Origin of the sequence: Actinomadura miaoliensis, from assembly GCF_039536785.1 — a bacterium.
GTDB classification, from domain to species: domain Bacteria; phylum Actinomycetota; class Actinomycetes; order Streptosporangiales; family Streptosporangiaceae; genus Spirillospora; species Spirillospora miaoliensis.
In genome coordinates this window covers 1-56,914 of record NZ_BAAAZG010000020.1, presented here as the reverse complement: position 1 = coordinate 56,914, position 56,914 = coordinate 1, and the positions used below count along the sequence as shown (strand labels likewise).

Below are 56,914 nucleotides of genomic sequence, written 5' to 3'. Positions count from 1 at the left end.
TTCAGCCCCGACCGCTTCCCGTATCCGACGGCGGCCACCGAGGCGCTGTACCACTTCCCCGCCGACCCGCAGGTCTTCCCGGGGGGCAAGAGCTGGGGCGGCGGCGACTCGGCCCTGCTGGACGCCATGACCTACGGGCGGACGTCGACGCCCAGCCGGGTCGTCCAGCCGCACGCCGGCAAGATGATCGACTACCAGCGGGACCGGTACCTGCCCGGACCGGTGCTGGGCGTGATCTTCGCGGTCGGCGCGGCCGGGACGCTCCTGGCGCCCCGGCTGCGCCGCACCGTGCTCCTGGCCTGGGCCACGGCGGTGACGCTGCTGGTGTTCCCGATCGCCTCGGCGGACTTCGACTACCGCTACGTGCTGCCCGCCACGCCGTTCGCCTGCCTGGCCGCCGGCCTGTTCCTGGCGGCGCTCGGCGGGGCGGTCAGCCGTTGGTGGGGAAGCCGAGGTGCACGCCGCCGTGACTCGGATCCAGCCACCGCGCCGTGACGGCCTTGGTGCGCGTGTAGAAGTGGACGCCCTCCATGCCGTGGGCGTGGCTGTCGCCGAACAGCGAGTCCTTCCACCCGCCGAACGAGTAGTAGGCCATCGGCACCGGGATCGGCACGTTGATGCCGACCATGCCGACCTCCACCTCGTTCTGGAAGCGCCGCGCGGCCCCGCCGTCGTTGGTGAAGATCGCGGTGCCGTTGCCGTACGGGTTGGCCGCCAGCAGTTCCATGGCGGCCTCGTACGATCCGGCGCGCACGACCGACAGCACCGGGCCGAAGATCTCGTCCCGGTAGGCGTCCATCTCGGGCGTGACGTGGTCGAGGACGGTCGGGCCGAGCCAGAAGCCCTCGCCGCGTCCGCCCCGCACGGGCGTCTCGCGTCCGTCCACGACGAGGGTGGCGCCCTGCGCGACGCCGCTGTCGAGGTAGGAGGCGACGCGGTCGCGGTGCTCGCGGGTGACCAGCGGGCCCATGTCGGACGCGGGGTCGTCGCCGGGCCCGACCGTCAGCTTCGCCACCCGTTCGCGGATCTTGGCGACCAGCTCGTCGCCGACCGGGTCCACCGCGACCACCACCGAGATCGCCATGCAGCGCTCCCCCGCCGAGCCGAACCCGGCCGACACCGCCGCGTCGGCGGCCAGGTCGAGGTCGGCGTCCGGCAGCACGACCATGTGGTTCTTGGCGCCGCCGAGGGCCTGCACGCGCTTGCCGTTGCGGGCGGCGGTCTCGTACACGTACCGGGCGATCGGGGTGGAGCCCACGAAGCTGACGGCCCTGACGTCGGGGTGGTGGAGCAGCCCGTCCACCGCGACCCGGTCGCCGTGCAGCACGTTGAACACCCCGTCCGGCAGCCCCGCCTCGGCCCACAGCTCGGCCAGCCGCACCGACGCCGACGGGTCCTTCTCCGACGGCTTGAGCACGAACGTGTTGCCGCACGCGATGGCGACGGGGAACATCCACATCGGCACCATCGCCGGGAAGTTGAACGGCGTGACGCCCGCGACGACGCCGAGCGGCTGCAGGATCGAGTAGGCGTCCACCCGCGTCGACACGTTCTCCGAGAACCCGCCCTTGAGCAGGTGCGGGATGCCGCAGGCGAACTCCACCACCTCCAGGCCCCGCGCCACCTCCCCGGCCGCGTCCGACACCACCTTGCCGTGTTCGGACGAGATCAGCCGGGCCAGCTCGTCGCGGTGGGCGTCGACCAGCTCGCGGAAACGGAACAGCACCCTGGTGCGCGCGGCCAGCGACGCGTCCCGCCAGGCGGGGAAGGCCGCCCTGGCGGCGGCGACGGCCGCGTCGACCTCCGCCGGGGAGGCGAAGTCGACGGTGCCGGACACGCGCCCGGTGGACGGCTCGTGGATGTCGCCGCGCCGTTCGGCCTCGCCGGCGAACGGCTTGCCGCCGATCCAGTGCGTGACGTGCTTGGAGGCGGTGTGCTCGGAAGCGGCGTGCTCGGGGGTCGGGGAAGTCTGCGTGCTCATGCGGTCGCGGCCTCGTTCACGGCTCGAAGGGAGTCGATCAGGATGCCGAGGCCCTCGTAGGCCTCGGCGTCGGTGAGGGTCAGCGGCGGCGCCATGCGGATGGCGTTGCCGTACAGGCCCCCCTTGCCCACCAGGAGACCACGCCGCCGGGTCTCCTCCATCACCGCGCCGGCCAGCGGCGGGCTGGGCTCGCCGGTGCCCGGGTCGGCCAGGTCGACGGCGAACATCAGGCCCTTGCCGCGCACGTCCCGCACCACCGGCAGGCCCGCGGCGGCCTCGCGCAGGCCACCGATGATCACCGCGCCCTGCCGGGCGGCGTTGGCCTGCAGGTCGTGGTCGAGGACGTAGTCGAGGGTGGCGTTGGCGGCGGCCATGGCGAGCGGGTTGCCGCCGAACGTGGAGATGCCGTTGGCGTTCAGGCCGTCCATCAGCTCGCGCCGCGCCACCACTCCGCCGACCGCGAAGCCGTTGGCCAGCCCCTTGGCGAACGTCATCATGTCCGGCGTCACGCCGTGGGCGGCGATGCCGAAGAAGCTCGCGCCCGTGCGGCCCCAGCCGGTCTGCACCTCGTCGGAGATGAAGTACGCCCCGTACTCGCTCAGCACCTCCTGGTAGGCGGCGAACAGCCCGTCCGGCGCCATGGTGAACCCGCCGACGCCCTGGATCGGCTCGGCGATCAGCGCGGCGACGTCGCCGCCGGTGGCCGTGGCCAGCACGTGCCGCAGGTCCTCGACGCACACCCTGATGTAGTCGGCGTCCGACAGCCCGGCGAACTGCGGCAGGTGCCGGTCGGCGCCGTGCAGGAAGTGCACGTTGAGCGGCGAGTACGGCAGGTTCTTCCAGGTGCGCAGGCCCGTCACGCCGACGGCGCCGAACGAGCGGCCGTGGTAGGACTGCCGCATCGCCAGCACCTGGTCGCTGCGCCGCGCGGCCGCCGCCAGCAGCAGGGCCGTCTCGTTGGCCTCGGTGCCGGAGTTGGTGAAGAACACCTTGGCGTCCGGGATGCCCGACAGCCGGGCGATCTTCTCCGCCAGCTCCACCTGGCCGCGCAGCAGGTACAGGGTGGAGGTGTGCACGACGCCCGTGGCCAGCTGCCGCTCCACCGCCTCCCGCACCTCGGGCACGTCGTACCCGATCATGTTGGTGAGGATGCCCGTGAAGAAGTCGAGGTAGCCGTTGCCCTCGGCGTCGGTCACGCGGTTGCCCTTGCCGCCGACGATCTCGATGGGACTCTCGTAGTAGAGCGCCAGCCAGTCCGGCATGACCGCCCGGTGACGGCGCAGCAGATTCGCGTGTTCCGACATGTCCTCAAGTCTCGTCCGCGGCCCCGCCCCGGGGCTACCCGCAGAGTGTCAGGACGGAATCCCCGGCCTTGACGGTCTGCCGGGACCCACGATCGCCCTAAATGCCTTTTACATCATGTAATGACCGGATGACAGTGTGCCGGGTATCATCGCGGCAAATGCTCCCGACAGTGGCGGATGTCCTCCAGCTCGACGCGGTCCGCCGCGGGCAGCCGCGGGTGGTCGCGGGCGCGGACCGGCTCGGCAACCCGGTCCGCTGGGTGCACGTGGCCGAGGTCACCGACATCGCCCACCTGCTGCACGGCGGCGAGCTGGTGCTCACCACCGGGATCGCGCTGCCCGACGAGCCCGCCAGCCTGCGCGCCTACATCGGGGAGCTGGCCGAGGTCGGCGTCAGCGGCCTGATGATCGAGCTGGGCCGCCGCTACGCCCGGTCGCTGCCGCCGGCGCTGCTGGCCGCCGCCGAGGAGCACGGCCTGCCGGTGGTGATGCTGGCGCACGAGCCCGCGTTCGTCGACATCACCGAGTCGGTGCACGCGCGCATCCTGCAGGACCAGATGGCCGAGCTGCGCGCCTCCGAGCAGCTGCACGAGATCTTCACCCAGCTGTCGGTGGAGGGCGCCTCCACCGACGAGGTCGTCCGGCAGGTCGCCGCGCTCGGCGGGCACCCGGTCGTCCTGGAGAACCTGTCGCACCAGGTGCTGGCCGCCGACGCGGGCCCGGGCGACCCCGCCGAGCTGCTGTCGGCCTGGGAGACGCGCTCGCGCGCGGTGCGGCCCGAGCGGCGCACCGGCTACGACGAGGCGTCCGGCTGGCTGGTCACCATGGTCGGCGCCCGCGGCGAGGACTGGGGCCGCCTGATCCTCACCTGCGGGCGGCCGCCCACGCCCCGCGAGACCGTCCTGATCGAACGCGCCGCCACCACCCTGGCGCTCGGCCGCCTGCTGGACCGGCACGCCGAGAGCATCGAGCGGCAGGCGCACGGCACGATCATCGCGCGGATCCTCGCCCACTCCTACGCCGACCCGCAGGAGGCCGCCGCCCGCGCCCGCGCGCTCGGCGTGCCGCTGTCGGGCCGCCGCCTGCTGGGCGTGGTGCTGCGCCCGCGCACCGGCCCGGCCTCCGGCGCCCTGTCCGGGCTGGCCGAGACGGCGTCGGCGGCCTGCAAGGACGCCCGCCTGGCCGCCCTGGTCGGCGTGCTGGACGAGGACGGCCCGCACGCCCGCGTCGGCGTCCTGGCCTCCCTGCCCGCCCGCGCCGACGTCGAGACGGTGCTGACCGAGGTCGCCACCCGCGTCCGCAAGCAGTCCGACGGCGAGGTGGTCATGGCCGCGGGCTCGGTGGTCGAGTCGGTCCGCGACGTGCGCCGCTCCTTCCTGGAGGCCGAGCAGGTCGCCGACGTGGCCGCCCGCGGCTCCGGCACCCGCCTGGTCTACCGCCTGCCCGACCTGCGCCTGCGCGGCCTGCTGCACCTGCTGCGCGACGACGCCCGCGTCCAGACCTTCGTCGAACGCGAACTGGGCCCGCTGCTGGAGTACGACGCCCAGCGCGGCAGCGACCTCACCCGCGTCCTGGAGCTCTACCTCGACTCGGGCCGCAACAAGGCCGTCGCCGCCCAGCGCGCCCACCTGTCCCGCCCCGCCTTCTACGAACGCCTGCGCCGCATCGAACGCGTCCTCGACGCCGATCTCGACGACGTGGAGTCCTGCGTCTCCCTCCACGTCGCCCTGCTGGCCCTCGCCTCCCTCCGCTGGGAACGTTCCTGAGCGGCGCGAGCCCCCGCCCTCGGCCGCGCACGACCGTCTACCGTGGTGCGCGGACGGCTTTGACGGGGGCCGCCGGATACGTTGGGTGACGGCCGGGAACGCCGGGTGTTGAAGGCAGCCTCAGGTCGTGGAGAAAGGCAGAACGCCATGGACGCTGTGCGGTTCGCCGCCGCGCCGCCGTCGGGACGGCGGCGATGAGTCTGCATGTGCACCGGTACGGGGAGGGGCGGCCGGTGCTGGCTCTGCACGGGATCAAGGGGCATGGCGCGCGGTGGCGGTGCCTGGCCGAGGAGCACCTCGCGGGATGGCGGGTGGTCGCGCCGGATCTGCGGGGGCACGGGCGCTCCACCTATGACGCGCCGTGGCATGTGGAACGGCACGTGGCCGACCTGCTGGCCCTGCTGGACGCCGAGGGCGTCGACCGGGCCGACGTCGTCGGGCACTCCTACGGCGGGATGATCGCCGTGCACCTGGCGCGGGTGGCGCCCACCCGGGTGGGACGGCTCGTGCTGCTCGATCCGGCGATCGGGCTCGACCCCGCCCGGATGCGGGAGCGGGCCCACGAGTCGCTGGCGACGGCCTCGTACGCCGACCCGGGCGAGGCGCTGGCGGCGCGGGCGGTCGGCTGGCCGGACGCGCCCGCGCAGGCGGTGGACGACGAGGTCGCCGAGCACCTGGAGCGGGGTCCGGACGGACGGTGGCGCTGGCGTTTCGAGCCGGCGGCCGTCGTGACGGCGTTCTCGGAGATGGCCCGTCCGGCCGTGGCGCCGCCGCCGGGCGTCCCGACCCATCTGGTGATCGCCGTGCGGGCCGGGCTGGTGCGGCCCGAGTTCGTCGCGGCCTGCCGCGAGGCGCTGGACGGGGCGTTCACCGTGACGGAGATCGACGCGGGGCACATGCTGTTCATCGACCGTCCCGCGCAGGTCGGCCCGCTCGTCCGCGACCTGCTGTCCCGCTGACCGATGGGCGTGGACTGGGTGCCCGCCGCCGTCCGCGACGGGGCCGACCCGCGGGAACTGGCGTCGCTGGCCGCCGAGCACGCGCGGCTGGTGCGCCTGCTCGGCCTGACGTCGCGTCCGCGTCCCGCCGGGACGGACGAGGACGCGGCGGCGCGGCGGTTCCGGGACGTCGACCGGCGGCTGCGCGAGCTGCTGCTCGTCGACGGGCGGCCCTTCCGGGTCATGGTGGTCGGCCGCAACCCGCGGTTCCCGCCCGAGTGGCGCGACGCCGCGTGGACCACGCTGCCGCCGCGCGAGGCCGGGGAGGCGTACGGGCGCTGGAGGGGGTGGTACGAGGACGTGCGAGCCGGGCGCGTCCGGCACTACCTGCGGCGGCTGCGGGCCTGGGACATGGCGCGGGACCTGGCCGAGGCCCAGCGGGAACTGGCCGACGCGGCGCACGCCACCGAGGGGCGGGCCAACGCGTGGGCCCGCAAGCCGCGCTTCCTGCGGGCACGCGAGGACGTCCTGGCCCTGCCGCCCGTGCCGAGCGTTCCGCCGCCGGGTCCCGCACCGGCTTCGGCGGAGGAGGACCGTCCACAGCCCGGCCAGGACGAGCGGTGGGAGGCGGTCGTCCACCACGCCGAACTGCTCGGCGCCGCCCAGAGGGCGTTCAACCGGAGCGTGCCCAGCGGTCTCAGGCGCGGCTGGCCGCCGTGGGACGGGGACACCGGCGCGGAGGATCCGTGGCTGGAGGATTTCTTCGACTGGATGGGGGCGGTCGTGCGGACCGGGCGCGGACTCTATCTGTGGGCGTGAGGGTCAGCGCAGGAGGTGGCGGCCGGTGAACAGGGGCAGCGTGAACGGGGTGTGCAGGCCCGGCGGGGCCTCGGCGACCGCCGGGATCGCGTTGACCAGGCGCAGCGCGGTGGCCAGGGTGCCGGGGACGGTCGGGTCGGCGGCGCCGGGGTTGGCGACGTCCATCCGCCACGGCGGCTCGCCGTCGATCTCGACGCGGTAGCCGCCCGCCTGCCCGAACGGCGGCGCGGGCCAGTGCGGCGCCAGGTCCTCGCGCAGCCGGGTGACGTGCTCGACCACGATCGCGGGGCGTCCCCGGACGACGCCCGTCACGCGGAACCGCAGGCCCGCCGTCGTGCCCTTGGCGATCTCCCCGGCGGGGACGCGGAACGTCTCGGGCGCCGGGCACGGCTCGTACCACTCGGTCACCTCGTCCAGCGGCGCGTCCAGGCGTTCGGCGATCAGGTGGACGACCGGGCCCCACATCAGGGTCAGCACGCCCGGGAGCAGGATCGGCGGCCGGTGGTCCAGCGGCCGGCCGAAGCCGAACTTGCCGACGATGGCCTCGGGCTTGTCCCACAGGCCGTAGCACATGATCTCGCTGACCCGGATCGCGTCGATCCGCAGGCACACCCCCGACAGCACCAGCGGCAGCACGTCGTTCATCAGGCCCGGGTCGAGACCGGTGGTCAGGCAGGACGACTCGCCCAGCGCGCACGCGGCGCGCAGCCGCCGCACCGCGGCCGGGTCGGCGGACGGCGGGTGCACCAGCGGGATCAGCGCCGAGGACACCACGTTGACGCCCGCCTCCAGGACGCGGCACAGGTCGTCGAGGGCGTCGCCGGGACGGCTGCCGGTGGCGACCTCGCGCCGTCCGGAGGTGCCGACGGCCGTGTAGCTGATCACGTCGGGGCGGGCGGCGATCAGCTCGGCCGGGTCGGCGGTGGCGCGCACGCCGGTGCGGCGTCCGGTTCCGGCCAGTTCACCGGCGTCGCGTCCCACCTTCAGCGGGTCGCTGACCACCACGCCCACCAGGTCCAGGTCGGGGTGCTCGATGATGGCGCGCAGCGCCTGCCTGCCGACGTTTCCCGTGGCCCACTGTCCGACGCGGTACGTCACCCGGCACTCCTCTGGTCGAGCCCGCGCATTGTAGGCACAGCTCACTCGGGGAAACGAGACCGGCGGCGGTGACGACTCCCCGTCCCGGCCGTGTATCGACCGTCCCCCGGGCAGAACCACAGCGTGGACCAACGCAACACGGCGCAGACCCGGACCATCGGTGTGGAAGAGGAGCTGCTGCTGGTCGATCCGGACGACGGAGCACCGCAGGCCGTGTCGGTCGACGTGATCCGCTACGCGTACGAGCACGGCGAGGTGCCGCGCGGCCACCACGACCGGCAGGCCGAGTCGTCGGGCGGCGAGAGCCTGGAGACCGAGTTCCAGCGCGAGCAGCTGGAGGTGTGCACGCGGCCGTGCGCCTCGCTCGACGAGCTGGCGGCCCAGATCCGGTGGGCCCGGCGCGCCGCGTCGCAGGCCGCGCGCGGCGTCGGCGTCGCGGTGGCGGCGCTGGCGACCTCGCCGGTGGCGGTGCAGCCGTCGCTCACCCCCTCCCGGCGGTACCGGCGGATGGCCGACGCCTACGCGCTGACCGCCGAGGAGCAACTGACGTGCGGCTGCCACGTGCACGTGAACGTGGCCTCGCCGGAGGAGGGCGCCGCGGTGCTCGACCGGATCCGGCCGTGGCTGCCGCCCCTGCTGGCGCTGAGCGCCAACTCCCCGTTCTGGCAGGGACGCGACACCGGCTACGAGAGCTGGCGGCACCAGGTGTGGGGGCGCTGGCCGTCCAGCGGGCCGACCGAGCTGTTCGAGTCGCTCAAGGAGTACCAGGCGACCGTCGAGGCGATGCTCGGCACGGGCGTGGTGTTCGACCAGGGCATGATCTACTTCGACGCCCGGATCTCCCGGCGCTATCCCACCGTGGAGATCCGCGTCGCGGACGTCTGCCTGCACGCCGACGACACCGTCCTGCTCGCCGCGCTGGTCCGCGCGCTGGTCGAGACGGCGGCGCGGGCGTGGCGGGCGGGCGAGCCCCCGGACCCGGTGCGCGCCCACCTGCTGCGGCTGGCGATGTGGCGGGCCAGCCGTTCCGGGCTGCGGGACGAACTGGTGCACCCGGTCACCCATCGCGCCGCCCCCGCGCACACGGTGGTGGCCGCGCTGCTGGACCACGTCACCCCCGCCCTGGACCGCAGCGGCGACCTGGAGACCGTGCGGGGGCTGCTGCGGCGCCTGCTCGACCGCGGCAACGGCGCCAGGGCGCAGCACACCGCCTACACCCGCACCCGCGACGTCGCCGCGGTCGTCTCCGACGCCGTGGAGCGGACCGTGGCGTCCTGACCCGCGGCGTCGGGACGGAGGACCGTGAGGCGGCCCGCGCAGGGGCTTACGCGGGCCCGCCTCACGGGGTCAGGGGTCAGGCGGCGGCGCGGCCCTGGAAGGGCAGGTAGCGCTCGGCGCGGTGGGGCCGGGCGGGCATGCCGGTGGACTCGACGGCGAGGATCCGGTCGAAGCGGAAGGCGCGGACGCCGCGCCGCATCCGGCACCAGCCGACCAGGTACCAGTGGTCGCGGTGGACCAGGCAGGTGACGGGCTCGACCTCGCGGATGGTGACGTTGGCGCGGGCGTCGCCGTAGACGAGCCGGACGACGCGGTGCTCGGTGATCGCGGCCGCGATCACGCGGGCGCGGTCGGCGGTGGCGGGGCTGAGCGGCGTGGTGAGGGTCTGCAGGGTGGCGGTGATGACCTCGTTGTCGGTGACGTCGTCGTCGAACAGGGTGCGCAGGGCCCGGCGGGCGGTGGCCGCCTGCGGCCCGGCGCCGAGGTGCGCCAGCGAGAGCGCCAGCGCGGCGATCTCCGCGGCGGTGAGGGCGGTGCGGTGCGTCGCTACGTTCGCCATGATTCGATAATACGTTCGAACACCGACAGTTTGGAGGCCCTTGAGCGGTGCCGTCCGCATGGTGAACACTGATCACCCAAAAGCGCGATACCGGGGGCGAACATGGGTGAGATGGGGCCGCGGTGAGCGGTGCCGCACGCCCGCCGCTGACCCGCGACGAGGTGGACGGCGCGCTGCGGCGGCTGCGGGACGACAAGGAGCGCATCGGCGCCGCGCTGGCCGAACTGGAGGCGCACCCCGGCCACGCGCTGCTCGACGGGGCGGGGCTGACCGGCGAGACCGCCCGCCGCCAAGGCGAGCTGCGGTCGCGGACGGCCGCGCTGTGGTCGCTGTTCGACCTGTACGGACGGGTGCTCGGGGACGCCGAGCGGCTGCGCGCCCGGCATCCGCGTCCCAGCCAGGCCCAGCTGGCGGAGCTGACCCGGCTGCTGACCGGTCCGTCGGTGGAGCTGCCGGCGCCGGAGGTGCCGCTGGAGCGGCGCACGCTGCTGTCGGCGCCCGCCGGTGAGCGGCTGACGCTGGACGGCGCGGTCGCGCGCATGAACCCGCTGTTCGAGGAGGCCGCCCGGATCGTCGCGGGGGTCGACGCGGTGTGGTCGGCGCTGCTGGCCAGGTTCGACGAGGTCGACCGGGCGCACGCGGCGGTGCGCGAGCTGGCGGGGCGGGCGGGCGGCGCGGGCGACCTCGACCGCGTCGAACGGGAACTGGCGGCGGTGCGTGAGACGATGCGCACCGACCCGCTGGCGCTGGTCCGCGCCGACGGCACCGCCGGCAGCTCGCGCCTGGACGCCCTCGACGCCGAGCTGCGGGACCTGCGCGGACGGCTGGAGGAGGCGGCCAGGCTGCGCGCCGGGCACGCCGAACGCGTCGCGCGGGTGCGGGACGCGGTGGGGCGCGTCCGCAGGATCGAGGAGCAGGCCCGGCGCGCCCGCGCGGACGTCCTCGCCAAGATCAGCTTCCCGGTGGTCCCGGCGGCGCCCGACGCCGCGCCCGCGCTGGCCGACCGGCTGGCGGCGCTGGACGGCCTGCGCGACGACGGCCGCTGGGAGGAGCTGGCGGCGCGGCTGGCCGACCTGGACGGCGCCGCGGACACCGCGCTGACGCGGGCGCGCGAGGCCGTCGACATCTTCACCGGCCTGCTGGACCGGCGCGAGGAGCTGCGTGGACGGCTGGACGCCTACCGGGCCAAGGCCGCGCGCCTGGGCCATCTGGAGGACGACGAGCTGGCGGCGATGTACGAGCGCGCACGCGCGCTGCTGTGGACCTCCCCCTGCGACCTGCGCGGGGCCACGGTGGCGCTGTCGGCGTACCAGCAGGCCATCTCCGCACGGGCGAAGGGATCGCGCCGATGATTCAGTGCACCGCGCCGGGCTGCGGCGGAACGGTCGAGGACGGCTACTGCGTCGAGTGCGGCCTGCCCCCCGCCCCCGCACCGCAGGCGGCCCCGGCGGCTCCGGCAGGTGACGCGTGCACGCAGCCGGGGTGCACCGGCACGATCGAAGACGGCTACTGCGACACCTGCGGCTTGCCCCCCGCTCCCGCGTCGCCGGCGGCCCTGGGCACGCCGCCCAGTGACGCCTGCACGCGGCAGGGGTGCACGGGCACGATCCAGGACGGCTACTGCGACACCTGCGGCTTGCCCCCTGCGGCCCCGGCCGGCCCTACGGCGGCGTCCGGGCGGACGGCGGCGCCCAGCGCACCGACGCGCGGGAGTTCCAGCACGCGCACCGGCATGGGCACGAGCACGGGGCGCACTGGGTCGACGCGCGGATCGGGGCGGCGCGGGCAGCTCGGCGCGGGCCTGGTCGAGGTGCCGCGTGTGCCGTACCGGGACCCGGCCACCGCCGTCCTGCCGAACCCGGAGGTCGCCGAGCACAAGCGGTACTGCGGCAACTGCGGCGATCCGGTGGGGCGCAGCCGGGGCGACCGGCCGGGCCGTACGGAAGGGTTCTGCGCCAAGTGCGGGACGGGCTTCTCGTTCACCCCGAAGCTGCGCCCAGGGGACCTGGTGGGCGGCCAGTACGAGGTGCTGGGCTGCCTGGCGCACGGCGGTCTCGGCTGGATCTACCTGGCCAAGGACCGCAACGTCAGCGACCGCTGGGTGGTGCTGAAGGGCCTGCTGGACACCGGTGACGCCGACGCGCTGGCCGCCGCGGCGGCCGAGCGGGCGTTCCTCGCCGAGGTCGAGCACCCCAACATCGTCAAGATCTACAACTTCGTCCAGCATCCGGACCCGGCCACCGGCGCCCCCACCGGCTACATCGTCATGGAGTACGTCGGGGGCCGCTCGCTCAAGGACATCCTGCTGGAGCGGCGGCGGCTGGGCGAGGACGCGCTGCCGCTCGGCCAGGCCATCGCCTACGCGCTGGAGGCGCTGCAGGCGTTCGGCTACCTGCACACACAGCGGCTGCTGTACTGCGACTTCAAGCCGGACAACGTCATCCAGTCCGAGGAGCAGCTGCGGCTGATCGACCTGGGCGCGGTGCGGCGGCTGGACGACCAGGACGGCGCCATCTACGGCACGGTCGGCTACCAGGCCCCCGAGATCGCCGACGACGGCCCCTCCATCAGCTCCGACCTGTACACCGTCGGCCGGGCGCTGGCGGTGCTGAGCTTCCCCTTCGCCGAGTTCACCACCACCTACGCGACCAGCCTGCCGCCGCGCGAGCAGGTGCCGGTGCTGGCGCGACACGAGTCGTTCGACCGGTTCCTGCGCCGCGCCACGCACCGCGACCCCGCGCTGCGCTTCCAGGACGCGGCCGAGATGGCCGAGCAGCTCACCGGGGTGCTGCGGGAGGTGCTGGCCGCCGAGGACGGCCGGCCGCGTCCCGCCCCGTCGGCGCTGTTCGGCCCGGAACGCTTCGCCGCGGGAGTCCAGCCGGGGGTGTCCGGCGACGGGGCCCCGCTGCCGACGCCGACGCCCCGGGACGTCGCGTCCGCGCTGCCGGTGCCGCTGGTGGACGGCGCCGACCCGGCCGCCGGGTTCCTGGCCGGGCTGACGGCGCTGGAACCGCGGCAGCTCATGGCGGCCCTCGGCGGCGCGCCCGAGCGCACGCCCGAGGTCGCGCTGACGGGCGTGCGGGTGCGCATCGAGCTGGGCCGCACCGACGACGCGCTGCGCCTGCTGGACGACCTGGCGGGCGAGCTGTCCGGCGACTGGCGGCTCGCCTGGTACCGCGCGGTCGCCACGCTGGCCCGGGAGCGCGTGGACGAGGCCGCGGCGATGTTCGACGACCTCTACGGCCTGCTGCCCGGCGAGGCCGCGCCCAAGCTGGCGTTGGCGTTCTGCCGGGAAGGCGCCGCCCCCGACGACGCGGCGCGCCTGTACGAGGCGGTGTGGCGCACCGACGACTCCTACATCAACGCGGCGTTCGGCCTGGCCCGGGTGCGTCTCGCCGGGGACGACCGGGCGGCGGCCGTCGCGGTCCTGGACTCGGTGCCGCAGACCTCGATCCGGCACGTGGCCGCGCAGCTGGCGGCGGTGACGACCATCGTGCGGGGCCGTCTTCCGTCCCAGCTCACCGCGGCCGAGCTCGTCGGGGCGGGTGACCGTCTGGCCGCGCTCGACGTCGAAGGCGAGCGACGGGAACGTCTGGAGGCGGAGGTTCTGGAGGCGGCCCTGTCCTGGGTCCGCCACGCGCCGAAGCACTCCCCGCAGGAAGGCAGTGTGTTGGGGGCGAAGCTGACGGAACCGCAATTGCGAAGCGCGCTGGAGCGGACGTACCGGTCGCTGGCGCGGCACAGCGCCGACAGGGAGGAACGGCGGCTGCTCATCGACCGCGCCAACATCGTCCGTCCCAGGACGCTGCTGTGACCGGGGACCAGGGGACGGCCAAGACGGTGGAACTGGGGTGCCCCGCCTGCCGGGAGGTGGTGTACCCGGGCGAGGAGTTCTGTGAGGCGTGCGGGCAGCGCCTCGACCCGCGGTCCGGCGCCGCGCCCATACGGCTGCGGCGCTGCACGGGCTGCGACGCGACCGCCATCGACGCCGACGGCTACTGCGAGCACTGCGGGCTGCGCCAGCCCGTCGACCGCGACCACGTCGAGATGGAACTGCCCGACGGCGCCGCCGCCGGGGTCAGCGACCGCGGACTGCGTTACAGCCGCAACGAGGACGCCCTGGCCATCGCACCGTGGCGTGGAGGCGTGGCGGTGGTGGTGTGCGACGGGGTCGGGTCGTCGCCCCGCCCTGAGGACGCCTCCAAGGCCGCGGCCGAAACCGCCGTCGCGTCACTCGTCGCCGCACTGGACGACGGGACGGACGCCGAGACCGCCATGCGCACGGCCATCGCCCGCGCGGGCGACGCCGTCGCGGCCCTGGCCGGTTCTCCGGACGAGGCCCCCTCCTGCACCTTGGTGGCGGCCGTCGTCGCCCCCAGCACGGTGACCGTCGGCTGGGTCGGCGACAGCCGCGCCTACTGGCTCGCCGCGTCCGCCGGCGGTTCGAGGCGACTGACGGAGGACGACTCCTGGGCCGCCGCCATGGTGGCCGAGGGCGCCCTCACCGAGGCCGAGGCGGAGGCCCACCCCAACGCGCACGTCATCACCGCGTGGCTGGGCGCGGACGCCGAGGACATCGCCCCGCACATCCGCACCCACCCCGTTCAGGGCCCCGGCGCGGTGGTCGTCTGCAGTGACGGCCTGTGGAACTACCTGCCTGCGCCCGAGCAGCTCACCGCCGTACTCACCGCGACGCCCGGCTCCCCGTTGGACGCCGTCCGCCCACTGGAGGCGGCCGGCGTCCTCGTGCGGCACGCCCTCGACGCCGGTGGCCGCGACAACGTCACCGTCGCCGTCGTCCCCGTCCCGCAGGTCTCCGCCTGGAAGGACGCGCCCCCCGCGAACTCATCTGTCCCGCCGAGCACGGAGCATCTCCGATGAGCGACCAGCCGCAGTTCACCGTCAAGGTCGACCAGAACAAGTACCTGCCCGCGGGCGGCCGCGAGGTCCACGCGATCGTGTCGGTCGAGTCGTCCGGCGGAGCCCTCACGGGCGGCGCGGCGACCGAGGCCGCCGAGGTCATCATCATCGACACCTCGGGTTCGATGTCCTATCCCGACAGCAAGCTGCGCGCCGCCATCGAGGCCGCCCAGGTCGCGGTCGACACGCTGCGCGACGGCGTCCACTTCGCCGTGATCGCCGGGTCCAACGACGCCACGCTGGTCTATCCGAGCGCGCCGCCGCTGGTGCGGGCCGACGCGGGCACCCGCAGGAAGGCCAGGGCGGCGCTGGCGAAGCTCAGGGCGGGCGGCGGCACCGCGATCGGCTCGTGGCTGCGGCTGGCCGACGAGCTGTTCGACGCCCACCAGGACGGCATCCGGCACGCCATCCTGCTCACCGACGGCAAGAACCAGCACGAGACGCCCGCCCAGCTCGACGCGGTGCTGGAGCGCTGCTCGGGACGGTTCGTGTGCGACTGCCGGGGCGTGGGCACCGACTGGGAGGTCGCCGAGCTGCGCAAGGTCGCCTCGGCGCTGCTCGGCGGCGTGGACATCGTCGCCGACCCCGCCGACCTGGTGGCCGACTTCCAGGCCATGACCGAGGCGGCGATGGGCAAGGCCGTCGCCGACGTGATGCTGCGCGTGTGGACGCCGAAGACCGCCGCGGTGAAGTTCGTCAAACAGGTCATGCCGTCGGTGGAGGACCTGACCGGGCGGCGCGCCGAGGCGGCGCCGCAGGCCGGGGACTACCCGATCGGCGCGTGGGGCGCCGAGAGCCGCGACTACCACGTGTGCGTGGAGGTGCCGCCCGCGGGCGTGGGCACCGAGCTGCGCGCCGCCTGGATCAAGCTGGTGCTGCCGGGCACGGCCGACCGTCCCGAGCAGGTGCTGGCGACCGGCAACGTGCTGGCCCAGTGGACCGACGACGAGACGCAGTCCACGAAGATCAACGCGCGGGTCGCGCACTACACCGGGCAGGCCGAGCTGGCCCAGGCGATCCAGGAGGGGCTTGCGGCGCGCGAGAGCGGCGACCTGGACACCGCCACCGCGCGGCTGGGCCGCGCCGTGCGGCTGGCCGACGAGGCGGGCAACGACGCGATCACCTCCATGCTGCGCAAGGTGGTGGACGTGGTGGACCCGGCCACCGGGACGGTCCGGCTGCGCAAGAACGTCGACAAGGCCGACGTGATGTCGCTGGACACCCGGTCGACCAAGACCGTCCGTACGCGCAGGGGCGAGGGCTGAGCATGGCGATCTGTCCGTCCGGGCACAGTTCCGGTACCGACGACTACTGCGACGTCTGCGGTCAGCGCATCGGCGGTGGCCCCTCCCCCGCGTCCGTGCCCGCGCCCTCCGGGGCCGCCCCATCGGCGGGGCAGGCCTCCGCCGGGGGTGGGGGCGGGGGCGTGCCCTGCCCGGACTGCGGTACGCCGTCCAGCGACCGCTTCTGCGAGGAGTGCGGCTACGACTTCGCGACGGGAGGCGGCAGGCCGACCCCGTCGGGGCCGCCGCAACCGCTGCCCCCGCCGCCGACACCGGCTTCGGCTCCGGCTTCGGCTCCGGCTTCGGCTCCGCCCCCGGCGCCCTCCCCGGCTCCGGCGCCGGTTGCGGCCCCGCCGGCCGAGCCCGCCCAGACCGCGGAGTGGGTGGCCATCGTGAACGCCGACCGCGACTACTACGACACCGTCATCTCCGAAGGCGGACCCGACAGCAAGGACATCCCGTTCCCGCCCTACTACCCCGAACGGCGGATCCCCCTGACCGGGCGGCAGGTCCGCATCGGCAGGCGCAGCGTGTCCCGTGGGACGACCCCCGAGATCGACCTGCAGGAGCCCCCGGCCGACCCCGGCGTCTCCCACGTGCACGCGGTGCTGCTGGCCAAGCCGGACGGCACCTGGACCCTGGTCGACCCCGGCTCCACCAACCGCACGTGCGTGAACGGCGCAACCGACCCGATCCCCCTGAACGTCGAGGTGCCCGTCGGCGACGGCGACCGCATCCACGTGGGCGCGTGGACGACCATCACGCTCAGCAAGGGCGGCGCGGCGTGACGGCCGTGGCGCGACCCCCCGGCGGGGCGCCGGCCCCGGGCGGGTCGCAGCCCCCAAGCGCGCGCGTGCCCGCCCCACCGGGACGGCACGCGCCGCCTCCCCCGTCGCTGCCGCTGCTGCCCCGCACGGTCGCGGGCCGGGTACGGACGCTGACGGCTCTGATCATCCTGGCGCTCGTCGCGTTGCTGGCGTCCACGTGGGCGGCCGTGGGGGCGGCCCGCGACGGCGTCCGGGTCATCGGCCACGACGCGGGACCGCAGGTCGTCGCCACCGGCGACCTGTACTTCCACCTCACCGACATGGACGCCCACCTGGCCAACGCGCTGCTCATCGGCAACTCGCGCGACCTGGGCGTGCGCCGCGACCAGCTCCTCGCCAGGTACGAGCAGAGCCGCGCCAGGGCGGGCACCGCGCTGCTGCAGGCGTCCCGGCTGGCCGACGACCCCACCGAGGAGGAGACGGCCCGCGACCTGCTCGACGCCCTCGGCCGCTACGAACGCTACGCCAGCCAGGCGCTGCTGCTGGACGAGCAGGCCGACCACGCCGCCGGGCCTCCGCCGCAGCGCGTCCTGGACGTCTACCGGCAGGCCACCGACCTGATGAAGCTGGACCTGCTGCCGAAGGCGTACAACCTGACCCTCGACAACGGCACCCTGGTCCGGCACACGTACGAGTCCGAGCGGTCGGCGGTGCTGACCGGCCGCACGCTGGTGGTCGTCACCGGCCTGCTGCTCCTGGCGCTGCTGCTCGTCCTGAAGTACTACCTGTACGTGCGGTTCCGGCGCGTCCTCAACCCGGGCGTCGCGCTGGCGACCCTGGCGGCGCTCGTGCTCGTCGCGTGGAGCACGTCCATGCTGTCGTCCCAGGCCGGGCACCTGCGCGACGCCAAACGCGACGGGTTCGATCCCATACTCGCCCTGTCCCGCACCCGCGCCATCAGCAACAGCGCCAACGCCGACCAGACCCGCTTCCTCCTCGACCCCGACCGCGCCGACACCTACGAGCAGACCTACCTCAGCAAGTCGCAGTCGATCCTGTACCTGCAGGCCGACAGCCTCCCCGAGTACACCGAGGCCGTGGAGGCCCAGGGTCCCTCCTGGCAGAGGGCGCAGTTCCTGGGCTTCCTCGGGGACGAGGCCGAACGCGACCTGACCGGCGGGCAGGCGAAGGCGTTCGAGAAGGTGCTGAACGACTTCCGCACCTTCCAGCTCGCCGACCGCCGCATCCGTGACCTGGCCACGGACGGCGACACCAACGCGGCGGTCCGCGCGCGCCTGGGCACCGGCCCGGACACGGGCATCCGCCTGTTCGCCCAGTACGACGCGTCCCTCAACGCGCTCGTCAACCTGCACCGCCGCGACTTCGATGCCGCGGTGAGAGCGGGCGACGACGGCACGAACGGCTGGGACGTGGTGCTCCCCGTGTCAGGGCTGGTCATCCTCGTCCTGGTGACGGCCGGTGTGCGCCCCCGCCTGGCGGAGTACCGGTGAAGGACGGGGTACCGGTGAAGGAACGCAGCATGCGAGTACGCCCCAACGCCGCCCACCGCACCGCCGTCCGCCGCCATGCCGTCCGCAGCCGTGCCCGCCGCGCCGCCGCGGTTCTCGTCTCGGCGGCGCTCGCGGCCGCGGCGGCGGCCTGCGGCACCGCCGACGCCGGCACCCCGTCCGTCGTCGGCAGGGACAGGCTGGTCATCGGGGTGAACGAGGACCAGCCGGGCCTCGGCTTCCGCGACCCCGACCTGCGGGGCTTCGACATCGACGTCGCCCGCGAGATCGCCCGCCGCCTCGGCGTGGCCGGCGACGACGTGGAGTTCCGGCCGGTGTCGAGGGACGTCAACCGCGAGGACATGCTCGTCAGCGGCCGGGTCGACATGGTCGTGGCCAGCTACTCCATCACCCCCGAACGCAAGACCAAGGTGATGTTCGCCGGGCCGTACTACGTCGCCCACCAGGACATCCTCGTCCGCCGCTCCGACACCGCCGTGCGGAACGTGCGGGACCTGGCGGGCCGCAGGCTGTGCCGCGTCGAGGGCTCGCTGTCGCACCGCCGCGTCATCGAGGAGAAGGGCGTCAACGCGATCCCGCACGACTCGCGCGGCTACGACCAGTGCCTCAGGAGCGTGCAGGACGGCGTGGTGGACGCGGTGTCCACCGACGACCTGATCCTGGCGGGGCTGGCCGCACGGGCGCGGGGCGGCGGCGCGGCGGCGGTGCGGCTGGTCAACGCCCCGTTCTCCGACGAGCCGTACGGGGTCGGCCTGCGCCGCGGCGACGTGGCGGGCTGCGAGGCCGTCAACAAGGCCATCACGCGGATGTACCAGGACGGGACGATCCCCCGGCTGCTGCGCCAGTGGTTCGGGTCGTCCGGGCTGCGGCTCACCACCACGGTCCCGCAGTTCGAGGGCTGCGACGAGCCCGTCGCCGGGAGCTGAGCGAGCCGGTGGAGCAGCGCCGACGCAATGCCGTCGCAGGGTCGTCCCACCTTTCGGTCAGCAAGATAAGTCGCTTACGTAAGTGCTCCTCCTGGTACGGCTTCGTAAGTTATGGTCGCGATCACAACACGATGAGAAACCCGCCGCCGCGTCCGGAGGAGTCCCATTGACGACGGTGATCCTGGTGGTGCTGTGCGTCGTCGTGGGGGCGCTGGAGCTGTACGCGGGCCGGCAGAGCAAGCACCAGGCCGCCGCGTTCGTGCGTCGCGTCGACGAGCTCAACGAGCAGGTCACCAAGCAGAACAACGTGCTGGTGACGGTGGGCGAGCAGCTCACCGCCGAGCTGTCGCGGGTCAAGCGGGACGTGCTGCCCGCGCTGGACTCGCGGCTGCGCGACAACACCAGCCAGGTCGAGGAGCTGGCCACGCTGGTGCACCGGGCCGACGAGTACCTGCGCACGCAGGCGGGACGGCTGCACGAGCTGGAGCAGCAGCGGGTCACGCTCGCCGCGCTGCGCCGCAAGCTGGCGGAGGTCGAGACGTCGGTGCGCGCGGTCGCCGAGGCCGGCGCCCGCGCCGGCGAGGGCGGCGCGGCGGCCGGCGGCGCCGACGTGGAGGCGGCACTGGCGCGGCTGGCCGAACTGGAGCGCGGCGGCGCGGAGATGCTGGAACTGCAGCGCGCCCTCACCCGCACGCTGGAGGACGTGGAGGACGTCGTCGCCGAACTGCTGGCGTTCACCGAGGGCGAGCTGGACGAGGCCGTGACGGCCGCGCTGACGGCCCGTCCCCGCGCCGGGGCCGACGGGGCGTCGGTCAACGTGGTCGGGCGGCTGTGGACGCGTGACGGGCAGCTGGAGGACATCCTCGGCGAGGTCTACGAGCGGTGCGTGCAGGCCAACCGCCTGCGGATCCGGTTCCGCACCACCGAGGGGGCCAACGGCCTGTCGGCGGCCGACGCGCCGGACCGCCGCCGCTACTTCCTGACCGGGCAGCGCCCCGAGGACCTCGGGGGCGTCTTCACCGCCCTGCTCATCTCCACGGGCGCGGACCTTTCACCGGGGGGCGGCCCAGGCCCGAACTCCCTGGCGCGCGGCCGTCCCGGCGAACGCGTGCTGCCCCCGGGCATCACCCCCGAGCCTCCCCCCGAGGACGAGGCCGCGCTCAAGGCGTTGCTGCGCGCGCTCTACGAGAGCAGCGGCGCGGTCGCGCAGATCGGCCCGCTGCTGGCGGTGCGCAGCCGGGACGAGTTCCTGTGCGCCGTGCTCACCCCGCCGCAGTCGCTGGAGCTGGAGAGCGACGAGGTGTTCTGGGACCCGGCCGCCGCCGCCGTGCGGCTGCGGCGCCTGCCGTCCCACCAGCTGTGGGACCTCAGCCTGTGGGCCGCGGGGTCGTGACGGCCGAGCCGAGGCCGTAGGCGCGCACGGTGCGGTCGGACGCGCGCAGCCGCACGAACAGCGGGCACGCGACCTCCCCCGTCACCGGGTCCACCTCGGCGCACAGCCCCACGCCCGCCGCGCGGTCCAGGAACACCACGTTCTGCACGGCCCGCGCGGCGCGCACCGCGTAGGGCACCGAGCCCGCGTCGGCGGTGTCGTACAGCTCCTCGAAGGTGAGGCGGCGCGCGTACCGCACCAGCCCGGCCGCGTCCACGACCCGGGTGCCGATCGCCGCCGACGGTCCCGCGATGACGATGCCGAAGCTGGGGTCCTGCCGTCCGCGCACGTAGATCTCGCGGTCGGGTTCGAGGCCGCGCGCCCGGTCCGCCAGATGCAGGCCGAAGCCGGTGTCGCCGTCGACGTACCCCGGCGGCCCGAACCCGGACGGCGCGCCCGGACCGGACGCGCCGTCGCGGACGCCCGTCACCCCCTGCGGCGCCCGCCAGCCCGGCAGGTACACGCCCAGCCCGCGCAGCAGCAGCCGCCACACCGGCCGCCCCGTGACGTCCGCGTCGGCGCGGGGCCCCCGGGACGAGCCGGGAGGGGACTCCTCAGGGGTGACCATGAACCCATCTTCCGGACGTGCCCGCCGATGGGCAAGAAGGTCACTACTTCCCCCGGCGCGGAAGGGCCTCCCGCAGCTTGGCGCGCACCCCCTCGTTGACGATGCTCCAGGCGTCCTTGTCGCCCTTCAGCAGCGCCTCCATCGTGTTCTTCATCTGGTCGAACTCGGCGTGCGGCGGGATGGGCGGCATGTCGGCGCTGCACCGCACGTCCAGCACCACCGGGCGGTCGGAGCCGAGCGCCTGGTCCCACGCCGAGCCGAGCAGCTCCGGCTTGTCGACCTCGATGCCCTCCAGGTCCAGCGAGCGCGCGAAACCCGCGTACGACACGTCCGGCAGGTCCTGGGTCTCCGGGACGCGCGGCGAGCCGCCCATCGCACGCAGCTCCCAGGTGACCTGGTTGAGGTCGTTGTTGTGCAGCACCGCCACGATCAGCCGCGGGTCCGACCAGCTCCGCCAGTACCGGCACGCGGTGATCATCTCGGCCATGCCGTTCATCTGCATCGCCCCGTCGCCGGTCAGCGCGATCGCGGGCCGGCCCGGGTGGGCGAACTTGGCGCCGATCGCGTACGGAACGGCCGGGCCCATGGTCGCCAGCGTCCCCGACAGCGACCCGCGCATCCGGCCGCGGAACCGCAGCAGCCGCGCGTACCAGTTGGCCGCCGACCCCGAGTCGCAGGTGACGATCGCGTCGTCGGGCAGCCGGGACGACAGCTCGTGGCACACCAGCATCGGGTTGACCGGGTCGGCGGCCACCTTGGCCTGCATCTCCATCGTCTGCCACCAGCGCTCCACGTTCTGCTCGATCGTGCGGCGCCAGGAGCCGTGCTCCTTGCGGCGCAGCCGCGGCAGCAGCGCCTGCAGCGTGGCCCTGGCGTCCCCGACCAGGTTGACCTCGGTGGGGTAGCGCATCCCGATCATGTGCCCCGCGATGTCGATCTGCACGGCGCGGGCCTTGCCGTACTCGGGCAGGAACTGGCTGTAGGGGAAGCTGGACCCGACGATCACCAGGGTGTCGCAGTCGCGCATCATCTCGTAGCTGGGCCGGGTGCCCAGCAGCCCGATCGCGCCGGTGACGCAGGCCGGCTCGTCGGAGACGACGTCCTTGCCGAGCAGCGCCTTGGCGATGCCGCCGCCGGTCACCTCGGCCAGCTCCATCACCTCGGCGGCGGCCGACCGGGCGCCCTGCCCGACCAGGATCGCCACCTTCTCGCCCGCGTTGATCACCTCGGCGGCGCGGGCGATCTCGGTCTCGGGCGCGCGCGTCTCGGGCACCGCGTACCCCGGCACGCTGGAGGGCACCTGCTTGAAGGCGTGCGCCGGCGCCTCGTACTCGACCTCCTGCAGGTCGGACGGAATGATCACGCAGGTGGGGGCGCGCCGGTCCAGGGCGGTGCGCATGGCCCGGTCCAGCACGTTCGGCAGCTGCTCGGGGACGGTGACCGTGTGCACGTAGTCGGAGGCCACGTCCTTGAACAGGGTCTGCAGGTCGACCTCCTGCTGGTAGCTGCCGCCCATCGCGCTGCGCGCCACCTGGCCGACGATCGCCACCACCGGAACGTGGTCGAGCTTGGCGTCGTACAGCCCGTTCAGCAGGTGGATCGCGCCCGGCCCGCTGGTCGCCATGCACACGCCGACACCGCCGCCGAACTTGGCGTAGCCGACCGCCTCGAACGCGCCCATCTCCTCGTGCCGCGGCTGCACCACCTTGGGCGCGCCCGCCCGGCCGAGCGCCGCGACCAGGCCGTTGATGCCGTCGCCCGGATAGCAGAAGACGTGTTCGACGTTCCAGTCGCGCAGCCTCTTGAGCACGTAGTCGGCCACCGTTTCGGCCATGACACTCCCCCCGTAACCACGTCACCTCGGTCATGGGGGAAGTTTCCGTTTTCGCGAGGCCGTATAGACGACGCACCAGACGTTGGCGGTATCCGGACCCGTCCATGAACGTCCGGCCCCGCGACGTCGGCGGCGAGGCCGGGCGAGAAAAGGCCGCCCCGCGCGGCACTGCGGCGCGCGCGCCGATTCGGCTACCTTTGAAGTCCCTGATCATGACAAGGGCGCCGCATGAACATCCAGGACATGATGGTCTTCCGCCACGAGGCCGGGTCGCGGACCGTTGGCCGGTACCTGATGTCCCACGAGGGGCGGGTGATCGCGGTGCGGGGGCACCCGGCCGTGCTGCTGCCCGCCCTGCTGGCGGTGGTGGGCGGGCTGATCGCCTGCGGTCTGGCCGCCGCCGTGACCGGGATCATGTGGGTCTGGTGGCTGTGGCTGCCGACCCTCGGCTACCTGGTGTGGAAGGTCCTCGCGTGGTCGCTGAGGTACTTCCTGGTGACCGAGCACCGGCTCATGGTCATCAGCGGCGTGCTCAACCGCCAGGTGGCGATGATGCCGCTGGCCAAGGTCGAGGACATCGCGCTGGAACGGTCGATGCTCGGCCGCGTGCTGGGGTACGGGGAGTTCGTCATCGAGTCCGCCGGGCAGAAGCAGGCGCTGCGCAACGTCCGCTTCATGCCCTACCCCGAGCAGCTGTACCTGGAGGTCTCCACGGAGGTGTTCGGCGCCGAGGACCCCTCCCCGGACTGATCCGCGCGTTCCGCCGGCCGGACCGATGAGTTCCGCGTCCTTCCCCGGTCGGTACCTCCGAGACGTGTGCGAGCGGAGGACCCATGGTGAACGGCGGCGGACTGGACGGGCACCGGCTGGCGCGGATGCGCGACGTCATGGCCGGGCACGTCGAGCAGGGCCGGGTGCCCGGCCTGGTCATGGCGGTGTGGCGGCGGGGCGAGGCGCACGTCGAGACGCTGGGGCACCCGGCGTTCGGCACGTCCGCGCCGCTCGGCCGCGACGCGCTGTTCCGCATCAGCTCGATGACCAAGCCGATCACGGCCGTGGCCGCGCTGATCCTGGTGGAGGAATGCCGGCTGCGGCTGGACGAACCGGTCGACGAACTGCTGCCCGAGCTGGCGGGCCGCCGCGTCCTGGCCCGTCCCGACGGGCCGCTGGACGACACCGTGCCCGCCGAACGCCCGATCACCGTGCGCGACCTCCTCACCTTCCGGCTCGGCATGGGCATGGCCCTGGACGAGGCGTGGTGGGGCACGCCGTACGCGCGGGCCGCCCAGGGGCTGGGCATCGCGGGCTTCGGCCCGCCCCGGCCGGACGTCCCGCACACCGCCGACGAGTGGCTGAGCCGGCTGGCCACGCTGCCGCTGATGTACCAGCCGGGTGAGCGCTGGCTCTACAACATCGGCTCGCTGGTGCTGGGCGTCCTGGTCGAACGCGTCAGCGGGCAGCCGCTGGAGACGTTCCTGCGCGAACGCCTCTTCGGCCCGCTCGGGATGAAGGACACCGCGTTCAGCGTCCCCGCCGCCGGACTGCACCGGCTCCCCACCTCCTACGCCGTCGACCCCGGCGGCGGGCTGAGCGTGTACGACGGGGTGGAGGACAGCGCGTGGAGCCGTCCGCCCGCGTTCGCCGACGGCGCGGCAGGACTGGTGTCGACGCTCGACGACTTCCTGGCGTTCGCGCGCATGCTGCTGGACGGCGGCGTGTACGGGGGCGAACGTATCCTGTCCCGTCCGGCGGTGGAGCTCATGACGTCCGACCAGCTGACGCCGCGGCAGCGGGCCGAGGCGTTCGGGGACGCGGGCTCGTGGGGCTTCGGCGTCTCGGTCGTCACCCGGCGCGACCAGCTCTGGGCGACCCCGGGCCGGTACGGCTGGGACGGCGGGCTGGGCACGTCCTGGTGGTCCGACCCGGCCGAGAACCTGATCGGCGTCCTGCTGACCCAGCGCCTGCAGTTCCCGGCGCACAACCCGGTCTACCTGGACTTCTGGACGTCCGTCTACCAGGCCGTCGCCGACTGACCCTCCGGCGGCGTCCGGCAGCAGGTCACCGGTGGCGTCCGGTACGGCGCGCGGAGGTCATCGGCGGCGGACGTTCCGCCGTGCGGAGAGCACCGCCACCAGCACGCCGACCGCGAAGATCAGCGTCCCCATCACGTTGACCTGCGGCGGCATGCCGGTCCGGGTGGAGCCGTAGACCCACAGCGGGAAGGTGACGGTGGCGCCGCCGGTGAAGCCGGTGATGACGAAGTCGTCGATGGACAGCACGAACGCCAGCAGCGCCCCCGACACCACGCCCGGCATGATCATCGGCAGGGTGACCAGCCGGAACCTCGTCCACGGGCCGGCCCCCAGGTCCTGGGCGGCCTCCTCGACGGCCGGGTCGAGGCCCGCCACGCGGGCGCGCACCGTCACCGCCACGAACGCGATCGAGAACATCACGTGCGCCGCCAGGATCGTCGGATAGCCGCGCGGCAGGTTGAAGGTGACGAACATGGACAGCAGCGAGGCGCCCATCACGATCTCCGGACAGGAGATCGCCATGAACAGCACCAGGTTCGACGCGCCCCTGCCGCGGAACCGGTGGCGCCCCAGCGCCAGGCCCGCCAGCGTGCCGATCACCGTGGTGATCGCCGTGCTGAGCAGCGCGATCGTCAGCGAGTTGACCAGCGCGGCGGTCAGATCCGGTTTGTCGAACAGGTGCCGGTACCAGCGGAGCGTGAACCCCTCCCAGCGGTAGTTCTGCCTGCTGTGGGTGTCGTTGAACCCGAACAGGATCATCACCGCGATCGGCAGCAGCAGCCAGGCGATCAGCAGGACGGTGTAGACGTGCAGGACGTGTCCCGAGGACGCGGCGCGGCGCCGGGCCCGGCGGCGCGGGGTGCGGGTCGCGGTCATCGGCGGGCCGCCTCCAGGACGTCCCGCGTGCCCAGGGCGCGCGCGTAGACGAAGATCCCGACCAGCAGGATCGCCATCAGCGTGAACGACAGCGCCGAGGCCAGCGGGTAGGCGCTGTTGCCGAAGTACTGCGACTGGATCACGTTGCCGATCATCGTGTTGCGCGGGCCGCCCAGCACCTCGGCGTTGACGTAGTCGGAGCAGATCGGCACGAACGTCATGACCACCCCGGCGAACACGCCCGGCAGCGACAGCGGCAGGATCACCCGGCGGAACACCTGGAACCGCGAGGCGTACAGGTCGTGGGCGGCCTCCACCACGCGCGGGTCGATCCGCTCCAGCGCCACGTAGATCGGCAGCACCATGAACGGCAGGAAGTTGTAGGTCAGCCCGGACACCACCGCGAACCCGGTGTCCAGCACGTGCGCGCCGGCGGGCAGCAGGCCGAGGTCGCGCAGCGGGCCGAGGACCGGCCCGTGGTCGGTCAGCACCAGCTTCCACGAGATCGTCCGCAGCACGAACGACACGAAGTACGGCAGCAGGAGCAGGAACAGGTACGTCGACTTGCGCCGTCCGCCGCGCGACGCGATCCAGTACGCGGCGGGGTAGGACAGCGCCACGCACGCCAGCGTGGCCAGCAGCCCGTACCACAGCGACCGCGCGAACTTGTCGCCGTAGGTGGACAGGCCGTCGGTGTAGTTCTGCCAGTGGAACGTCTGCCGGAACCCGTCCACGAGGTTGCCGGTCTGCAGCGACAGCGACACCATCAGCACGAGCGGGACGACGAAGAACACCAGCATCCACAGCCCGGCCGGCAGGATCATCAGGTACGGCGCCAGGCCGCGCCGTGCCGGACCGGCCATCACGAACCCTTGGTGATCGGCTCGAAGGTCTTCTGGTACCGGGCCTCCTCGGCCTGGGTGAGCCGCCGATAGTGCCGCAGCCGGGCCATGTCGTCGGCGGCCGGGAACACCAGCGGGCTCGCGCCGAGCCGCTCCAGGTCCTTCTTCTCAGCGCCGGTGGCCGTGCGGGCGTGCTCGGCGATCACCGCCCGGGTGGCGGGGACGGGCGTGATGTAGTTGATGAACTCGGTCAGCGGCGCGTTGTTCTGCGGGTCGTACAGCCAGTCCATCATCGTGATCGCGTCGACCGGGTTGGCGGCGGTCCTGGGGATGCACAGGTTGTCGGTCCAGATCGTGCCGCCCTCCTCGGGCACCACGAACTTCACGTCCGGCCCGGCCAGGCTGTAGGCGTCACCCGACCACGCCATGGTCAGCCACACGTCGCCCTTGCTGACGGCGTCGATGTAGTCCTGCTCGTAGTACTTGCGGACGATCCCCGCGTCGCGCTGCCGCCGGAGCCGCACGGCGGCCTTCTCCCAGTCGGCGGGGGTCGACTTCTCCGGGTCGACGCCGATCAGGAACAGGCCGAAGTTGCCGAGCTCCTGGGAGTCGGCCATCATGCCGACCCGCCCCTTGTACCGGGTGTCGAACAGCTGGGCGATGCTGGTGATCTCCTCCTTGACGTACCTGGTGTTGTAGGCGATCCCGGTGATCCCCGACACGTAGGGGACGGTGAACATGTTGCCGGGGTCGTACGACGGGTTCCTGAACCCGGGCCCGGCGTTGGCGGCGAACGTCTTCAGCCGGGAGTGGTCGAGCGGCGCCAGGTAGCCGAGCTGGCGGAGCTTCTCCAGCTGGATGCCGTTGGTCATGACCATCAGGTCGAAGCCGATCGACTGCCCGGCCGCCAGCGGCGCCTGGATCCTGCCGAACCAGGACGCGGTCTCCTGGATGACCTCCTTGTAGTCGACCCGGATGCCGGTGGCCTTCTCGAACGCCTTGAGCGTCGCCCGGTCGTCCTCCATGTACCCGGGCCAGTTCGCCCAGCTCAGCCTGCCGGTCCTGGCCTTGCCCGCCCAGTACTCCGCCACCTCCGACCGGGTGACGTTCTGCTTGCCGCCCTGCCCCCGCACACCGCACGCCGTCAGCGTCAGCCCGGCCCCGGCGGCGCCCAGCAGCCGCAGGACGTCCCGGCGGGGCCGGGTCAGCCCGCGCAGCAGCGAGGGATCGAGGTCGTTCCCGGCGGACGGCCGGTGCGGGCTGGTCATTGCGCTGCTCCCATGGCGTACGAGTGTCGCGGCTCCCACGACAGCCAGACGGTGTCCCCGCGTCCCGCGACGTCCTCGGCCGACGTGGCGTTCTGCGCGAACACCACCATCTCCGCGCCGGTCGCGGTGCTGACGTTGTAGTTGGTGGACGTGCCGAGGTAGACGACCTCGGTGACGGTGCCGCGGACCGCGCACAGCGCGCCGCCGGGCCGCCGCGTCCCGATGCCGATCTTCTCGGGCCGCACGGTCAGCTCCAGCCGCTGCCCCGGCGTCGCCGCCACTCCCGGCCGCAGCGGCACCTCGATCCGCCCGTCCGGGCCGTAGGAGATCACCGCGTGGCCGTCCTCCGTCCCCGCCACCTCGCCCACCAGCAGGTTGGACGTGCCGATGAACCCGGCCACGAACCGGCTCGCCGGACGCTCGTAGATCTCCCGCGGGGTGCCGAGCTGCTCGATCCGCCCGTCGTTCATCACCGCGATCCGGTCGGACATGGTCAGCGCCTCACCCTGGTCGTGCGTGACGTACACGAACGTGATGCCGACCTCGCGCTGGATGCGTTTCAGCTCCACCTGCATGGCCTGGCGCAGCTTCAGGTCCAGCGCGCCGAGCGGCTCGTCCAGCAGCAGCGCGCGCGGCCGGTTGACCAGCGCCCGGGCCAGCGCCACCCGCTGCTGCTGCCCGCCCGACAGCTCGCCGGGCCGCCGCCTCTCCAGCCCCGTCAGGTCGACGATCTCCAGCATCTCGCCGACCCTGGCCTTGATCTCCGGCTTGGGGACGCGGCGGCGGCGCAGCCCGAACGCCACGTTCTCGAACACGCTCATGTGCGGGAACAGCGCGTACGACTGGAACACCGTGTTGACGTCGCGCCGGTTGGGCGGGACACCGGTGACGTCGGCGCCGTGCAGGTACACCTCGCCCGCCGTCGGCTCCTCGAACCCGGCGACCATCCGCAGCGTGGTCGTCTTGCCGCAGCCCGACGGGCCGAGTAGAGAGAAGAACTCGCCCTGCGCGATCGTCAGGTCCAGTCCCCGGACCGCGGCCACCGTCTCGCCGTGCGAGTGGTACTCCTTGGCCACCCCCGCCAGCTCGATCGCGGGGAGCGCGGCGCCGACGTCGGCGGGCGCCGCGGCGTGCTTGGTCTCGGTCATCGGGGGTCCTTCGGTCCTGGGGGCGCCGGCCGCCGATGTGCTCGACGCAGGCGTGGTCCTCGACGCCGTACCGTAGCCGGAGTGCAGCAACACCCCGTCCCCAGGGCGCCCTAGCGGCTCACAACCGTCCGTTCGGCACCCAGCCGCACCGCCGTCACAACCCGCCGCACACTCCCAAAGCCATGGCGTCCACAGCAGGCCACGCGGCGTCAGAAGCGGGCTCGGGGCGCGGTTACAGGGCGGCGCGGAGGCGGGCGGCGTAGTCGGCGGCCTCGGAGTCGGAGGCGTACTTGTGACGCGGCCAGAAGAAGCCGCGCAGGCCGTCCTTGCGGTTGCGCGGTACCACGTGGACGTGGAGATGGGGGACGCTCTGGCTCACCTTGTTGTTCATGGCCACGAAGGACCCGGCGGCGCCCAGCGCCGTCTCCATGGCCGACGCCAGCAGCCTGGCGTGCGCGAAGAACGTGCCGAGCATGTGCTCCGGCAGGTCCGGCAGCGTCTCGATGTGCTCGCGCGGGACCAGCAGCGTGTGTCCCTTGAACAACGGCCGGGTGTCCAGGAACGCGACCGCGTCCGCGCTCTCCAGCACAAGGTGGGCTGGACGCTCGCCTTTCACGATCTCGCAGAACAGGCACGGCTTGGCGGACACGGACTCTCCCATGCGGGCATTGTGCCGCGCGGCGGAGGCTAACGGCGCGCTTACAGGGCCGACACTACGCTCTGGCGTCCATGCGCTTGGACGACGTCGCGTTCCGCTACAGCAGGAAGGGCCCCTGGATACTCCAGGCGGTCTCCCTGTCCCTGCCGCCCGGTCGCATCACCGAGGTGACCGGGCGAAACGGTGCCGGGAAATCCACCCTGCTGCGCCTGGTCGCCGGTCTGCGTCCGCCTCGGCGCGGCGCGGTCATCGATCGTCCGCAGCGCGTCGGTTACGCGCCCGAGCGTTTCCCCACCGACCAGCCGTTCACGGTGCGGTCCTACCTGTCGCACATGGCGGCCGTGCGGGGCGTGACGCTCTCGGTCATCGACGAGTGGGCCGAACGACTGCGCTTTGGGCACCTGCTCGGCGTCCGGTTGCCGGAACTGTCGAAGGGCAGCGCGCACAAGGTCGGCCTGACGCAGGCCTTCCTCGCCGGACCAGGGCTGCTCGTGCTGGACGAGCCCTTCGCCGGCCTGGACACCGAGACCCGCGATACCCTCCCGGCCCTGCTCGCCGAACTGGCGTCGGAAGGCGCCATCGTGGTCCTGAGTGACCACCAGCGCTGCCTAGACGGACTCCCGGCCATTCACCGAGTCCACGTGGCGGACAACACCGTCCGCCCCCACACCCCTGATGACACGGACCTCGATCAAGCCTCCCAGACCTCGCCTGTCGCCCAGCCGGCCCCCTCCCACCCACGGACCGCGTCCCCTCCACCGCCCCTCTCGCCAGACGACAGTTCTTCGACCACAGCCCCGAATGACCAGGAGCCCCCAAGCCAAGCCCACACATCCCGCGAGACCGCTAATAACCACGCCAACACCACCCACGCCAGCTCCCCACCCCACAACGCACCGGCCGCGTCACCAACCGAAAAGCCCAGCACCGTAACGACAGCGGGCGGCGCCGCCCAGGTCGGCTCCCCACCCCACGGCGAACCAGCGTCCTCGCCAGGCGACGACGCCAACACCACAACGGCACGCGACACCACCCACGCCAGCTCCCCACCGCACAACGCACCGGCCGCATCACCAACCGAAAAGCCCAGCGCCATAACGACAGCGGGCAGCGCCGCCCAAGCCGGCTTCCCACCTAACGGCGAGCCTGCACCCTCGCCAACCAACAAGCCCAACACCACAACGGCAGGCGACACCAACCACAGGGCAGGCGACACCACCCACGTCGCCTCCCCACCGCAGAACACACCGGCCGCGTCACCGGCCGAGAAGCCCAGCACCGTAACGGCAGCGGGCGGCGGCCAGGTTGGTTCCCCACCGCATGGCGGGGCGGCGGTGCGTGCGACGCCAGTGGTCGGCCGCGTGGTCGGAACGGGTGGTGAGAGGGCTGAGGGGGCAGGGCGTGACGTCGCCGGGCATGACCAGGCGGCTTCGGGGGTCGCTTGGGCCGTGTTGGAGGTCGTGGTGCGGGCCGACGAGGTCGACGCCGTCGAGGCCAGGCTTCGTGCGGACGGTCATCAGGTACGTAGGAGGGCCGGTCAGTGATCGCACTCGTCCGCTTCCAGGTGTCCGGATACGTCCGGTCGCTTCGCGTGCTCCATCCGTTGATCGTCGTTCTGCTGTTCATGGCGCTGGTGCTGCTGCAGGGTCCCTCGGGGGATGACGCGCGCAGGCTGGCCGCGGGCACCTTCGGGGACGTGGCGGCGTTCGCCTTTCCGGTGTGGGCGTGGACGGCCCGGGCGCTGCTGGACACTCAACCCGACGAGCAGCGTGCACTTTCGGCGACGGCCGCGCGGTACCGGCCGGTGTTCGTGCTGGCGGGGCCCCTGGCCGCGTACGCGGTGAACCTCTGCCTGGCCGGCCTGGTCCTCGTCGCGCCGGTGGCCCAGGCACTGGCGGCCGGGGTCGGCGGTACGGCGGTGGTGACGGGCGTGGCGCTGAACGCGCTGGTGGCGGCCGCCGCGACGGTTCTCGGCGTCTGGACCAGCCGGGCGATCATTCCCGACCCGGGCCTTTCGGTGCTCATGCTCCTCGGAGGCGTGACGGCGGCGCTGCTGCTGAGCCTGAGCCCGCTGTCGTGGGCGGCCGTCCCGATGGTCGAGTGGCTGAGGGCCGCGCAGGACGGCCCCGAAGCCCTCGTCTCGGCCTTCCCGGGTCTGGCCCTCCACCTGGTGCTGTGGTCCGCCGTGTTGGGCATCGCCTACGCGGCGACCGCCCGCAACCGTGTCTGAGCCTCACTGAGGGCCGCGACCGTATGGGTTCGCGTGTGGTCATGTCGCCTGGAGGGTCAGCCAGGCGTGGTGGAGGGGTTGGTCTCGGTGGGTGCAGAAGTAGACGCGGCCGGGGTCGCCCCAGTGCCAGTCGAGGCGGGGGTCTGAGTCGAGTTGGAGCAGCAGGTTGCAGTTCTGGGTACTGTCCTCGGACACCGGGGTGCCGAGGTTCTGGCCGGAGGCTCGTTGGCAGTCGGGGCCGAGGGGGCGTTGGACGAGGGCGGGCCAGCCGCCGATCTGGTGGACGGGCGTGTCGTCCGGCCAGATGTGCTGCAGCCAGGCCGCGTGCAGTTGCTCGTACACCGGGAGCGTGCCGCTGTAGGTGTTCTCCAGCTGCCGTAGGACGGGCTCCTGGGGCGCCGGCAGGGACAGGAGGGGAGCCGCGCGCAGGGTGCAGGGCGGGTAGGTCACCGTTCCCTCCGGCGGCTCGGCCTCCTTCAGGTCGCCGGTGAGGAGCCTCCAGCCGTCGCGTTGGCCGGGCTCGTCCCCCCACGGGCGTGGGATGGCGCTGGCGTAGTAGAAGGCGACCTGTCCCTCGGTGGGAAGCCCGGGGAGCGCCACCACCGCGGCCAGCCGGGTGAAGTCGACCGTACAGAGGTAGTCGAGGGGGCGGCCGTTCCAGGTCGGCCACGGTGCGCCGGCGGGGAGCAGGGGCGCGCCGCCGAACCGCACCGCGGCCTCGCCGTCCGGGCCGAGCCGCACGGCGGGCCGGACCAGTGTCAGAAGCGCCGCGATGACCTCGGGGGCGAAGAAGACGCCGAACATGGAGCGCAGCCGCTGACGCTGCGCGGTGAAGTGATCCATGTCACGAGCGTCGCGCGTCCGGCAGCCGTTGACCAGAGCCACCGGAAACTGTGGATAACTCTGTCAGCGGGGTTCGAGCGCGCCGGCGAGCTGGATCAGGAACTCGTCGACCTCGCGCTCGTCGTAGCCGGGCCCGAGGCGGACGATGCGGAACGCGCTCTCCCGGACGTCACGGGCGGTCACCGGCGGGGCGGCGCCGCGCAACCCGTCGACGACGCGGTCCAGGAAGGCGTCCACGTCCCGCACGTCGTACCCCGCGCGCACGCCCGAGCCGGAGAACCGGGCGTTCTGGATCCAGGTGATCAGCCATCCGGGGTGCACCCGGGGCCGCCGGGGGCGCTGGCCGAGGGGCGCCGCGGCCTGCAGTTCCAGGACGCATTCGCGCAGCAGCTCGTCCACCGCGCGCGGCTCGTAACCGCGCAGGACGACGTCGAACCGGGTCCGGCGCACCTCGTCGGCGGTCACCATGGTGCCGCCCCGCAGCGCGTCACCGATCCTGCGCAGCAACCCGTCCACCTGGGCGCGGTCGTAACCGCGCAGCGCCACCGGCAGGCGCGTCCCCGTCCTCACGGCACCGGACTCCTCAGCGTTCCGCGCGTGCCGTCCGGGGCGGCCGGCGCCCGCCTCGCCCGAGACCGAGACGACGCAGAACGTCCCTTCCGGCCCGCTACTTCGCGGTGGTCGCGGCCAGCTGGCCGCAGGCACCGTCGATCTCTCTCCCCCGAGTGTCGCGAACCGTGACCGGCACCCCGTGCGCCTCCAGCCGGCGGACGAACTCGCGCTCGTCGCGGGGCCGGGAGGCGGTCCACTTGGATCCCGGCGTGGGGTTCAACGGGATCAGATTGACGTGTACGAGGTGCCCGCGCAAGAGCCTGCCGAGAAGATCCGCCCGCCACGCCTGGTCGTTGACGTCCTTGATCAGGGCGTACTCGATGGAGACGCGGCGCCCGGTGCGGTCGGCGTACGCCCACGCCGCGTCCAGGACCTCCTGCACCTTCCACCGGTTGTTGATGGGGACGAGCTCGTCGCGCAGCTCGTCGTCGGGCGCGTGCAGCGACACCGCGAGCCGTACGGACAGATCCTCGGCGGCCAGTTTCTCGATGGCGGGGACGAGCCCGACCGTGGAGACGGTGACCGCGCGCTGGGAGATGCCCAGCCCGCGTGGGCTGGGATCGGTGATGCGCCGGACGGCGCCCAGGACCGCCTTGTAGTTGGCCAGGGGTTCCCCCATGCCCATGAAGACGATGTTGGAGACGCGTCCCGGCCCCCCTGGGACCCGCCCAGAGGCCATGGCGCGCGCGCCCGCCGTGACCTGCTCGACGATTTCGGCCGTGGACAGGTTACGGGTCAGCCCCGCCTGGCCGGTGGCGCAGAACGGGCAGTTCATGCCGCAGCCCGCCTGGGACGACACGCACATGGTGGCCCGGTCGGGGTAGCGCATCAGCACGGACTCGAACAGCACGCCGTCGAAGGCCCGCCACACCGTCTTCAACGTGGCGCCACCGTCGCACGACAGGTCCCGTACGGGGGTGAGCAGGGTGGGCAGCAGTTCCGCCGTGAGCCGCTCGCGTACGGCCGCGGGCAGGTCGGTCATCTGCGCGGGGTCGTCGACCAGACGCGCGAAGTAGTGGCGGGACAGCTGGTCGGCCCGGAAGGGCTTCTCCCCCAGCGCGGCGACCGCCTCCCGGCGTTCGGCCGGGGTGAGGTCGGCCAGGTGGCGCGGCGGCTTGGCCCTGCGGGGCGCCGCGAAGACGAGCTTGGCCGGCGTCTTCTTCTCGACGGCCCCGGTGGTGGCTGGTTCGGCGGTGGCAGACATGGTGTTCCCAGTGTCGCAAACCCCGCCGCATGCCCCGACCGCCGTCACGCCGGGAACGCGCCGATGCCCATGGGCGCGACATGCCTGCGCACGGCCCTGTGTGCGGCTAAGGTCTCGATCATGTCGGTATTGCGCAGGGGGTCCTCTACAGCCGCGACGACCGTCCTGTCCGAGGTCAGCCCCTACGGGAGCCGCCGGCTCGTCATCGAGTCCGACGGGGTGGTCACCGCCGCGTACCTGAAGGACGTCCGCGGCAACGTGGTGGGGGCCGCGTGGGTCGCCAACCATCAGGCGGCCCCCGTCGAGCAGGATCGGGCCCGGGTGGACGCGGGGCTGGCGCCGCTCATGCCCGCCTCGCATGTGCGTCACCCCGAGGGCCGTAAGCCCCTGCAGGCCGACTCACTGGAAGTCGTGTGGTTCGAGGAGGGCGACGGGGTCGCCGTCCTGGAGGCGGGGGAACCACTGTGCGTCATCCCCGGCTGGTCCGACATGAGCCGGGGCATCCCCGGCTACAGCCGGGACATGAAACGGCAGAGCCCCTTCGCCTTCCCCCTCGACGACGAGATCGACGAGTTCACGCCTCGCGTCAAGCGCGCGCGGGAGCACTGGGAGGTCTGCGCCAAGGACGGCTCCTGGGCGGACTTCCAGCAGTCGATCCTCGGGCACCTGCTGCAACGTCTCGGCCCAGGCGGTCACTACTGGCACGATGTCGGCCGTCAGCATCCCGGGGGTAAGAGCGGCGTGGCGCCCACCGTCGGCGTCTCCGAGCGGCCCGCCCAGGAGGGCCGGGATTTCACCGTGCTCAGCACCGTCGGCATGAGCCGCCAGCGGATGCCCACCATCGAGCTGTACGAGGACGACGTCTCGCCTCACAGCCGCATCGAACTGGCCGTCGCCACGACCCTGCCCAGTCAGCGCGCCGGCAGCATCTTCCCGTGGCTGTCCCAGTACCCGTGGCGATCGGTCACGTGGTTCGCCCCCGGCGACGTGGTGAAGTGGTACCACGAGGCGCACACGTTCCCCCTCAACACCGAGGGCTCCCAGTGGGAGGGTGTGCTGCTCCTGGAGGACCCGAGCCGTCTCGCAGGGCCGGTGCCCCCCGGCCTGACGGGCCTGTCCATCGGCGGCGACCACGTGCGGTGGCTGTGGCTCGTGCCCATCACCGCCGAGGAGCACCGCTACGCCAAGAACGAGGGCTCTGACGCCCTGGTACGCCGTCTGGCGCAGCAAGGCCGTTCCTGGGTCGTCTCCTAGGCGTCCGCACCGGTGGGCGCCTTGCGGGGCGTTCACACCGGTGCGCGCCAGACCTATTAGGCCGCGCCAGGCCTATTTGGCGGGGACGAAGAGTTCCAGCAGGAGCCACACCACGGGAAGCGTGGCGATCAGGGAGTCGAGGCGGTCCATGACGCCGCCGTGCTCGGGCAGCAGCGTCCCCATGTCCTTGATGCCGAGATCCCGTTTGATCATCGATTCGACGAGGTCGCCCACCGTCGCGGTGACGACGGCGGCGGCGCCGATGACGGCCCCCTGCCACAGGTGCCCGTCGTCCAGCAGCCACCACACCAGCCACGCGCCCACCGCCATGCAGGCGATGGCCGAGCCGGTGACGCCCTCCCAGGTCTTCTTGGGGCTGATGGACGGCGCCAGCTTGTGCCTGCCGAAGAACGACCCCGCGAAGAACCCGCCGATGTCACTGGCGACGGTGACCGCGACGAACACCACGATGCGGTCGTCACCGTCGTCCGGCCGCAGCAGCAGCGCGGCGATGCCGCCCATGACCGCCAGGTAGCCGACCAGGAAGAGCCCGGCGGTGGCGTCGCGCACGTAACCGTCGGCGCCCTGGGGCATCCGCCACACGAGCACGCCGAGGATGGTCAGGGCGGCGGCGGCAACCAGGCCCGTCGGCCCCCACGCGTACGACGCGGCGGCGGTGGCCACCGTCCCGGCGGCCACCGGGATGAGCGGGCCGCGGATGCCGCGCGTGGCGAACGCCCCGTTCAGCTCGTGCAACCCGATGAGCAGGAAGGCGGCCAGGACGCCGAGGAAGATCTCCTTGACCGTGTACAGCGATACCAGCACCAGGCCGCCGAGCAACACGCCCACGCCGACGGCGACGGGCAGGTTGCGGCCCAGCTTCTTCTTGGGCGCGGGCGCGTCACCCGGGTCCGGGGCAGCCGGGGACGACGCGTCGCCCGGAGGCCCCGGGGAGTGCGCGTCCCCCGCGCGGCTCGGCGAGGGCGCGCCCTCCGCGGGACCGGAGGGACCGGAGGACACGTGGGGCTCAGCCGGTGAGCCCGACGGCTCTCCGGTCTCGTCCAGCTCCATCAAACTTCGAGCAGCTCCGCCTTCTTGTGCTCAAGCAGCTCGTCGACCTGCGCCACGTAGCGGTGCGTGACGTCGTCGAGCTCCTTCTCGGCGCGCCGGACCTCGTCCTCGCCCGCCTCGCCGTCCTTGGCCAGCTTGTCGAGGGTCTCCTTGGCACGGCGGCGGATGTTGCGGATGGCCACCCGGCCCTCCTCCGCCTTGGTCCCGGCGACCTTGATGAACTCGCGCCGCCGCTCCTCCGACAGCTCGGGGAAGACCACGCGGATGACCTTGCCGTCGTTGGTGGGGTTGACGCCGAGGTCGCTGTCCCGGATCGCCTTCTCCACCGCGGCCATGGAGCTCCTGTCGAAGACCTCGACGATGACCATGCGGGGTTCGGGCAGCCGGAACGACGCCAGCTGGTTGATCGGCGTCGGCGTCCCGTAGTACTCCGCGGTGATCTTGTTGAACATGGCGGGAGTGACGCGGCCGGTGCGGATGGCCTGGAAGTCCTCCTTGGCGACCGCGACCGCCTTCTCCATCTTCTCCTCGGCTTCGAGGAGGGTCTCGTCGATCACTTCGACTCCCATGTCACCTAGTCGGCCCTTGCCACCTAGCCATTGTCCCCTGATCCCCGGGTCCCCGGGGCCACGGATCCACCGCTTTCCCGGAATCGGACGCCGCCGTCCGGTCCGCAGCGGCGCCTCGGCGGACGGACCGACCCGGCGGCCCGGCGCCCGGCGCGCCGCGTCCCGGCCGTGTCAGCCGTCCGCCCGGGAGACCAGCGTGCCGATCTTCTCACCCCGGACGGCCCGGACGATGTTGCCCTGGCCCATCAGGTCGAACACCACGATGGGCAGCGTGTTGTCCATGCAGAGGCTGATGGCCGTGGCGTCCATGACCTTCAGGCCCCGCTGCAGCACCTCACCGTAGTCCAGCCGGTCGAACTTGACCGCGTCCGGATTCTTGCGCGGGTCGGCGTCGTACACGCCGTCCACCTGCGTGGCCTTCAGCACCGCGTCGGCGCCGATCTCCAGCGCGCGCTGGGCGGCGGTGGTGTCGGTGGAGAAGAACGGCTGGCCCAGCCCGGCACCGAAGATGACCACGCGGCCCTTCTCCAGGTGGCGGATGGCGCGCCGCGGGATGTACGGCTCGGCGACCTGGCTCATGGTGATCGCGGTCTGCACCCGGGTGTCCAGGCCGATCTTCTCCAGGAAGTCCTGCAGGGCCAGGCAGTTGATGACCGTGCCGATCATGCCCATGTAGTCGGCGCGCGCCCGGTCCATGCCCCGCTCGGCCAGCGCGGCACCGCGGAACATGTTGCCGCCGCCGCACACCACGGCGACCTGCACGCCTTCGCGCACCGCCTCGGCCACGCCCTCGGCGACGTGCTGCACGACGACGGGGTCGATGCCGAGCGGGTCGGCGCCGGCGAACGCCTCGCCGGACAGCTTCAGCAGCACCCGCTTCCACCCGGCGCGGTGCGGGCGGGCCGTGGACGACGAGGCCGCCGTCGTGTCAGTGGTCGATGTCTCCTGCACGTCGGCGGCCTCCTCGATACGGCGTCTGCTGGATTGTGTCGGCATGCCTTGCCTCGCATGCTTCCAGGGCTTCCCCCAAGGGCTTCCCGGAATCGGGGAGATTTCCCGGCGATCGGGCGCCCCGTTCGCACTGGGCTTTCCCCGAGGCTCCGGGCCCTCACGCGAGCCCCCTCGTGGGTCCTTCCGGGCTCACACGGTAGTCCCTGGACCCACACGGTAGCCCTTGCGGGGGGCGTCCCGGGAAGAGCAGGCCCCTGCCTCCAGGATGCACGCCCGGTCACGGCTCGGGCCGGGCGACGCTCCGGGTGACATGGCCCGTTCAGGACCGCCGCCCTGTCTGTCGCTGTCCGTTGTGGTCGTCCGTTGCCCGTCCTGACGGACCGGTCCGCTGACCGGATCCGGGCCGGGACGCGCTGCCTTTCGTCCGGCCGGATCCGAGCCTGTGGTGGGACCTGGGAGCCGGGCGGCCGCGGACGGCGCCGCGTGGGGGTGCCTCCGTGCCCGGCCCCGGGTCACCGGTTGTTCCGGCCTCGTCGAGGCGGGTGTCAGGCCTGTCCGACCTTGAAGCGGGCGAACCGCTTGACCTTGACCCCGGCCTCGTCGAGGACCTTGGCGATGGTCTTCTTGTTCTCCTTGACGAACGCCTGCTCCACCAGGACGAAGTCGCGGAAGTAGGCGTTGACCCGGCCCTCGACGATCTTCGGGATGGCCTGCTCGGGCTTGCCCTCCTCGCGGGTCAGCCGCTCCGCCAGCTCCCGCTCCTTGGCGATCACGTCGGCCGGGATGTCGTCGCGGGTGAGGTACTTGGGCGCCATCGCCGCGATCTGCTGGGCGATGTCCTTGGCGACCTCGGCGTTCTCGGTGTCCAGCTCGACCAGCACGCCGGTGGTCGGCGGCAGCGACGGGTCGGACTTGTGCAGGTAGCTGGCCACGTAGGCGCCGGTGAAGTGGGCGTAGCGGCCCAGCTCCAGCTTCTCGCCGATCTTGGCGCTGGCCTCCTGGATCAGCGCCTCCACGGTCTTGCCCGGCTCGATCTCGGCCGCCAGCAGGCCCGCGGTGTCGGTGACGTCGCTGCCCGCGGCGAACTCGACGATGCGGTTCGCCAGCTCGATGAACTCGGCGTTCTTGGCGACGAAGTCGGTCTCGCACTTCAGTTCGAGGATCGCGCCGTCGCCGGTGCCGTTGAAGTACTCGGCGATCAGGCCGTTGGCGGCGGTGCGCTCGGCGCGCTTGCCGACGTCCTTGGCGCCCTTGAGCCGCAGGATCTCCACGGCCTTGTCGAAGTCGCCCTCGGCCTCGGTCAGGGCGTTCTTACAGGCCATCATGCCCGAGCCGGTCAGCTCGCGGAGCCGCTTGACGTCAGCGGCGGTGAAGTTCGCCATCGCTCTCTTCGTCTCTGTCGTCGTGGGACGTAAGGCTTGGGTGGAGACCGGGCTCCGGGGCCGCCGTCAGGGGCGGCCCCGGAGCCCCCGGTCGTCAGGCTCCCGCGGCCCCGCCGTCCTTGTCCTCGGCGGGGGCGGCGTCGGCGGCAGGAGCGGCCTCGGCGGCCTGGGCGGCCTGGGCGGCCTCGGCGGCGGGCTCGGCGGCGGGCTCGCCCTCCTTGGGCGCGGCCTCGGCGGCCGGGGTCTGGCCGCTCTGCAGCAGCTCGCGCTCCCATTCGGCCAGCGGCTCGGCGGCGGCGCCGCCCTCGGCCGGCTTCTCGTCCCCGCCGGAGGCGGCCCCGGCGCGCGCCATGAGCCCGTCGGCGACCGCGTCGGCGACGACGCGGGTCAGCAGGCTGACGCTGCGGATGGCGTCGTCGTTGCCGGGGATCGGGTAGTCGACCTCGTCGGGGTCGCAGTTGGTGTCGAGGATCGCCACCACCGGGATGCCGAGCTTCTTGGCCTCGTTGACGGCGATGTGCTCCTTCTTGGTGTCCACGATCCACACGGCGCTGGGCACCTTGGCCATGTCGCGGATACCGCCGAGCGTGCGCTCCAGCTTGTCCTTCTCGCGACGCAGGCCCAGCAGCTCCTTCTTGGTCATGCCGGAGCCGGCCACGTCGTCGTAGTTGATCTCCTCCAGCTCCTTGAGCCGGGTGAGCCGCTTGTGGACGGTGGAGAAGTTGGTGAGCATGCCGCCCAGCCACCGCTGGTTGACGTAGGGCATGCCGACCCGCGTGGCCTGCTCGGCGATGGCCTCCTGGGCCTGCTTCTTGGTGCCGACGAACAGGATCGTGCCGCCGTGCGCGACCGTCGCCTTGACGAACTCGTAGGCGCGGTCGATGTACGACAGCGACTGCTGCAGGTCGATGATGTAGATGCCGTTGCGCTCGGTGAAGATGAAGCGCTTCATCTTCGGGTTCCACCGGCGGGTCTGGTGGCCGAAGTGAACGCCGCTCTCGAGCAGCTGCCGCATGGTGACGACGGGTGCCATGGCCCGTGATCTCCTGTCCGGCCCGGTCGTTATCCGGGCCACGTCTCGGTTGTCCGCCTGCGCCCGCGACACGGCCGCGCCGTCAACGAGTGACGGACCGAGCGGCTGTGCCCCACCGGCGACCAGGCCAGGTGGCTGGCGAGCGCGTGAATTCGGCCGTCTGGGTGAGCACCCACACGACCGTTGCCCAAGTCTACGGGATGTCCAGCGCACGGGTGGAACGGGCCGCACCGGCGGCCCTCGGCTCGCGGCGGTTATCCACATGCGTTACCGGGTCTGGCGACCTTCAGACGAGAGGGAGCAGGCTGCCGGACATGAGCCTACTCACCATCCTCCTCACATGCACCACCCTGGCGGCTGTCCTGCCTCCCGCCACCCCGTCTCCGACCAGCGTGTTCACCTCAACCGCCCCAGGCCGCCCGAGGCCCTCGGCGGCGTCGCTGGGCCCTGCCGCCCCGCCTGTCTCGGGCCGTCCTGTCGCGGCCGGCTCCCTGGCCTCACCGCCACGCCCCCTCCTCTCGGCGCCGGCGCCTTCACAAGGCGGCCCCTCCGAGCCGTCAGGCCACTGGCGTTGGCCGTTAGGGCCGCCCGCTCCTAAGGTGCTGCGGTTGTTCTCTCCGCCGGCTTCCCCGTGGGGAGCCGGTCATCGGGGCGTCGACCTGGCGGCCCGTCCGGGCGAACCGGTGTACGCGTCCGCCGCAGGGCACGTTTCCTATGCGGGACGCCTCGCGGGCCAGGGCATCGTGGCTGTCACCCATGGTGCGCTGCGCACCACGTATCTGCCGGTACGCCCCGCCGTCCGTCGAGGACGCCAAGTGAACCCCGGCACCCGCATAGGCACCGTGGAGGCCACCTGGCCGCACTGCCCGACCACATGCCTGCACTGGGGCCTGATCCACGGCTCGGTCTACCTCGACCCGCTTCGCCTGGTTCGGCCGAAGGTCCGCCTCCTGCCCTACTGGGAGCCGCGTCCCCAGCCGAAACCGTCGCCCCCACCGCGAACGACCGCCTCCCCGGGCATGGACCTACGGGACGCCACAACGGCAGGCGGTGGAGCGCTGGTAGGGATGCTGCTGGCCTTCCTCCTGAGCCTGGCCTGGCGCCACGGCCGCTCCCGTTCGTCCACGCGCCGCCCACCCCCGGGCGTCATAGACCTGACCAGAGAACGCCGCCAACGCCGCGCCCGCTGACCTGCGGCACCAGGCGGGCACGTCGGTACGAGCGGCGGCAACGCGGCAGACCGTGCCACCTGCGTCGCCGCCCCACGGAAAGCACAGCGACGTAGAGGCATGGGTAGCCACGAGACAGGCGGAGGTGTGGCCGGAGCGCCCCATCTGGCACAGGACGGCTCTCTCGTGGGGTGTCGCAACCCGCTCCGAGGGGCGTTATGGCGCCGATGTCTGTTGCCAAGGGTTGCGCCGCGACGGCTCATCACTGTTCTCCCGGCCGCATCCCAGTCAGCCACATCAAATGCGTGCGGGCGGTCGGTACCGTACGCGCGGGGAATCCTTGGCGCCAGCCGCTATTCGGCGCCTCGGGGGTGGGCCTGGCGGTGGACCTGTTTGAGGCGTTCGACGGAGACCTGGGTGTAGATCTGGGTCGTCTGCAGGGAGGCGTGTCCGAGCATTTCCTGGACGCTGCGCAGGTCGGCGCCGCCTTCCAGCAGGTGTGTGGCGGCGCTGTGGCGAAGGCCGTGGGGGCTGAGATCCGGCATGTCGCCCACCTCGGCGATGCGCGTGTGGACGATCCGTCGTGCGCTGGTGGGATGCAGGCGGCCCCCGCGTGCGCCGAGGAAAAGCGCCGGGCCGCTGTGCTCCGTCGCCAGCTCCGGGCGGCCGTACCGGAGCCAGTCCTGTACGGCGCGTGCCGCCGGGTCGCCCATCGGCACCGTGCGCTCCTTGCTGCCCTTGCCCAGGACGCGCACGGTCTGGCGTTCGGTGTCCAGGTCGTCGACGTCGAGGCCGCACAGCTCGCTGACGCGCACGCCCGTGGCGTACAGCACCTCCAGTACGGCACGGTCGCGCAGCCCCAGGGGCCCCTCTGCGGTCATGTCGTCCAGCAGACGGGCGACCTGGTCCTGCGCCAGCACAGCGGGAAGGTCGCGTAGCCGTTGGGGTGTGCCGAGGAGCAGCCCCGGGTCGTCCGGTATGAGGCCCCGCCGAAACAGGTAGGCGGTGAAGGTGCGCGCGGCGGCGGTGCGGCGGGCCAAGGTCGCCCTGGAGCGGCCGACAGAGTGCTGCCTGGCCAGCCAGGCGCGCAGGACGGCGACGTCGAGCGCCTCCACCCCGGACACCCCGACCTCGGTGGCGTAACGGCAAAGGTCCTGGATGTCGCCGAGGTAGGCGCGCAACGTGTGCGGCGACACTCCTCGTTCGGCGCGCAGATGCCGCTCGAACTCCGCCAGCACCTCTCGTGGGACGGCGGGCGATTCGGGGGCGTCGTCGGCGTTCACAGCCGCCACGCTGCGCCAAGGAGGCCGTGAAGGCAAGCATCCGCCGGTGCTCCGAAGATCACAGTTCCGGGTTATCCACAGAATCCCGTTCATCTTTTGCCCGTAGTGACGCCCCGTCACCGTTGATGCACGGAGGTGAACCATGAACGACAACGCGAGTCTCGGACGCCGCGGCGAGCAGGCGGCGGCCGCCTACCTGGTCGGGCTGGGCTGGACGATCCTCGACCGCAACTGGCGGTGCCCGGAGGGCGAGCTGGACATCATCGCCCATGACGGCAGGCGCCCCGTCGTCTGCGAGGTGAAGACCCGCAGCACGGCGGCCTACGGTGCGCCGCTGGAGGCGATCACGCCCGACAAGGCCGCCCGGTTGCGGCGACTGGCCGGCCGGTGGGCGGCCGCGCACCGGATCCGCAGCGCCGACGTCCGCATCGACGTCCTCGGCCTGATTCCCTGTGCGGCGCCGTCCCCCGTGGAGGCCGGCGGCAGGGGCGTCTCCTGGATCGTCAGAGGGGCGTCCAGGAAGCGCCGGCCCGCCGCCAGAGCCGGCAAGTACAACGCACGCCACAGACGAACGGCCAACCCTCTCCCCGGCGGCGGCCACTACGCCGAGAGCTGCGGGTTCTCCGTCGAACACGTTCGGGGGGTGTGCTGAGTTGACGCTCGCCAGAACCCGATCCGTATCCCTGGTCGGAGTGGACGGCTTCGTCATCGACGTCGAGGCGGCCATCACCAGCGGCGTTCCCGGCCTGCACCTGGTCGGCCTGCCGGACGCCGCGCTCAACGAGGCACGCGACCGCGTGCGGGCGGCGATCTTCAATTCCGGCGAGGATTGGCCCAACCGGCACGTCACGGTGTCCCTCTTCCCGGCCAGCCTGCCGAAACGCGGCTCGACCTTCGACCTGGCCATCGCGATCGCCCTGCTGGCGGCGGCCGAGGCCGTACCGCCGCGGTCCTGCGCGGGGCTGGTGATGGTCGGGGAACTCGGGCTGGACGGCCGGGTCCGCTCCATCCCGGGTGTGCTGCCCGCGGCTCTGGCCGCCGCGAACGCCGGCTGCCGCACCGTGGTCGTCCCGCAGGCCAACGCCGCCGAGGCGGAACTCGTCCCCGACCTGCAGGTGATACCGGCGCGGACGCTGCGCGGGCTGCTGTGCCTGCTCCGCGACGAGCCGCCGCCGATCGAGGAGGACGACGACCCGCTCCCCCTTCGTACCGCTCCGGAAGGGCTGACCATCGGCGGCCAGACGACCCGCACCGGGCTCGACCTGGCGGACGTGCGCGGCCAGGCCGAGGCCCGCCGTGCCCTGGAGATCAGCGCGGCCGGCGGCCACCATCTCTACTTCTGCGGCCCTCCGGGTTGCGGCAAGACCATGCTCGCCGAACGTCTCCCCACCCTGATGCCCCCACTGGAACCGGAGGCGGCGCTGGAGGTCACGGCGCTCCACTCCGTCGCCGGAACCCTGCCGCCGGACCAGCCACTGATCACACGCCCCCCGTTCTACGCGCCCCACCACACCGCCACCCGCTCGGCCATGGTCGGCGGCGGTTCCGGCCGGACGCTGCAACCCGGCGCGGTGTCCCTGGCCCACCGCGGCATCCTGTTCCTGGACGAGGCGCCCGAGTTCTTGAGCGGGGTTCTGGACGCGCTGCGGCAGCCGCTGGAGGAGGGCTCCGTACGGATCTCCCGCACGGAGGGGGCGGCGAGCTTCCCCGCCCGGTTCACGCTCGTGCTGGCCGCCAACCCGTGCCCGTGCGCGGCGGCGAAGCCGATCGACTGCTCCTGTGCGCCCGGCATCCGGCGCAAGTACCTTTCCAAGATCTCAGGGCCGCTGCTCGACCGCATCGACCTGAAACTGGAACTGGTCCCCGCCAGCCGCGCCGAGCTACGGTACGACCTGGAGTTCGCCGAGTCCAGCCAGGTCGTCGCCGAGCGCGTCCAGGAGGCCCGCGACCGGACGCTCAAACGCCTGGCCGACACCCCCTGGCGGTCCAACGCCGAGATCCCCGGCCCTGACCTGCGCCGACGCTTCACGCCCGCACCGGAGGCGATGCGCGCCGCCGACGAGGCCCTGCAGAACGGCACGCTCAGCGCCCGCGGTCTCGACCGCGTCCTGCGGGTCGCCTGGACGATCGCCGACCTGGCCGGCCGCGACCAGCCCTCCGAGGACGACATCGGCGGCGCCCTCGCCTTGTGGACGGGGAAGCGGTCGTGACCGGCGAACGCCTGGCCAGGGCCGCCCTGACCGCCACCGCCGAGCCCGGCGACGCGCTGCTGAACCGCATCGTCGACCGCCTCGGCCCGGTCGAGGCCGTCGAGGCGATCCGCACCGGCGACGTCCCCGACGACCTGCTGTCCGAGCGCCTCGCGCGCTGCCTCCAGCACTGGCGGATCCGGTCGGCCGCCGCGGAACCCGAACGCGATCTGGAGATCTGCGAACGGCTGGGCGGACGCCTGATATGTCCCGGCGACCCCGAATGGCCCACCACGCTTGACGATCTCGGCGGAGAGCGCCCGTACGCGCTGTGGCTGCGCGGCCCCGGCGACCTGCGCAACGCCTGCCTGCGCTCGGTGGCCATGGTCGGATCCCGCGCGGCGTCCTCCTACGGCCTGCGCGTGGCCGCCGAGTTCGCCGCCGACCTGGCCGAACGCGGCTGGGCGGTGGTCTCGGGCGGCGCGCTCGGCATCGACGCGGCCGCGCACCGGGGCGCCCTGGCGGCCGACGGCCCGACGGTCGCGGTCCTGGCAAACGGCGTCGACATGCCGTATCCGGCGTCCAACGACGGGCTGTTCGCCGAGATCGCCCGGCGCGCGGTGCTGGTCAGCGAGTCGCCTCCGGGGGTGGAACCGCACCGCCTGCGCTTCCTCGTCCGCAACCGGGTGATCGCCGCGCTGTGCAGGGGCACGGTGGTCGTCGAGGCGGAGGCGCGCAGCGGGGCCCTCAGTACCGCCGCCTGGACCCGCAAGCTGGGCCGCGTCCTCATGGCGGTGCCCGGCCCGGTCGACTCGCGGACGTCGGTGGGCTGCCACAGGCTGCTCCGGGAGGACCCGTCCGCCTCCTTGGTCACCCGCCCCGAAGAGGTCGTCGAGGCGGTGGGCCGTATCGGCGACGACCTGGCCCCCGTCCCGTCCGGCCCCGTGCTGCCCCGCGACCGCCTGGAGCCGACCGCCCGCGCCGTCCTGGAAGCCCTCCCCGGCAGAGGCGCCGCGGGCCCCGCGCAGATCGCCGTCAAGGCGGGCGTCGATCTGGCCACGGTCAACGGCAAGCTCGGCCTCCTGGCCGCCGCGGGCTTCGTCGAACGCTGCGCCGCCGGCTGGCGCCTCACCAAGTCCGCCAAAAAACCCAAATGACCATCGCCCGGCCGTAACGCCGCCCGCAGACAACCCCCTCTGCCCAACAGGAGCGATCCCAATGCCCGATGAGCGGTGCGCCGAGAGAACGCCCAGCCCCCGCGACGCCCAAGCCCGTGGAGCAGGCCATCTGACAAGCACCAACGAGAGGACGGACGAAACCACCTCACGGGAAATCAGCTTCGAGCACCGCCCGGCCCGACGGCCGGAGTCACCCGAGGGAGCGGCTGCAGGGCCCCAGTCCGGGCTGGCCGCCACCCACGCCTGCGCGCCGCGGCCTGCCCCCGGTCATCGCCGAGGCCTCCGACACAGGTCAAGCACGCCCTTGGGATCGGGCACCAACGGCCCGTACCCCGACTCGGTCATGCCCACCGCGCCGTACTGCCGACCGCGGGTAGCCCACCGTTGTGCGGTTCTGACCGAGACCTGGAAGCGTTCGGCCGCCACCCCGGCGGCCACCCGTCCTCGGCAGGCGGGGCAGGCAAGCCCACCGGCCTCAGTCCGCGGCGCCTCAGGATTAGCCGTGAGGGCCTCCTGGGGCCGGGTGCAGATGTCGCAATCCACACCGCCCCTGAAGCCCCTGACTCACTCCGAGATCACCTGAGCCTGTCCGCCGCATCCCCGATCCCCGCGGTCGGCACGGCTAGTGGTTGGCGGGCAGTTCGAAGTCGCTCTTGGCGAGTTCTTCGATGTTGACGTCCTTGAAAGTGACGACCCTGACGTTCTTGACGAAGCGGGCAGGTCGATACATGTCCCACACCCAGGCGTCCTGCATGGTGACCTCGAAGAAGACCTCTCCGTTCTCGGAGCTGCGCACCTGCAGGTCGACCGAGTTGGTGAGGTAGAACCTGCGCTCGGTCTCCACCACGTAGGCGAACAGGCCGACGACGTCGCGGTACTCGCGATAGAGCTGCAGCTCCATCTCGGTCTCGTACTTCTCGAGATCCTCGGCGCTCACGCTCGTGCCCCTTCCGTCCGGCCTTCGCCGGGAATCTCCCCCACGGGGCCGTACCCGGCCTCCTCCCCCATGGCCTCCCCACCATTGTTACGCACTGCCCGCCCAACGTTCACGAAGGAGAACCGATGCTCCGGACACGGCCCGTACCTGGCCAGCGCAGCGGAGTGATCACGAGTCACGTACCCCTTGTGCACGTCGAAGCCGTACAGGGGATAGCGCTCGTGCAGGTCGATCATGATGCGGTCCCGGGTGACCTTGGCCACGATGGAGGCCGCCGCCACGCACGCCGCAACCTGGTCCCCCTTGATCACCGCCAGCCCGGGGACGTCCAGACCGGGCACGGCGAACCCGTCGCTCAGCACGTACGCGGGCCGCCGCTCCAGGGCCGCCAGCGCGCGCCGCATCCCCGTCACGTTGCACCGGTGCAGTCCCAGCCGGTCGACGTCGTGACATGGGACGATCAGAGCGCTCCACGCCACGGCCCGTTCGACGATCTCGGCGTACAGTTCCTCGCGTCGCGCCGGGGTGAGCAGCTTGGAGTCGGTCAGCCCCTCGATCCGTCCGCGTCGCCCGCCCGGCAGGATCACCGCGCCGACCACCAGCGGCCCCGCGCACGCACCGCGGCCCGCCTCGTCGACACCGGCCACCGGGCTGAAACCCGCGTGCTCCAGCGCCCGTTCGTAGCCGTACAACCCGGCGTCCCGGCGCGGTGTGAAGCGGAGTGGACGACCTCTCATGGTCCGCAGCGTACGTCGCCCGCGCCCACCGCTGCGCCCGGAATACGACTCAGACCCCCACCCGTCCCCCCTTCACGTCGCGACTTGCCGGATTCACACCACTCACTTGGCGAGCGCCCCCTCCAGCAACGCCACCCTCCTCGCCGACGGGGAAGCCCAGCCTGACCGGCCAGCGGCTCCGCGGAGCCGACGGCGGGTGTGCGTCCGGCGGCACTGCCAGAACTGCAGCACGCGTGCCCGCCGGCGGGAGCGTTGACAGCGGCCGGAACTGCAATGACGCGTGCGAGCCGACGGCGGGTATCGCGCTTGCCGGCGCTGCCGGAACTGCGGCACGCGTGCCCGCCAGCGGGGGCGTTGGCGGTGGCGCTGCCGGAGTTGAGTACGCGGGCGGGCTGGGGTCGCTGTGCCTTGCAGCAGCCGTTCAGCGACGCCAGCACGTTCCTGGCATGGAACTCACGAGCCTGTGCCAGCGGGCAGCGCAGGTCGTCTGTGCCTCCCTGGGAGGTGAGGCGATCAGGGTCTGGGCGTGCGGAACCTGGTGGTGCCTGTGGGTGTGGTGGAGAGGAGGTCAGCGGCGGCGTAGGCGGTGGCGGCGGCGGAGGTAGGTGATGGGGACGGCACCTGCGAAGCCCAGGGCGATCGGGGTCGCGGGAACGACGGCCGCGGCGGCGTGCAGGGCCGGTTGCTCGAAGGTCTTCGGGATCGGGAGGCTGCCGATGTGCCCGAAAGGCCAGACGATGACGAACGCGCGGCCGATGACGCGGTTGGTCGGGATGGTGCCGCCGCCGGGGTCGCCGCGGTGCGCCCGCGAGTCGGAGGAGACTTCACGATGATCGCCCATCACCCACAGCTGGCCGGGCTGCACCACGTGGTCGAACGGCTCGTTGGACGGCTTGTTCTGCTCGCCCGTGACCGGGTCGGTGTACAGGTAGGAGCGCTCGTCCAGCGGCGTGCCGTTGACGGTGATGCGTCCCTGGGCGTCACAGCACTTGACGTGGTCGCCGGGCGTCCCGATGACGCGCTTGATGTAGTCCTTCTCGCCGGGCACCATGCCGAAGGTGCGGCCGATGCCGCGCAGCGCCCTGGAGACCGGGTTGCCCGGCTCCTGCACCTGCACCTCGGGATCCCAGGAGTCCAGGCCGTTGAAGACGACGATGTCGCCGCGCTCGATGTCCCGGGTGTGGTAGACGATCTTGTTGACGAGGACGCGGTCGCCGATCTGCAGGGTGTTCTCCATCGACGCCGACGGGATGTAGAACGCCTGGACCGCGAACGCCTTGATGATCAGGGCGAGGACCAGTGCCACCCCGATGAGGATCGGCAGTTCCTTCCAGAAGGAGCCCTGCTTGCGTTCCTTGCGGCCGCCGCTCTCCCCCTCGTCCGAGGACGTCTCGCCAGCGTCCTGCGCACCGGAGGTCACGGTCTGCTTGTCGTCGGGCACCGCGCCCTCGGCTTCCGATCGCACGTCTCTCCGATCGTCCTCGTCACTCATCCCAGCGCAAGCCTATCGGCGCGGACGCCGTCGCACCCCGCGCGCACGACCGTGTCGCGCCCGGCACGGCCGGACCCGACACCGAGTTCGCCGCCCAAGCGGGCAACGCTCCGTTCACCTCGAAGGGTTCCTGAAACGACGCCCCGCCACAAGGCGAATTCAAAGCGATTACCCGGAATTGAGAGGAAAATGCCGGAGGAAACAGGTCGGCGCCCCGGACCGCGGTCCGAGGCGCCGGGAAGTCGCGGAGGCGATCAGAAGTCGCGCTTCTCCTTGATGCGGGCCGCCTTGCCGCGCAGGTTGCGCAGGTAGTACAGCTTGGCCCGGCGGACGTCACCGCGGGTGACGACTTCCAGCTTCTCGATGTGCGGGCTGTTGATCGGCCAGGTGCGCTCGACACCGTACCCGCCCTTGCTCACCTTACGCACGGTGAAGGTCTCGCGGGCGCCGCCGCCCTGCCGGCGGATCACCACGCCCTCGAAGACCTGGATCCGGGTGACCTTGCCCTCGGTGATGCGCGCGTGCACCTTCACCGTGTCGCCCGGACGGAACGCCGGGTGGTCGGTGCGCAGCGTGGCCTGCTCGATCTCACGGATCAGGGTGTGCATGACAGCGGTTCCTCATGGTCATACGCGGCCGTCCGAGAGGCCCCGGAGGTGAGGTGGGGGCGTCGCGCCGCGCGAAATGGATCTTGATGGGAGTCTGTGTGCCGGACGCGTGCGCGCGCACGGCGACGATTCAGTGTGCCATATCTTCGTCGTTCACCGGAAAACCGGCCTCCGCCAGCACCCGGCGGTCGTGCGCGTCAAGTGTCGCGGGGTCCAGCCGCGCGGCCAGTTCCGGACGGTTGCGCACGGTGCGCCGCAGCGCCTCGTCGCGGCGCCAGCGGGCGATCGCACCGTGGTGGCCCGACAGCAGGACGTCCGGTACGGAGCGGCCGCGCCAGACCGGTGGCTTGGTGTAGACGGGGCCCTCCAGCAGCGACTCCATCGCCCCCGGGGCGAACGAGTCGTCGGCCACCGAGTCGGCGTTGCCGAGCACGCCGGGCAGCAGCCGGCCGACGGCCTCGACGATCACCAGCACCGCGACCTCGCCGCCGGCCAGCACGAAGTCGCCCAGGCTGACCTCGTCCACCGGCATGCGGGTGCGGGCCTCGTCCACCACACGCGAGTCGATGCCCTCGTACCGGCCGCACGCGAACAGCAGCCAGGGCTCGGCGGCCAGTTCGGCGGCCATCGCCTGGGTGAACGGACGGCCGCTCGGCGTGGGGACGATCAGCCGGGGGGCGGGGCCGCCGGGGGGCGCGATGGTGTCCAGCGCCTCTCCCCACGGTTCGGGTTTCATCACCATGCCGGGCCCGCCGCCGTATGGGGTGTCGTCGACGGTGCGGTGCCGGTCGTGGGTCCACTGCCGGAGGTCGTGCACGTGCACGTCGAGCAGGCCGGTACGGCGCGCCTTGCCCAGGAGGGAGACGTCCAGCGGAGCGAAGTACTCCGGAAAGATCGTGACGATGTCGAGCTTCATCAGGCTTTTCGGTCGTGCCGGTTCACGGGGTCCCGACCGCTCTTCGCCCCGGAATCGGATGTGTCGTCCTACGTCGGCGGGCCCTTGATCGGCGGGCGGACCCTTGGTGCTCAGTTCGATGGTGGCTCTGTCGGGGCTGCCTCTCGGTGGGACGCCGCGCGGCCGGTGGCCGACGGCGGCGGGCCGAGCCGCTCAGTCGAGGAGGCCGGGGGGCGGGTCGATGCGCAACCGCCCCCCGGGAACGTCCACCTCCGGAACCAGGGCGGCGACGAAGGGCACCAGCGCCTCGCCTCCGCCGGTCCGCCGCACCACGAGCAGATCCTGCCCGTGGTGCCGCACCTCGGCGACGGTGCCGACCTCGGTGCCGTCGACGGTGACCACGGCCAGCCCGATGAGCTCCTGGTCGTGGAACTCGTCGGGATCGGCCGAGGAGGGGATGTCAGAGGGATCGACGACGAGCCAGGTGCCGCGCAGTTCGTCTGCGGCGTCCCGGTCGTCGACCCCGGAGAAGCGCACGAGCAGCCGACCCGAGTGCCATCTGGCGTGCTCGACGGTCAGCGGACCGGCGGCCGCGGGGTCGGTGGCCAGCTCGGTACCCGGTGCGAACCGGCGATCGGGATCGTCGGTGCGCACGTCGATGGTGAGCTCGCCGCGAACCCCGTGCGGACGACCGACCCGGCCGATGACCAGCTGGTCGGCCGGCTCGGTGCCCGGACCGGCCGCCCCGGAGCCGGCACCGCGGGCCCGAGCGAAGCCGCCCGCGGGGCGCCGAGCAGGCGCCGCCGCCCCTGGGGCGCGGCCGGCGCGGGGTCGCATCGTCAGCGGACCTCGTGCAGGTCGAGCAGGTCCACCCGCACGTGCCGGCCCCCGGACAGGGCGCCGATCACGGTGCGCAGGGCCTTGGCGGTACGACCGCTGCGGCCGATGACCTTGCCCAGGTCGTCGGGGTGCACCCGCACCTCCAGAACCCGGCCGCCCCTGATCCTGCGGGCCTTCACCCGGACGTCGTCCGGATGCTCGACGATCCCGCGCACCAGGTGCTCGAGCGCTTCTTCGAGCACGTTTAGCCCTCGCTCTTAGCTTCGGTGTTGTCCTCGGCCTTGGCCGCGGCGTCCTCGGCCCGGTCCTCGCCCTTGCCCTTCTTGGGCTCGGACTTCTTCCGGGACCGCGCCGTCGTCGCGGCGGCCTCCTCCTCGCCGAGCGACTCCTTGACGGCGGCCTCGAACAGGGCCTTCTTGTCGGGCTTCGGCTCGGCCTGCTTGAGCGTGCCCTCGGCGCCGGGCTCGCCCTTGAACTTCTGCCAGTCGCCGGTGATCTTGAGGAGGTTGAGCACCGGCTCGGTCGGCTGCGCGCCGACGCCCAGCCAGTACTGCACCCGCTCGGAGTTCACCCGGATGAGCGAGGGCTCCTGCTTGGGCTGGTACAGGCCGATCTCCTCGATGGCCCGGCCGTCACGCTTGGTACGGGCATCGGCGACGACGATCCGGTACTGCGGGTTCCGGATCTTCCCCAGACGCTTGAGCTTGATCTTGACTGCCACGGGTGTGGTGTTCTCCAGACTTCATACAGGGCCGAGCGGGCCTCACCAGGTGGGGATACCGGCTACCGGCCGCTCCATGGACTCCGGCCGCCCAGGACGAGAGAGGGCGCCTGCGCGTATCCGGGTTTCCAGCCTGCCATTCTGCCAGACGATCGCCCCGATAACCCAATCGCGCCATGACACGCCGCCCACCCCGCCACTTCTCCCTCTCGGACCACATCCCTACCGCCGCCTTACCGCCCAGCCCGCACCATTTCGCTGTCATCCGACAGTTTCAGGATTTGGCCGCAGACCACACTGTCCCGCCGCCGCCCCCACAGCCCGCAGAGGTCGCAGCGCCTGCCGCAGCCGCCGCAACTCCCTCGCACACCGCCTACCCCATGGGGCCAGCGATCAACGAATCGACTCCAATGCCGGTTGATGCCGGCGTCCGGCACCCCGCGCAGCATCAGACCGCGCCACCACCCATCGCCCCAGCCAGCTCCCCCAGCCCGGGAGTGGCAGCCGCGCATGACCGTGCGGGGGCAGGACACGGTGGTCGAAGTCGTCGCCGGGGGTCGCTGGTCAGCCCCGGAAACACCGATCAGCGCGAAGTAGCCACGCGCCAGCACCAGCTCTCGCAAGACGACGAAAACGCACCATCCCGCGCACCGCCGTCCCGGACGGCGGCCCCCGGCGACCACGTCCCGGTAACCGCCACGTCTCACAACGCGCCCCGAACCGCCCGCAGTCGGCCGCGCAGCTCTTCCAGCCCGGGAGTGGCGGCCGCACATCACCGTGCGGGACAGGACGGGGTGGTTGCAGTCGTCGCGGGGGTCGCGAGTCAGTCCCGGAAACGCCGATCAGCGCGTAGTAGCCACGCGCCAACCCCAGCTTTCACAAGACGACGAAGAACGCACCATCCCGCACGCCATCGTCCCGGACGGCGCGTGGTAGCCGCGCGCTGGTCCCCCAACTCTCGCAAGGCGACGGGGCAGGCAGCGTCCCGCGCGCCATCGTCCTGTACAGCGCCTCCGGCGACCGCGTGCCGGTAACCGCCACGTCTCGCAACGCACCGGACCGTCAGGCGGTCGCGTAGCTCTTACACCCGGCACAGGCCGCATCCACCTGTGCCGTGCGGCTCCTTGCGGCGTGTACCAGGCCGCTGGCCGGGTCGTTACGGCGCGCCCTCGTGAGGGGGCTGCGCCGTCCGTTCCGCGTCCCTGCCTGGGCTCGTAGCGGGGCTGTTGGGCGCCGGTGGGGTGCCTGGCCGCGTCTGGCTGCTGGGTTGTTGGCCTCTGGCGGTGGACCCGTGGTGGTTACGGGAGGGGTTGCGCTGCCGGGGGTTACTTCTTTTTGCGGTTTTGGAGTTTGCCCAGGTCCGGCATCTGGAAGCCGGGGGGCAGCTGGCCGCCCAGACCCGGGGGCAGGGCGCCGGGGCCGCCCAGGCCGGGGGGCAGGCCCTGGGAGACGTTGCCGTCCGGGGTGGGGGCGGTGGGTTCCTTGGGGCCGCGGCCGGCGGCGGCGCGCTTGCGCGGGTCGCCGCTGCGCTGCTTGCCCTTCTTGTTCTTGGCCTTGGCCGCCTTGGCGGCCTTGCGGCGGCCGGGCATGCCGGGGAAGCCCATGCCGCCCGCCATCTGGCGGACCATCTTCTGGGCGTCGAAGAAGCGGGTCACCAGGCTGCTGACCTCGCCGACCGTGACGCCCGAGCCGCGGGCGATGCGGGCCCGGCGGGAGCCGTTGATGATCTTGGGGTTGGCGCGCTCCTGCGGGGTCATGGAGCGGATGATGGCGGCGACCCGGTCCAGGTCGCGGTCGTCGATCTGGCTGATCTGGTCGCGGACCTGCCCCATGCCCGGCATCATGCCGAGCAGGTTGCCGATCGGCCCGAGCTTGCGGATCATCATCATCTGCTCGAGGAAGTCCTCGAGGGTGAAGTCCTCGCCCGAGGCGAACTTCGTGGTCATCCGCTCGGTCTGGGCGGCGTCGAACGCCTGCTCGGCCTGCTCGATCAGGGTGAGGATGTCGCCCATGTCGAGGATGCGGCCGGCCATCCGGTCCGGGTGGAAGACGTTGAAGTCCTCCAGCTTCTCGCCGGTGGAGGCGAACATGATCGGGCGGCCGGTGACGTGCCGCACCGACAGGGCGGCGCCGCCGCGGGCGTCGCCGTCGAGCTTGGTGAGCACGACCCCGTCGAAGCCGACGCCGTCGAGGAACGCCTGGGCGGTGGTCACCGCGTCCTGGCCGATCATCGCGTCGACGACGAAGAGGATCTCGTCCGGACGGACGACGTCGCGGATGTCGGCGGCCTGCTGCATCATCTCGGCGTCGATGCCGAGCCGTCCGGCGGTGTCGATGACGACGACGTCGTGCTGGGCGTGCCGGGCGTGGTCGAGCGAGCGGCGCGCCACGTCGACCGGGTCGCCGACGCCGTTGCCGGGCTCGGGCGCGTACACCGCCGCCCCGGCGCGCTCGCCGACCACCTGCAGCTGCTGGACGGCGTTGGGACGCTGCAGGTCGGCCGCGACCAGCAGCGGCGCGTGCCCCTCCTGCTTCAGCCAGCGGGCCAGCTTGCCGGCCAGCGTGGTCTTACCCGAACCCTGCAGACCCGCCAGCATGATCACGGTGGGCGGGTTCTTGGCGAAGCGGATCCGGCGGGTCTCGCCGCCGAGGATCTCGATGAGCTCCTCGTTGACGATCTTGACGACCTGCTGGGCGGGGTTCAGCGCCTGGGAGACCTCCGCGCCCCGGGCCCGTTCCTTGACCCGCGCGATGAAGTCCTTCACCACGGGCAGGGCAACGTCGGCCTCCAGCAGCGCGACACGGATCTCGCGGGCCGTCGCGTTGATGTCGGCCTCGGAGAGCCTGCCCTTGCTGCGCAGCGACGAGAAGACCGTCGTCAACCGGTCGGAGAGCGTCTCGAACACGTCTGGACCCGTCCTTGGAAGCTTCTGGGATCGGTTATCAGGGTATCGGGTGAACGGCCGGCTCCTGCCCGGCCGGCGCGGCACGGCCGCCCCTGGCCTGCGGGGCCGTCCCGAGCCCCCGCCCTCGGCCCGTGGACGGAGCGTCGTGGGAGCGTACGCCCACGTCACGGTGGCGTTGCTTTAGTCGGTGGTCCTTGCAACATAGCGGCCCTATCCGGAGACTTGGGTGCTCGACGTGAAGTGGTCCTTTCCCCGCGATGAGGGCGGACCGCCGCACGTCGTGCCCGACCGACCCCGAACCCCCATTCCGAGGATGCCTTGGTGAACACCTGGGCCCGGCCTCCCGGTCGCCCATGAGCAGACGTGGGAGGACCCGCCGCGTCGACCCGCACGACCAGGGGCTGGAGGCCGCGCTGCGCGCCGCGCAGGCCGGGGACGAGGCGGGGTTCCGGATGCTCTACCGGGACCTGCAGCCCCGGCTGCTGCGCTACCTGCGGGCGCTGGTCGGGGTGGAGGCCGAGGACGTGGCCGCGGACGCCTGGCTGCAGATCGCGCGCGACATCGGCTCGTTCGAGGGCGACTACGACCGGTTCCGGGGGTGGGCGTCGACCGTGGCGCGGCACCGGGCGCTGGACCACCTGCGCCGGGTCAGCCGCCGTCCCGACACCAGCGCGCAGATCGACGAGCTGGGCGATCTGGTGGGCGGCGACGACACCGAACGCGACGCCCTGGCGCGGTTGTCCACGGACGCGGCGGTCGCGCTGATCGCGGGGCTGCCGCAGGACCAGGCCGAGGCGGTGCTGCTGCGCGTGGTGGTGGGCCTGGACGCCAAGGAGGCGGGACGGGTGCTGGGCAAGCGGCCCGGCGCGGTCCGCACCGCCGCGTACCGGGGTCTGCACCGGCTGGCCGAACGGCTCGCCCATCTGCCGGCCGGGAGCGCCGCCCCGCCGGCCGAGCGTCCGCCCGCCCCCGGCGGGCCGGCC

At 72.6% G+C, this 56,914-nt stretch carries 52 protein-coding genes (1 of these 52 cut by a window edge); 23 read left to right on the top strand and 29 right to left on the bottom strand.

The genetic code is table 11. The annotated features are described in order from the left end of the window. Positions 1-495, top strand: partial view of a phospholipid carrier-dependent glycosyltransferase gene (locus ABD811_RS17225; protein WP_344948194.1) — the final stretch only. Its footprint begins 945 nt before the window's first position; only the last 495 of its 1,440 coding nucleotides appear in the window; its start codon lies beyond the left edge, outside the window; its stop codon occupies positions 493-495. On the opposite strand, the gene ABD811_RS17220 is transcribed toward ABD811_RS17225, so the two are convergent. Together ABD811_RS17220 and ABD811_RS17215 are read right to left on the bottom strand one after the other, a co-directional pair. Beyond that, positions 431-1,981: a CoA-acylating methylmalonate-semialdehyde dehydrogenase gene (locus ABD811_RS17220; protein WP_344948192.1), complete on the bottom strand. Its 1,551-nt coding sequence runs from the start codon at positions 1,979-1,981 to the stop codon at positions 431-433. The genes ABD811_RS17225 and ABD811_RS17220 overlap by 65 nt on opposite strands. After that, complete coding sequence (locus tag ABD811_RS17215; RefSeq protein ID WP_344948189.1) at positions 1,978-3,285, bottom strand: aspartate aminotransferase family protein; 1,308 nt, start codon at positions 3,283-3,285, stop codon at positions 1,978-1,980. The genes ABD811_RS17220 and ABD811_RS17215 overlap by 4 nt, the downstream gene beginning before the upstream one ends. A gap of 158 nt (positions 3,286-3,443) precedes the next feature. On the opposite strand from ABD811_RS17215, the gene ABD811_RS17210 reads away from it, so the two are divergent. The 3 genes from ABD811_RS17210 (at position 3,444) to ABD811_RS17200 (ending at position 6,808) form a co-directional block, all read left to right on the top strand. Continuing rightward, complete coding sequence (locus ABD811_RS17210; RefSeq protein ID WP_344948186.1) at positions 3,444-5,051, top strand: PucR family transcriptional regulator; 1,608 nt, start codon at positions 3,444-3,446, stop codon at positions 5,049-5,051. Between the two features lie 194 nt (positions 5,052-5,245). Then, on the top strand, positions 5,246-6,010 hold the full coding sequence (locus ABD811_RS17205) for an alpha/beta fold hydrolase (protein WP_344948183.1): 765 nt from the start codon (positions 5,246-5,248) through the stop codon (positions 6,008-6,010). 3 nt (positions 6,011-6,013) lie between these two features. Next, positions 6,014-6,808: a hypothetical protein gene (locus ABD811_RS17200; protein ID WP_344948180.1), complete on the top strand. Its 795-nt coding sequence runs from the start codon at positions 6,014-6,016 to the stop codon at positions 6,806-6,808. A 3-nt stretch (positions 6,809-6,811) separates the two neighbouring features. On the opposite strand, the gene ABD811_RS17195 is transcribed toward ABD811_RS17200, so the two are convergent. Next, positions 6,812-7,906: an NAD(P)H-dependent amine dehydrogenase family protein gene (locus tag ABD811_RS17195; RefSeq protein ID WP_344948177.1), complete on the bottom strand. Its 1,095-nt coding sequence runs from the start codon at positions 7,904-7,906 to the stop codon at positions 6,812-6,814. Positions 7,907-8,029: 123 nt separating this feature from the next. Between ABD811_RS17195 and ABD811_RS17190 the strand changes: the two genes are divergently transcribed. Beyond that, on the top strand, positions 8,030-9,184 hold the full coding sequence (locus ABD811_RS17190) for a carboxylate-amine ligase (RefSeq protein WP_344948174.1): 1,155 nt from the start codon (positions 8,030-8,032) through the stop codon (positions 9,182-9,184). A gap of 76 nt (positions 9,185-9,260) precedes the next feature. Here the strand turns inward: ABD811_RS17190 and ABD811_RS17185 are convergent, their stop codons facing one another. Next, positions 9,261-9,743 carry a helix-turn-helix transcriptional regulator gene (locus tag ABD811_RS17185; protein WP_344948171.1) on the bottom strand — a complete coding sequence of 161 codons (483 nt, stop codon included), beginning with the start codon at positions 9,741-9,743 and terminating at the stop codon, positions 9,261-9,263. A 122-nt stretch (positions 9,744-9,865) separates the two neighbouring features. Here ABD811_RS17185 and ABD811_RS17180 point away from each other — a divergent pair, with 122 nt between their 5' ends. From ABD811_RS17180 to ABD811_RS17145, 8 genes are all read left to right on the top strand, one after another. Further along, positions 9,866-11,095 carry a hypothetical protein gene (locus tag ABD811_RS17180; RefSeq protein WP_344948169.1) on the top strand — a complete coding sequence of 410 codons (1,230 nt, stop codon included), beginning with the start codon at positions 9,866-9,868 and terminating at the stop codon, positions 11,093-11,095. Further along, positions 11,092-13,557, top strand: coding sequence for a tetratricopeptide repeat protein (locus tag ABD811_RS17175; protein WP_344948166.1), 2,466 nt, complete (start codon positions 11,092-11,094; stop codon positions 13,555-13,557). Before ABD811_RS17180 ends, ABD811_RS17175 begins: the two co-directional genes overlap by 4 nt. Beyond that, a complete protein-coding gene (locus ABD811_RS17170; protein WP_344948163.1) occupies positions 13,554-14,624 on the top strand; it encodes a PP2C family protein-serine/threonine phosphatase in 1,071 nt (356 codons plus the stop codon). The genes ABD811_RS17175 and ABD811_RS17170 overlap by 4 nt, the downstream gene beginning before the upstream one ends. Next, the gene (locus tag ABD811_RS17165; protein WP_344948160.1) at positions 14,621-15,928 is read left to right on the top strand and encodes a vWA domain-containing protein; all 1,308 of its coding nucleotides are present in this window, start codon (positions 14,621-14,623) and stop codon (positions 15,926-15,928) included. Before ABD811_RS17170 ends, ABD811_RS17165 begins: the two co-directional genes overlap by 4 nt. A 401-nt stretch (positions 15,929-16,329) precedes the next feature. Next, positions 16,330-16,734 carry an FHA domain-containing protein gene (locus ABD811_RS17160; RefSeq protein WP_344948157.1) on the top strand — a complete coding sequence of 135 codons (405 nt, stop codon included), beginning with the start codon at positions 16,330-16,332 and terminating at the stop codon, positions 16,732-16,734. A 65-nt stretch (positions 16,735-16,799) separates the two neighbouring features. Next, on the top strand, positions 16,800-18,224 hold the full coding sequence (locus ABD811_RS17155; RefSeq protein WP_344948154.1) for a hypothetical protein: 1,425 nt from the start codon (positions 16,800-16,802) through the stop codon (positions 18,222-18,224). Positions 18,225-18,253: 29 nt separating this feature from the next. Beyond that, positions 18,254-19,168: a glutamate ABC transporter substrate-binding protein gene (locus ABD811_RS17150; protein ID WP_344948151.1), complete on the top strand. Its 915-nt coding sequence runs from the start codon at positions 18,254-18,256 to the stop codon at positions 19,166-19,168. 175 nt (positions 19,169-19,343) lie between these two features. Beyond that, a complete protein-coding gene (locus tag ABD811_RS17145) occupies positions 19,344-20,561 on the top strand; it encodes a hypothetical protein (protein ID WP_344948496.1) in 1,218 nt (405 codons plus the stop codon). On the opposite strand, the gene ABD811_RS17140 is transcribed toward ABD811_RS17145, so the two are convergent. Next, the gene (locus ABD811_RS17140; RefSeq protein ID WP_344948148.1) at positions 20,536-21,168 is read right to left on the bottom strand and encodes a hypothetical protein; all 633 of its coding nucleotides are present in this window, start codon (positions 21,166-21,168) and stop codon (positions 20,536-20,538) included. The two genes, ABD811_RS17145 and ABD811_RS17140, sit on opposite strands and share 26 nt — an antisense overlap. Positions 21,169-21,211: 43 nt before the next feature. Continuing rightward, positions 21,212-23,002 carry a thiamine pyrophosphate-requiring protein gene (locus tag ABD811_RS17135; RefSeq protein WP_344948145.1) on the bottom strand — a complete coding sequence of 597 codons (1,791 nt, stop codon included), beginning with the start codon at positions 23,000-23,002 and terminating at the stop codon, positions 21,212-21,214. A gap of 228 nt (positions 23,003-23,230) precedes the next feature. Between ABD811_RS17135 and ABD811_RS17130 the strand changes: the two genes are divergently transcribed. Next, positions 23,231-23,752 carry a PH domain-containing protein gene (locus tag ABD811_RS17130; protein WP_344948143.1) on the top strand — a complete coding sequence of 174 codons (522 nt, stop codon included), beginning with the start codon at positions 23,231-23,233 and terminating at the stop codon, positions 23,750-23,752. Between the two features lie 83 nt (positions 23,753-23,835). Then, positions 23,836-25,035, top strand: coding sequence for a serine hydrolase domain-containing protein (locus tag ABD811_RS17125; protein ID WP_344948140.1), 1,200 nt, complete (start codon positions 23,836-23,838; stop codon positions 25,033-25,035). 57 nt (positions 25,036-25,092) lie between these two features. On the opposite strand, the gene ABD811_RS17120 is transcribed toward ABD811_RS17125, so the two are convergent. From ABD811_RS17120 to ABD811_RS17100, 5 genes are all read right to left on the bottom strand, one after another. After that, positions 25,093-25,911, bottom strand: a complete 819-nt coding sequence (locus tag ABD811_RS17120; protein ID WP_344948137.1) for an ABC transporter permease — start codon at positions 25,909-25,911, stop codon at positions 25,093-25,095. Then, positions 25,908-26,774: an ABC transporter permease gene (locus ABD811_RS17115; RefSeq protein WP_344948135.1), complete on the bottom strand. Its 867-nt coding sequence runs from the start codon at positions 26,772-26,774 to the stop codon at positions 25,908-25,910. The genes ABD811_RS17120 and ABD811_RS17115 overlap by 4 nt, the downstream gene beginning before the upstream one ends. Continuing rightward, positions 26,774-28,021, bottom strand: a complete 1,248-nt coding sequence (locus ABD811_RS17110; protein WP_344948132.1) for a polyamine ABC transporter substrate-binding protein — start codon at positions 28,019-28,021, stop codon at positions 26,774-26,776. Before ABD811_RS17110 ends, ABD811_RS17115 begins: the two co-directional genes overlap by 1 nt. After that, positions 28,018-29,169, bottom strand: coding sequence for an ABC transporter ATP-binding protein (locus ABD811_RS17105; protein ID WP_344948129.1), 1,152 nt, complete (start codon positions 29,167-29,169; stop codon positions 28,018-28,020). The genes ABD811_RS17110 and ABD811_RS17105 overlap by 4 nt, the downstream gene beginning before the upstream one ends. Positions 29,170-29,401: 232 nt before the next feature. Next, entirely contained in the window at positions 29,402-29,830 is a 429-nt protein-coding gene (locus ABD811_RS17100; RefSeq protein WP_344948127.1) for an HIT family protein, read from the bottom strand. Between the two features lie 68 nt (positions 29,831-29,898). Between ABD811_RS17100 and ABD811_RS17095 the strand changes: the two genes are divergently transcribed. Together ABD811_RS17095 and ABD811_RS17090 are read left to right on the top strand one after the other, a co-directional pair. Beyond that, complete coding sequence (locus tag ABD811_RS17095; protein ID WP_344948124.1) at positions 29,899-31,371, top strand: ABC transporter ATP-binding protein; 1,473 nt, start codon at positions 29,899-29,901, stop codon at positions 31,369-31,371. Next, positions 31,368-32,057, top strand: coding sequence for a hypothetical protein (locus ABD811_RS17090; protein WP_344948122.1), 690 nt, complete (start codon positions 31,368-31,370; stop codon positions 32,055-32,057). The genes ABD811_RS17095 and ABD811_RS17090 overlap by 4 nt, the downstream gene beginning before the upstream one ends. Before the next feature lie 39 nt (positions 32,058-32,096). On the opposite strand, the gene ABD811_RS17085 is transcribed toward ABD811_RS17090, so the two are convergent. From ABD811_RS17085 to rlmN, 3 genes are all read right to left on the bottom strand, one after another. After that, positions 32,097-32,900 carry a DUF1963 domain-containing protein gene (locus tag ABD811_RS17085; protein ID WP_344948119.1) on the bottom strand — a complete coding sequence of 268 codons (804 nt, stop codon included), beginning with the start codon at positions 32,898-32,900 and terminating at the stop codon, positions 32,097-32,099. Between the two features lie 63 nt (positions 32,901-32,963). After that, on the bottom strand, positions 32,964-33,470 hold the full coding sequence (locus ABD811_RS17080) for a DivIVA domain-containing protein (protein ID WP_344948117.1): 507 nt from the start codon (positions 33,468-33,470) through the stop codon (positions 32,964-32,966). Positions 33,471-33,567: 97 nt separating this feature from the next. Next, positions 33,568-34,716: a dual-specificity RNA methyltransferase RlmN gene (gene rlmN / locus ABD811_RS17075; protein ID WP_344948114.1), complete on the bottom strand. Its 1,149-nt coding sequence runs from the start codon at positions 34,714-34,716 to the stop codon at positions 33,568-33,570. Positions 34,717-34,836: 120 nt separating this feature from the next. On the opposite strand from rlmN, the gene ABD811_RS17070 reads away from it, so the two are divergent. Continuing rightward, on the top strand, positions 34,837-35,970 hold the full coding sequence (locus ABD811_RS17070; RefSeq protein WP_344948111.1) for a suppressor of fused domain protein: 1,134 nt from the start codon (positions 34,837-34,839) through the stop codon (positions 35,968-35,970). Between the two features lie 72 nt (positions 35,971-36,042). Here the strand turns inward: ABD811_RS17070 and ABD811_RS17065 are convergent, their stop codons facing one another. The 5 genes from ABD811_RS17065 to rpsB all read right to left on the bottom strand — a co-directional run bounded on the left by ABD811_RS17065 (position 36,043) and on the right by rpsB (position 40,976). Next, complete coding sequence (locus tag ABD811_RS17065; protein WP_344948109.1) at positions 36,043-36,990, bottom strand: phosphatidate cytidylyltransferase; 948 nt, start codon at positions 36,988-36,990, stop codon at positions 36,043-36,045. A 50-nt stretch (positions 36,991-37,040) separates the two neighbouring features. Further along, entirely contained in the window at positions 37,041-37,598 is a 558-nt protein-coding gene (gene frr, locus ABD811_RS17060; protein WP_344948493.1) for a ribosome recycling factor, read from the bottom strand. 183 nt (positions 37,599-37,781) lie between these two features. After that, on the bottom strand, positions 37,782-38,561 hold the full coding sequence (gene pyrH, locus ABD811_RS17055) for a UMP kinase (RefSeq protein ID WP_344948106.1): 780 nt from the start codon (positions 38,559-38,561) through the stop codon (positions 37,782-37,784). Positions 38,562-39,106: 545 nt separating this feature from the next. Continuing rightward, positions 39,107-39,943 carry a translation elongation factor Ts gene (gene tsf, locus ABD811_RS17050; protein WP_344948103.1) on the bottom strand — a complete coding sequence of 279 codons (837 nt, stop codon included), beginning with the start codon at positions 39,941-39,943 and terminating at the stop codon, positions 39,107-39,109. Positions 39,944-40,037: 94 nt separating this feature from the next. Then, positions 40,038-40,976: a 30S ribosomal protein S2 gene (gene rpsB, locus ABD811_RS17045; RefSeq protein WP_344948100.1), complete on the bottom strand. Its 939-nt coding sequence runs from the start codon at positions 40,974-40,976 to the stop codon at positions 40,038-40,040. A gap of 200 nt (positions 40,977-41,176) precedes the next feature. On the opposite strand from rpsB, the gene ABD811_RS17040 reads away from it, so the two are divergent. Further along, positions 41,177-42,166 carry a murein hydrolase activator EnvC family protein gene (locus ABD811_RS17040; RefSeq protein WP_344948490.1) on the top strand — a complete coding sequence of 330 codons (990 nt, stop codon included), beginning with the start codon at positions 41,177-41,179 and terminating at the stop codon, positions 42,164-42,166. Positions 42,167-42,498: 332 nt separating this feature from the next. Here the strand turns inward: ABD811_RS17040 and ABD811_RS17035 are convergent, their stop codons facing one another. Further along, entirely contained in the window at positions 42,499-43,428 is a 930-nt protein-coding gene (locus tag ABD811_RS17035; protein ID WP_344948097.1) for a tyrosine recombinase XerC, read from the bottom strand. Between the two features lie 142 nt (positions 43,429-43,570). Here ABD811_RS17035 and ABD811_RS17030 point away from each other — a divergent pair, with 142 nt between their 5' ends. The 3 genes from ABD811_RS17030 to dprA are packed head-to-tail and all read left to right on the top strand — an operon-like array spanning position 43,571 to position 46,774. After that, the gene (locus ABD811_RS17030; protein ID WP_344948094.1) at positions 43,571-44,080 is read left to right on the top strand and encodes a YraN family protein; all 510 of its coding nucleotides are present in this window, start codon (positions 43,571-43,573) and stop codon (positions 44,078-44,080) included. Position 44,081: 1 nt separating this feature from the next. After that, positions 44,082-45,638: a YifB family Mg chelatase-like AAA ATPase gene (locus tag ABD811_RS17025; RefSeq protein ID WP_344948091.1), complete on the top strand. Its 1,557-nt coding sequence runs from the start codon at positions 44,082-44,084 to the stop codon at positions 45,636-45,638. Next, complete coding sequence (gene dprA, locus ABD811_RS17020) at positions 45,635-46,774, top strand: DNA-processing protein DprA (protein ID WP_344948088.1); 1,140 nt, start codon at positions 45,635-45,637, stop codon at positions 46,772-46,774. The genes ABD811_RS17025 and dprA overlap by 4 nt, the downstream gene beginning before the upstream one ends. A 643-nt stretch (positions 46,775-47,417) precedes the next feature. Here the strand turns inward: dprA and ABD811_RS17015 are convergent. The 9 genes from ABD811_RS17015 to ffh form a co-directional block, all read right to left on the bottom strand. Continuing rightward, a complete protein-coding gene (locus ABD811_RS17015) occupies positions 47,418-47,732 on the bottom strand; it encodes a DUF2469 domain-containing protein (protein WP_344948085.1) in 315 nt (104 codons plus the stop codon). Beyond that, entirely contained in the window at positions 47,729-48,469 is a 741-nt protein-coding gene (locus tag ABD811_RS17010) for a ribonuclease HII (protein WP_344948082.1), read from the bottom strand. Before ABD811_RS17010 ends, ABD811_RS17015 begins: the two co-directional genes overlap by 4 nt. A gap of 568 nt (positions 48,470-49,037) precedes the next feature. Next, entirely contained in the window at positions 49,038-49,934 is an 897-nt protein-coding gene (gene lepB, locus ABD811_RS17005) for a signal peptidase I (RefSeq protein ID WP_344948079.1), read from the bottom strand. A 281-nt stretch (positions 49,935-50,215) separates the two neighbouring features. After that, entirely contained in the window at positions 50,216-50,569 is a 354-nt protein-coding gene (gene rplS / locus ABD811_RS17000; protein ID WP_344948076.1) for a 50S ribosomal protein L19, read from the bottom strand. Positions 50,570-50,699: 130 nt separating this feature from the next. Continuing rightward, on the bottom strand, positions 50,700-51,485 hold the full coding sequence (gene trmD / locus ABD811_RS16995) for a tRNA (guanosine(37)-N1)-methyltransferase TrmD (protein WP_344948073.1): 786 nt from the start codon (positions 51,483-51,485) through the stop codon (positions 50,700-50,702). Positions 51,486-51,677: 192 nt separating this feature from the next. Continuing rightward, positions 51,678-52,301, bottom strand: a complete 624-nt coding sequence (gene rimM, locus ABD811_RS16990) for a ribosome maturation factor RimM (RefSeq protein ID WP_344948070.1) — start codon at positions 52,299-52,301, stop codon at positions 51,678-51,680. Positions 52,302-52,303: 2 nt separating this feature from the next. Further along, on the bottom strand, positions 52,304-52,546 hold the full coding sequence (locus tag ABD811_RS16985) for an RNA-binding protein (protein WP_067918821.1): 243 nt from the start codon (positions 52,544-52,546) through the stop codon (positions 52,304-52,306). Positions 52,547-52,548: 2 nt separating this feature from the next. After that, positions 52,549-53,025: a 30S ribosomal protein S16 gene (gene rpsP / locus ABD811_RS16980; RefSeq protein WP_344948064.1), complete on the bottom strand. Its 477-nt coding sequence runs from the start codon at positions 53,023-53,025 to the stop codon at positions 52,549-52,551. Positions 53,026-54,350: 1,325 nt separating this feature from the next. Next, a complete protein-coding gene (gene ffh / locus ABD811_RS16975) occupies positions 54,351-55,931 on the bottom strand; it encodes a signal recognition particle protein (RefSeq protein ID WP_344948062.1) in 1,581 nt (526 codons plus the stop codon). A 353-nt stretch (positions 55,932-56,284) separates the two neighbouring features. On the opposite strand from ffh, the gene ABD811_RS16970 reads away from it, so the two are divergent. Further along, positions 56,285-56,914: RNA polymerase sigma factor (locus tag ABD811_RS16970; protein ID WP_344948058.1), on the top strand; the 630-nt coding region annotated here is incomplete at its 3' end.

Coding starts and splice junctions, on each gene's coding strand:
- rlmN (WP_344948114.1), bottom strand. CDS start 34,716: ATGTCTGCCACCGCCGAACCAGCCACCACCGGGGCCGTCGAGAAGAAG.
- ABD811_RS17210 (WP_344948186.1), top strand. CDS start 3,444: ATGCTCCCGACAGTGGCGGATGTCCTCCAGCTCGACGCGGTCCGCCGC.
- ABD811_RS17150 (WP_344948151.1), top strand. CDS start 18,254: ATGCGAGTACGCCCCAACGCCGCCCACCGCACCGCCGTCCGCCGCCAT.
- ABD811_RS17030 (WP_344948094.1), top strand. CDS start 43,571: ATGAACGACAACGCGAGTCTCGGACGCCGCGGCGAGCAGGCGGCGGCC.
- ABD811_RS17220 (WP_344948192.1), bottom strand. CDS start 1,981: ATGAGCACGCAGACTTCCCCGACCCCCGAGCACGCCGCTTCCGAGCAC.
- ABD811_RS17135 (WP_344948145.1), bottom strand. CDS start 23,002: ATGGCCGAAACGGTGGCCGACTACGTGCTCAAGAGGCTGCGCGACTGG.
- ABD811_RS17040 (WP_344948490.1), top strand. CDS start 41,177: ATGTCCAGCGCACGGGTGGAACGGGCCGCACCGGCGGCCCTCGGCTCG.
- ABD811_RS17130 (WP_344948143.1), top strand. CDS start 23,231: ATGAACATCCAGGACATGATGGTCTTCCGCCACGAGGCCGGGTCGCGG.
- ABD811_RS17105 (WP_344948129.1), bottom strand. CDS start 29,169: ATGACCGAGACCAAGCACGCCGCGGCGCCCGCCGACGTCGGCGCCGCG.
- ABD811_RS17110 (WP_344948132.1), bottom strand. CDS start 28,021: ATGACCAGCCCGCACCGGCCGTCCGCCGGGAACGACCTCGATCCCTCG.
- ABD811_RS17070 (WP_344948111.1), top strand. CDS start 34,837: ATGTCGGTATTGCGCAGGGGGTCCTCTACAGCCGCGACGACCGTCCTG.
- rplS (WP_344948076.1), bottom strand. CDS start 50,569: ATGCACACCCTGATCCGTGAGATCGAGCAGGCCACGCTGCGCACCGAC.
- ABD811_RS17125 (WP_344948140.1), top strand. CDS start 23,836: ATGGTGAACGGCGGCGGACTGGACGGGCACCGGCTGGCGCGGATGCGC.
- ABD811_RS17115 (WP_344948135.1), bottom strand. CDS start 26,774: ATGGCCGGTCCGGCACGGCGCGGCCTGGCGCCGTACCTGATGATCCTG.
- ABD811_RS17165 (WP_344948160.1), top strand. CDS start 14,621: ATGAGCGACCAGCCGCAGTTCACCGTCAAGGTCGACCAGAACAAGTAC.
- ABD811_RS17215 (WP_344948189.1), bottom strand. CDS start 3,285: ATGTCGGAACACGCGAATCTGCTGCGCCGTCACCGGGCGGTCATGCCG.
- trmD (WP_344948073.1), bottom strand. CDS start 51,485: ATGAAGCTCGACATCGTCACGATCTTTCCGGAGTACTTCGCTCCGCTG.
- ABD811_RS17185 (WP_344948171.1), bottom strand. CDS start 9,743: ATGGCGAACGTAGCGACGCACCGCACCGCCCTCACCGCCGCGGAGATC.
- tsf (WP_344948103.1), bottom strand. CDS start 39,943: ATGGCGAACTTCACCGCCGCTGACGTCAAGCGGCTCCGCGAGCTGACC.
- ABD811_RS17175 (WP_344948166.1), top strand. CDS start 11,092: ATGATTCAGTGCACCGCGCCGGGCTGCGGCGGAACGGTCGAGGACGGC.
- ABD811_RS17085 (WP_344948119.1), bottom strand. CDS start 32,900: ATGGATCACTTCACCGCGCAGCGTCAGCGGCTGCGCTCCATGTTCGGC.
- ABD811_RS17010 (WP_344948082.1), bottom strand. CDS start 48,469: ATGAGAGGTCGTCCACTCCGCTTCACACCGCGCCGGGACGCCGGGTTG.
- ABD811_RS17205 (WP_344948183.1), top strand. CDS start 5,246: ATGAGTCTGCATGTGCACCGGTACGGGGAGGGGCGGCCGGTGCTGGCT.
- ABD811_RS17100 (WP_344948127.1), bottom strand. CDS start 29,830: ATGGGAGAGTCCGTGTCCGCCAAGCCGTGCCTGTTCTGCGAGATCGTG.
- rpsB (WP_344948100.1), bottom strand. CDS start 40,976: ATGGCACCCGTCGTCACCATGCGGCAGCTGCTCGAGAGCGGCGTTCAC.
- ABD811_RS17140 (WP_344948148.1), bottom strand. CDS start 21,168: ATGGTCACCCCTGAGGAGTCCCCTCCCGGCTCGTCCCGGGGGCCCCGC.
- ABD811_RS17200 (WP_344948180.1), top strand. CDS start 6,014: ATGGGCGTGGACTGGGTGCCCGCCGCCGTCCGCGACGGGGCCGACCCG.
- ABD811_RS17120 (WP_344948137.1), bottom strand. CDS start 25,911: ATGACCGCGACCCGCACCCCGCGCCGCCGGGCCCGGCGCCGCGCCGCG.
- ABD811_RS17095 (WP_344948124.1), top strand. CDS start 29,899: ATGCGCTTGGACGACGTCGCGTTCCGCTACAGCAGGAAGGGCCCCTGG.
- rimM (WP_344948070.1), bottom strand. CDS start 52,301: ATGCGACCCCGCGCCGGCCGCGCCCCAGGGGCGGCGGCGCCTGCTCGG.